Here is a 55,322-nt window from a genome sequence, read left to right as displayed (position 1 = left end):
CGCGACCGCGCCCTGGTGCTGGTCGCCGATTCGCTGCAGCGGGTCGGACAGGCGGTCCGAGAGCGTTCACCGCGCGCGACCGTGCTGTTCGTCGACTACCTGACGCTGCTGCCGCCGGCCGGCTCACCCGCACCGCCGCTGGCAGGCGTCGACGCGGCGCTGGGCCGGCGGGTGGCCGACACGCTCGAGCGGTTGACCGGCGAGGCCACGACGGCGACGGGCTGCCGCTGGGTGCGGGCCGCCGAGGCCAGCCGTGGCCATCATGCGTGGTCGGCTCAGCCGTGGACGACGCGCCCAGGCCTGCCGCTGCCCGGCCGTCCGGCGCCGCTGCACCCCAACGCCGCGGGCATGCGCGCGGTCGCCGATCTGGTGCTCGACGTTCTGCGCTGACCGCCCCCGAATTCGTGCATCCGCGGATGCCGGGTGCATGCGACGATGGTTGTCGACGGCCGTACGAGGGCGGCCGAAGCCACCGAGGAACCCGAGGAAGTGACGATGAGTTCACCGCTGGGCGTCGACCCGAACGTGCTGCGCGAGCAGGCTGCCAAGATGCAGGAGTTCGCCGATCAGCGTGCCGAGCATGTGGCCAACGTCGTGCGGATCTCGTCGACGTTCACCGGGGCGTGGACCGGCCAGGCCGGTACCGCAGTGCAGAAGGCGCTGGAGAGCTACGTGCAGGAGGCGTCCGACACCCGGCGCGAGGAGATGGAGATCGCCGACGCGCTCCTCCAGGCCGCCGCCCAGTACGACCAGACCGACGCCGGCGCGGCAGGCGGCCTGTCCCGCCAGATGGGCATCTGAGAGGACCCCGATGACCGAGATCGTCCTGAACTTCAGCGAAGCCCAGCAGGCCGTCGACGACCTGAATGCCGAAGCCGCCAAGCTCGAGGAGTTGACCGGCGAGGAGGGCGCCCTGGTCGACCAGATCGCGGGCGACCAGTGGACCGGCTCCGGCGAAGAATCCTGGGAGCAGCGCCAACGCGAGTGGCAGAAGGAGTCTGTGGAGGAGTCCGCGGCGCTGAAGCGCCTGGTACTGGCCGTGGAGGCGGCGCACGGCCGGATGAGAGACACCGAGACCCAGGTGTCCGGATTCTTCAGCTGACCCCGGCCCCGAGCCGTCGCGACGCGTGACGGCCACTCGGTCAACGGGTTTGCCCGGGCACTCCACGCGAGCGGCTAACGTGTGTGCCATGGGGCGCAGAACATCGGCCGTGCTGACCGTGCTGGTGGTCACCGCGGCGTTGGCCGGTTGCGGCCGCGATTCCGAACCGGAGTCGGCGCCGGCGACGCAGGAGTCGTCGCCGAACGCGACGGAATTCGCCGATCAGTTGCGCTCGCGGGTGACCGTCGACGCGATGATGGGCCACCTGGACAAGCTCCAGCAGATCGCGAACGACCACGGCGGAAACCGGGCACTGGGCACGCCCGGTTATGCCGCCAGCGTCGACTACGTCGCCGATGCGTTGCGCGAGAAGGGGTTCGACGTCCAGTCCGACGAATTCGAGGTGAAACTCCCGTTCGCCGAGGAACCCGAACTGCGCGTGAGCGGCCGGAGCGTGCCCGCCCGCCCGCTCGAATTCACCATCGGCACGCCGGCCCAAGGGGTGACCGGACCGCTGGTGGCGGCCCGTGTCGAGGACTCACCGGGGTGCACGGCCGAGGACTACGACGGATTGCCGGTGCGCGGCGCCGTCGTGCTGGTCGACCGCGGCACATGCCCGTTCGGTGAGAAGCAGACCGCCGCCGCTCAACGCGGTGCGGTCGCGCTCGTCGTCGCCGACAACGAGGACGGCGACCAGATGGGCGGCACGCTCGGTGAGACGACCGACGTGAAGATCCCCGTCGTCAGCGTCGGCAAGGCCGACGGCAAGCAGCTGCGCGACAACCCCGGTGAGACCACCCTGCGGTTGAAGGCGGGCGTGCGCACCGAGCGCACCCGCAATGTGATCGCGCAGACCAAGACCGGTTCCATCGCCGACGTGGTGATGGCCGGCGCGCACCTCGACAGCGTGCCCGAAGGTCCGGGCATCAACGACAACGGCTCAGGAGTGGCCGCCGTGCTGGAAACCGCGCTGCAGCTGGGCAGTTCGCCCGATGTCCGCAATGCGGTGCGCTTCGCCTTCTGGGGTGCCGAGGAACTCGGCCTGATCGGTTCCACCGAGTACGTCAAGTCGCTCGACCAGGAGGGGCTCAAGGACATCGCGCTCTATCTCAACTTCGACATGGTCGGCTCGCCCAACCCCGGGTACTTCACCTACGACGGGGACCAGTCCTCGCGGCCCGATCCGCGCTCAGGCGTGCCGCGGGTGCCGGAGGGTTCGGCCGGCATCGAGCGCGCGCTGGTCGCCTACTACCAGGGCACCGACAAGAAGGCGCAGGACATCTTCTTCGACGGCCGGTCCGACTACGACGGGTTCACCGCGGCGGGCATCCCCGCAGGCGGCACCTTCTCGGGCGCGGAGACCAAGATGACCAAAGAGCAGGCGGACCTGTGGGGCGGCGAGGCCGACCAGCCGTTCGACCCGAACTACCACAAGAAGACCGACACCCTCGAACACATCGACCGCACCTCGATGGAGATCAACGGCGGTTCGGTGCCGTACTCGGTGGGGTTGTACGCCCAGGATCAGCGCGGCCGCAACGGAGTTCCGCTCCGCGACGACCGCACCCGCCATCCGCTGTCCGACGCATGATGCTCGCGCGGGCGGTCGCCGCGATCGCGGTGACGGCGCTGCTGGCGGCGTGCTCCTCGTCGGCGCCGCCGCCGCCCACCGACCTCGCCGCCGACCTGGCGGGCCGGGTCGGCATCGATGCGATGGCTGCCCACCTCGACGCACTGCAGGCCATCGCGGACCAGCACGGCGGCAATCGCGCCGAGGGCAGACCCGGTTACGACGCCAGTGTCGACTACGTCGCGAAGCTACTGCGGGACAAGGGGTTCGACGTCCAGACGCCCGAGTTCGAACGCTACGGCTCGACCAGGGGCGGTAAGCCCCGCGTCATGGTCGCCGGTCGCGATCTCCCGGTGCAGCAGGCGTCGCTGCTGGTGGCCACCCGCCCCGGCGGACTGAACGCCGAGACGTTGCGGCCCGCGACACCCGCCGGATGCACCCGTGCGGACTACCGCGGTGTCGACGTGAACGGTGCCATCGCCGTGGTCGACGACACCGGGTGTTCGGTGGTCGCCAAGCATGACGCCGCCGTGGCCGGCGGCGCCCTCGGCCTGCTGGTGGTCAGTGCACGTCAGAACACTGCGCCGCCCGGGTTGTTCACCCCCGGCTACTACCGCGACCTCGAGATCCCGGTCGGCGTCATCGACGCCGATGCCAGTGCGGCGCTGCGCCGCACCTCCGCGCCGGTGCGATTGGTGCTCGACGGGGAGCCGGTGCTGATCAAGTCACGGAATGTGTTGGCTCAGACAAAGACCGGTGACACCGCCAACGTCGTGCTGGCAGGCGCGCACCTCGACAGCGTTGCGGGCGGGCCCGGCATCAACGACGACGGCTCCGGGGTGGCGGCGGTGCTGGAGACCGCGCTGCAACTCGGTGCCTCACCGGATGTGCGCAACGCCGTGCGATTCGCGTTCTGGGGTTCCGAGGAGATCGGCCTCGCCGGTTCACAGGCCTACGTGCGCGGCCTGGATCGCGACCAGCTCAACGACATCGCGCTGTACCTCAACTTCGACATGCTCGGCTCGCCGAACCCCGGCTACTTCACCTACGACGGTGACCAGTCCGCCTCGACCGGACCGGCCGGTGCGACGCCGGAAGGCTCTGCGGGCATCGAACGCACGCTGGCGGGATACCTCAACCTCGCCGGCGTCCGGCCGGCCGACATGCCGATCGGCGACCGCACCGACTACCACCCCTTCGTCACCGCCGGGGTGCCGATCGGCGGGGTCACCACGGGCGCGGCGCAGCGCAAGACCGCTGTGCAGGCCCGGCTCTGGGGCGGTCAGGCCGACGTCGCATTCGACCCGAACTACCACACCCCGCGCGACACCGTCGCCAACGTCGACCGGCATGCCCTGTCGGTGATGGGTCCCGCGGTGGCCTACGCGGTGGGCGCCTACGCCCGGTCCACCGACGGCGCCAACGGTGTGCCGGCGCGCGACAAGCGCGACCGCAACGTTCGGTGACCTAGCCGACCGGCGATGTCGGATCCGGGTCGCGGTCGTCGTCGCGGACACCGCGCACCATGCCCAGCAGCTGCATGCCGTGATACACCAGCAGCGCGGCGATGGAGCCGAGCGCGATTCCGGTGAACGTCAAACTGCCTGCCTGCCAACTGAAATCGGCGATGCCGATGATCAGCGGGATGGCCGCGGTCAACTGGTTGACCGGTTTGGCGAAGTCGACGTCGTTGGTCAGCCAGATCCGCACGCCGATGATGCCGACGAGGCCGTAGAGCACCACGGTGGCCCCACCGAGCACACCGTCGGGTGTCGCCGCGATCACCGCTCCCACCTTGGGGCACAACGCGAGTGCGATCGCCACCACAGCCGCCACCCAGTAGGCGGCGGTCGAGAACACCCGGGTCGCCGCCATCACGCCGATGTTCTCGGCGTAGGTGGTGGTGGCCGATCCGCCGCCCGCGCCGGCCAGGGTGGTGGCCACACCGTCGGCCATCAGGGCGCGGCCGATCAGCGGATCGGCGTCGGTGCCGGTCATCTGGCCGACCGACTTGACGTGCCCGATGTTCTCGGCGACCAGTGCGATGACCGCGGGCAGGAAGAGCGGGAGCACCGACCAGGTGAACGACGGCGTCTGGAACTCCGGCAGCCCAATCCACGCGGCCGAGGCGATGGCGGCCTTTTTGTCCGGGTCGAGGTCACCGAGCGCCAGTGCCAGCAGGTAGCCGGCCACCACCGCCAGGAAGATCGCCAGCCGGCCGACGATGCCGCGGAAGAACGCGAGCACCGTCACCAGCAGCACCAGGGTGACGACGCCGACCAGCGGCCCCTTCTCGAAGTTGTTCTTCGCCGCCGGTGCGAGGTTCAGCCCGATCAGGGCGACGATCGCACCGGTCACCACCGGCGGCAGGATCAGGTCGAGCCACCGGGTGCCGACGACGTGGACGACGGCGCCGATGACGATGAGCAGGACACCCACGGCGACCAGTCCGCCCAGGGCGCTGCCCGTGCCCTGCGCGGCGACCGCGCCCGTCACCGGGGCGATCACCGAGAAACTCGAACCGAGATAGCTCGGCAGCCGGTTGCCGGTGATGATCAGGAAGAGAATGGTGCCGATTCCGGAGAACAGCAGCGTGGTGGCCGGCGGGAATCCGGTGAGCACAGGCACCAGGAACGTGGCGCCGAACATCGCCACCACATGCTGCGCCCCGAGGCCCACGGTGCGGGCCCAGTCCAGCCGTTCGTCGGGAGCGACGACGAAGTCGCTGTCGGCGCGCGACTCGACGCGAGTCCAGGTCCATCGGCTTCCCGGTGCGGTCATGGGTGCCTATATTGCCCGGCAGGGCGGCGGCCCGCCGCCCGAGTCAGTGGATGTGGCTGCCGCCGTTGATGTCCATCGTGCTGCCGGTCAGGTAGGCGGCGTCCTCGGAAGACAGGAACGTGATGCAGGCGGCGACCTCGTCGGTGGTGGCGGTTCGCCCGACGGGGATGTCGCGGGCCAACTTCGCCTCCTGCTCGTCGGTGGAGCCGACGCGGATGTTGGTGTCGACCGCACCGGGGGTGACGGCGTTGACGGTCACGCCGGTGTCGGCGACCTCACGGGCCAGCGCCTTGGTGAAGCCGAGGATCGCGGCCTTGGCCGACGAGTACGGCACCTTGCCGAACACACCGCCGCCACGCTGCGCCGACACCGAGGACATGTTGACGACGCGGCCCCAGCCCTGCTCGATCATCGCGGGCAGGAACGCCTTGGTGACGAGGTAGGTGCCGGTGGCGTTGACGGCCATCACCTTGTTCCACAGATCCAGCGTGGTCTCCAGGAACGGCACCGGCGAGGTGATGCCCGCGATGTTGGCCAGCGCCCCGACGGGTGGCAGGTTGCCGTCGGCGACCTCGGCCGCGACGGCGGCCTGGGCTGCGGTGACGGATTCCTCCGACGTCACGTCGACGGCGCAGCCGAATGCCTGCACCGCGAACTGGTTGCCGATGTCGGCGGCCACCTTGGCCGACTTCTCGCCGTCCAGGTCGAGGATCACCACCGCCCACCCTTCCCGGGCATAGCGCTGGGCGACGGCCATGCCGATGCCGCGCTCGGACGTCGCGCCGGTGATGACGGCGGTGCGCTGGGTGCGGTTGGTCGGTGTTGTCATGTCTCTCCTCAGATCAGGTCGGAAATGTATTGCGCGGCTTCGGCGGTGGCTGCCGGCCGTTCGTCATCGGTGATGTCCCGCGTCTCGAGTTCGAGCGCGAAGTGGCCGGCGTAGCCGGTGTCGGCGAGCACCTTGAGCCCGCCCGCGAAGTCGACGTCGCCGCGGCCGACGGAGACGTTGATGTTGCCGGGCACCGCATCGCGGATGTGCACGTGGGAGATGCGGCCGGCGAACCGGTCGACGAAGTCGAGCGGATCTCCGCCGGAGGCCACGATGTGGCTGAAGTCCATCACGATGCCCACCGGGCTGCCGGTCAGCCTGTCGAAGAGTGCCTGTGCGCGCGTCATGTCGCAGCACAGCCGGTGGAAGTGCAGCGATTCGGTCCACAGTTCGACGCCGTGCTGCGCCGCGCGGTGGGCGGCGGCGATCAGCTCGGCGGCGACCAGGTCCAGGTCGTCGTCGAGCGAGCGCAGCGGGGTGCGGTCGAGTGCGCCGCACGGCAGCACCAGGGCCCGGGCACCGGTGCCTGCGGTCAAGCTCAGCAGTGCGTCCAGGTGGGCGTCGCGGCTGCGCCTGCCCGCCTCGTCGAGGGGCAGGTTGAGGTCGCCGATGTCGCCGTTGATCGAGCGCACCTGCAGACGGCTGCTGCGCACGGTCGCGGTCACCGAGGCGACCGCCGCGGCGTCCAGCCGGTAGGGCACGTGGTCGCAGACACCGGGGAGAGCGCCCAGGTCGATGCCCCCGAAGCCGAGCCGGCGGATCCAGGTCAGCGCCATCTCCAGGTCGAGATGGCGAAAGCTGATCGTGGAGCAACCCAGCCGGCGATCCGGCTTGGAGACGGCATGCATGGCGGCTTCCCAGCGTCGAGCGAACGTGATGGCAGCCACACTATGGCGTCGATTGTTAACAGTCAACTAATAACGATTGATTTGTGTTGACTGTTGACAATGCGATGTGTGCGCCCTCACACTGAGTGACGTGGCGCACTGTTGACCGTCGACAGTGACGTGGAGATCACCCGGGAACGGGTACAGGTGTTGGGAAAGGATCTGCTCATGAGCGACGACGCTCTCTCGATGCGGGGGCCGGTGCACGGCACGCGCGACGCCAAACGGGTCGCGATCGGCTCCGGTGTCGGCGCCGTGATCGAGACCTACGACTTCATCGGTTTCGGCACGGCCGCCGCGCTGTACTTCGGCACGGCGTTCTTCCCGAACTCCAGCCCGCTGGCGGGCACCCTGCTGTCGTTCGCGACCCTCGGCGTCGGCTTCGTCGCCAGGCCACTCGGCGGCATCATCGGCGGCCACCTCGGTGACAAGGTCGGCCGTAAGCCGGTCCTGGTTGCGTCGCTGATCCTGATGGGTCTGGCCACCTTCGCGATCGGCCTTCTGCCGACCTACGCCGCCGTCGGGGTGCTCGCACCCATCCTGCTGGTGAGCGTGCGCATCATCCAGGGCCTGGCGTTCGGCGCCGAGTGGGGCGGCGCGATCCTGATGAGCTACGAGCACGCCCCGTGGAGGAAGAAGGGCCGTTACACCGGCATCGTGCAGTCCGGCTTCCCGGTCGGTCTGCTCATCGCGAACCTGGTGTTCTTCGTCAGCATCCACCTCGGCGGCGACTGGGCGTGGCGGGTGCCCTTCCTCGCCAGCATCATCCTCGTCATCGTCGGCCTGATCATCCGGGCCAAGGTGCCCGAGTCCCCGGTCTTCGAGGACGTCAAGGCCCACGGCGACATCGTGAAGTCGCCGATCGTCGAGGTCGTCGCGAAGGACTGGCGAAACATTCTGCGCGGCATCGGCCTTCGCATCGCCGAGACCGCCGGTTACGCCGTGTCCATCACCTACATGCTGTCCTACCTCAAGGGCGCCGAGCTGGCGACGCGCTCCCAGACCATCGGCGCGCTGTGCATCGCGGCGGCGATCGGCATCTTCGCCACCTTCGCCTGGGCCAAGCTCACCGACAGGATCGGACGGCGGCCGCTCTACCTCTGGGTGTGCGCACTGGGCATCCCGTTCGGCGTGCTGATGTTCGTCACCGTCAACACCGGCGTGTTCATCCTCATCATCGCGACGTTCGTCATCGCCTACGGCGTGTTCCAGAACGCGCTCGCAGGCGCCCAGGGCGGATGGTTCCCGGAACTGTTCAACGCCAACACCCGCTCCTCGGGTGCGTCACTGGCGTATCAGATCTCGGCGATCGCCTCGGGCTTCACCCCCTTCATCACCACGCTGCTGTTCGAGGCCTACGGGTGGTGGGGCCCGGCGCTGCTGTTCAGCGGCTACATGGCGATCGGCCTCGTCGCCGCGATCCTCACCCGTGAGACGTGGGGTCCCCGCGAACGGATGCTGGCCGACAAGGCCGCTGCCGAGACCGCCGACCCGCATGTGGTGGCCGCCTGATGCGCAACGACGAAGTACGCGACGCCGCCTACCGGATGCGCCACCACGTGCTGGACATGGGCGAGGCGCAGGGCCAGGGCTACGTCGGGCAGGCGCTCGGTGCCGCCGACATGCTCGCCTGCGTGTACGCCGATCAGCTCTCCTACCGCCCCGACGACCCGAAATGGGAGGGCCGCGACAGGTTCCTGCTGTCCACCGGGCACTACGCCATCGGCCTGTACGCAGCACTCGCCGAGGCCGGGATCATCGACGCCGCCGAGCTCGACTCCTACGGGTGCGACGACTCCCGGCTGCCGATGTCCGGGATGGCCAGCTACACACCGGGAATGGAGATCTCCGGCGGATCGCTCGGACACGGCCTCACCGTGGCCGTCGGGATGGCGCTCGGGCTCCGGCACCAGGGCGCGCCGGCGCGGGTGTTCAACTTCCTGTCCGACGGCGAACTCGACGAGGGCTCGACCTGGGAGGCGGCCATGGGCGCCGCGCACCACCAGCTGGGCAATCTCATCGCGATGGTCGACATCAACGCACTGCAGGCCGACGGACCCACCGCGGGCGTGCTGCGCACCGAGCCCGTCGCCGACAAGTGGACGGCCTGCGGCTGGTTCGCCCAGCGGGTCGACGGCAACGACGTCGACGCCCTGCTGGCCGCGTTCGACGAGATCGCCGCGCGGGCAACCCCCGTCGGCACCCCGGCGGTCCTGCTCTGTGACACCAGGGTGGGCAGCGGCGTCCCGCTGCTCGAGAACCGGGAGAAGGCGCACTTCATGCGCATCGACGCCGACGAGTGGCAGGTCTGCCGCGAGCAGCTCACCGCCGGCCATCAGGAGAAGGCTGGAGTAGACGCATGACATCGGTCGCCCCCCTGCGGACATCGGCGATGATCGCCTCGTTCGCCGATCCCGGACAACGCACGACGCCTGCGCCGTTCGGCCATGCGCTGGTCGAGGCGGCCAAGGCCGACGAGCGCATCGTCGGACTCACCGCCGACCTCGGCAAGTACACCGACATGCACATCTTCGCCAAGGCCTTCCCCGACCGGTACTTCCAGATGGGGATGGCCGAGCAACTGCTGTTCGGTGCCGCCGCGGGGATGGCCGAGACCGGCCTGATCCCGTTCGCGTCCACGTATTCGGTGTTCGCGGCGCGGCGGGCGTACGACTTCATCTGCCTCGACATCGCCGAACCCGGGCTCAACGTCAACATCGTCGGCGGACTTCCCGGTTTGACAACGGGTTACGGTCCGTCGCACCAGGCCACCGAGGACATGGCGATCTTCCGTGGCGTGCCGGGGCTGACCATCGTGGACCCCTGCGACTCGGTCGACATCGCCCAGGCGGTGCCCCAGTTGGCCGAGCACGCAGGCCCGACCTACCTGCGCCTGCTGCGCGGTCAGGTGCCGACGGTGCTCGACGAGTACGACTACACCTTCGAACTCGGCCGGGCCAAGGTGGTGCGGCCGGGCGCCGACGTCGTGTTCGTGTCCAGTGGGCTGATGACCATGCGGGCGCTGCTCGCCGCCGAGGAGCTCGCGGGCCACAACGTCGACGTAGCGGTGGTGCACACGCCGACCATCAAGCCGTTCGACGCCGAAACCGTGCTGCGCGAGATCGATTCGGACCGGCTGGCGGTCACGCTGGAGAACCACACGGTGATCGGCGGGCTGTTCGAGACGGTGGCGGCCGAGGCGGTGCGCCGCGGCGTGCACCGCACCGTCATGCCGATCGCGCTGCCCGACGAGTTCCTCGCCGCCGGGGCGCTGCCGACGCTGCACGACCGCTACGGCCTGTCCACCCGCCGCATCGTCGCCTCGGTGCTCGACCGGCTGTAAGCTCATTGTCGACAACCAAATGTCGACAATTGTGTCGACCGGAAGGGAGCTCCCGTGTCGGTGGACGCCCCGTCGTTTCTGCGGCTGGAGAAGACCAGCCTGCGTCAGCAGGCACTGACGGCGCTGCGCCGTGCGATCACCACCGGCCAGCTGACGCCCGGCACCCACCTGGTGGAGACCGAACTCTCCGAGGCGCTGCAGATCAGCCGCGGCACCCTGCGCGAGGCGATGCGGCAGCTGCAGCAGGAGGGGCTGATCTCCGCGGGCGCCAGGGGCCGGCTGTCGGTGCGTCACCTCGACACCAAGGAGATCCGCGACATCTTCGCCGTCCGGGCGGCGCTCGAGTCGCTGGCGGCACGGTGCCTCGCCGAACTGCCGGACCGCACCGCCGCGGTCGCCGAACTGCGCAAGGCCGTCGACGACATGGACCGTTGGGCCGCATCGAATCTCGAGGACCGCATCGAGGCCGATCTTCGGTTCCACCGCACGATGTGTCACCTCGCGGGTAACGAGACGCTGCTGCACCAGTGGCAGTCCTTGGAGGGCAGCATCCGCATGTCGATCATGTTCGCCGGAGTGGACCGGGCGCTGAAGAACATGGACACCAAGCGGCACTTCGAGATCGTCGACGCCATCGAGTCCGGCGACGGGCATCGCGCGGCCGCCACGGTCCGCGACCACATGGACGGCGCGGCAACGGTTCTCGTCGACGGCGCGGTCTAGCGCCTGCGGATGAGCGTGCGCACCCCGTAGACCGTCGCCCCCAGCCCGACCACCGCCACACCGGTGATGACCGACGGCAACGGCAGCGCGAACGCCAGCACGATGCACCCGGCCAGGCCCAGGACTGGGATCACGCGGTGCCCGAGCGTCAGTGCCGCGGCGTTGGCGATCGCGTAGTACACCAGCACCGCGAAGGACGAGAAGCTGATCGCGCCGCGCAGGTCCACCACCGCGGCCAGCACCGCCACCACCGCGCCGACCGCGACCTCGGCACGGTGCGGACCGCCGAACGTCGGATGCACCGCGGCCAGGGCGGGCGGCAGATGCCGGTCGCGCGCCATCGCCAGCGTCGTCCGCGACACCCCCAGGATCAGCGCCAGTAGCGAGCCCAGCGCGGCGAGCGCCCCGCCCACCCGCACGGCGGGCTCCAGCCACGGCGCACCCGCGTCGCGCACGGCCTCGGCCAGCGGCGCACTCGCAGCGGCCAGCGCCGCTGGACCGACACCGGTGAGCACCGCCGCCGCGACCGCCGCGTAGACGGCCAGCGCGATGCCGAGGGCGATGGGGATCGCGCGCGGGATGGTGCGGGCCGGATCGCGCACCTCCTCGCCGAGCGTGGCGATCCGCGCATAACCGGCGAACGCGAAGAACAGCAGCCCCGCCGCCTGCAGCACACCTCCGACGGTGACGTCGACCCCAGGCGCCCGCGGCGCACCGTCGGCTCCACTGAGCACCGCGACGACCACCGCGGCCAGCACCGCCAGCACCACGGCGACGATGACGCGGGTGAGCAGCGCCGACTTCTGGACGCCGGCGTAGTTCACCACGGTGAGCATCACGACCGCGGCCACCGCGACCGCGTGCGCGGCGTCGGGCCACACGTAATAGCCGACGGTCAGCGCCATCGCCGCGCACGACGCGGTCTTGCCGACCACGAAACTCCAGCCGGCGAGATGGCCCCAGAACGGGCCGAGCCGCTCACGGCCGTAGACGTAGGTGCCCCCGGACTGCGGGTGGCGGGCCGCCAGCCGCGCCGACGACGTCGCATTGCAGTACGCGACGACGGCGGCGATCGCGAGGCCGATCAGCAGCCCGGTCCCTGCCGCCGCGGCAGCGGGTCCGAGCGCCGCGAAGATGCCCGCCCCCACCATCGAACCGAGGCCGATGACGACGGCATCACCCGTGCCGAGCCGACGTCGCAGCGCCGCGTCGTCCGGTGCGCTCACGGCAGCGATCGTAGGTCAGGCCGTACGGTCAGGCACCTCGCGCCCGGGAACCAGCGACTCGTGCTCCGGCGTCCGGAGCGCGGCGACGAGGACGGCGAGCAGCGCGGTCAACCCGATCAGGACCAGCGTGATCGTCCACGACCGGCGCGCCAGCAGTGCCGAGTCGCACTGGTCGACGAAGTCCTGCCCCGCGGCGCCGGCCTGCGTCAGATCGGCGGTGAACCCGTTCCCGCACTCGACCTGCCAGCCCCACTGGTCGTAGGCGTCGAGCAGGACGGGAAACCGCAGCGCAAACAGTCCGACCGCCAGCAGGACGGCGCCGGCGATGCCGATGTACCAGGCCCGGTGAGTCAACGATCTCCCCTTCTCGTGCAGTGGACGGTCGCCCGGGGGGACCGGACGACTCCCACGACAGAAGGGATCGAACACGTCGCGCATCGGCCCCCCGACCGGGCCTGTGCCATCAACTATGTTAACCATCATTCTTACTGCACCGTCCAGTTCCGTAAGAAAGACGCCCTGAACTCGGCGGCTATGTGTGGTGGGCGTCGGATATCGTGTTCGCCATGGCGCGCACCCCGTCCCGCCGTGTCGACGGTGTCCGGCGTCGGCCGAAGGACCGGAAAGCTCAGATCGCCCGCGCCTCGGCCGAGGCCTTCAGCGAGCTGGGTTACCACGGCGTGAGCATGGAGGCGATCGCCTCGCGGGTCGGCATCTCGGCGGCCGCGCTGTACCGGCACTATTCGAGCAAATACGAGTTGTTCCGCGACGCGGTGTTCAACCTCGGCCAGCAGCTGGTCGACAGCGTGATGTCGGTGGACCCGGCGGGCGACGACGACCCGACGCAGACGCTGCGCGGGCTGGCGGTCGCGCTCTCCGAGACCGCGCTCGCGAGCCGGGAATCCGGTGGGCTGTACCGCTGGGAGGCCCGCTACCTCCGCGGCGACGACCAGGCGACCCTCAACACCCAACTGCGCGAGGTGCACCGGCGGATCCAGGAGCCGCTGACCGCGATCCGGCCCGACCTCACCTCCCGGCAGAAGTGGACGATGTCGACCGCGGTGCTCAGCGTGATCGGCAGCATCGTCGACCACGGCGCGAAGCTGCCCGGTATCCAGGTCCGGATGCTGATGTCCGACATCGTCGTGGCGCTGGCCGGGGTGGAGTTGCCCGACGTGGCCGACGACGTCGACGCCTCACCCGCCGCCGTGGCACCTCCGGCGTCGAAGTACGAGGCGCTGCTGAGTGAGTCGATGCGGTTGTTCAACGAGAAGGGCTACCGCGACACCAGCGTGGAGGACATCGCCTCGGCCGTCGGCATGCCCGCGTCGGGCATCTACCGCTACTTCTCCGGCAAGAGCGACATCCTGGCGGCCGGCTTCCGGCGGTCGGCCGACCGGCTGTCGGCCGAGGTGTCGACGGTGCTGGGCACCGTGCCGGACCGGGAGGTGGCGCTGGCCCGGCTCGTCGACGCCTATGTCGAGCGGTCGTTCGCCCACCCGGAACTGGACTACGTGTACTACACCGAACGGCTCAACATGGCGCCCGCCGATCAGGAGATCCTGCGCAACCTGCAGCGCTCCACCATCGACGGCTGGGTCGGCATCGTGGTCACATTGCGGCCCGAATGGACAACGGGGCAGGCCCGTTTCGCGGTCTACGCCGCGATGGCCCTGATGGTCGACCTGGGCCGGCTGATGGGATACCGCGACTCCGAGCAGTCCCGGGCGACGGTGGCGACGCTGATGGACCTGACGCTGCTCGGTCGCTACCGGCTGCGAACGGTGCTGCCTGCCAAGTAGGCGGCGTAGCCGAGCAGGCCCGCGAGGCCCAGCCTCCGGGTGCGGCGTGCGGCGAGCGCGAGGCCGATCGCGGTCTCCAGACCGCCGTTGGTGTACACGTGGCGGCGGGTGTTGTTCGGGAACGACGCCACGGTGATCGGCTCGAACATCTTCGGATTGGCGAAGTGCGCCAGCCCGGTACCGGCCAGGGCCAGGCCGGCCAGCCTGGCGGCACGCGAATCCGGCTTGTTCGCAATTCCTCTGGGCACAGACGATTCCTCTCAGAAAACGGACAGCTCAGGCGATCTGGTAGTCGGTGAGCGGGAACTGCGAGGCTTCCCTGATCGCCTCGCGAGTGGACATCGGCCGCAGCAGCGAGGGCTCGCCGCTGGGATTGAAGTAGTAGGACCGCGCGGAGGCGCAGTTGCCGATCGTCCACAGCGACCCGGCCAGCATCTCGGTCATCCGCTCGAGGTAGTGGTCGTTGGCTGCCTCGGTGACCTCGAACGTGGTGGCCCCGCGCCGCCGGACCTCGCCGAAGAGCCGCTCCATCAGCCGCATCTGGTACTCCATCGTGTTGAAGAAGTTCAGGCCGAGGAAGGCATACGGGCTGGCGAGGCTGAGGTAGTTCGGGAAGTACGGCATCGACACGCCCTGGTAGGCCTGGAACCGTGTCTCGCGCCACCACTTCCCGAGGTTGCGGCCGTCACGGCCGATCACCTCGATGGCCGGGAAGTTGGCCTCCCACAGGTCGAATCCCGTCGCGAGCACAAGGGTGTCGACGGCGGTGCGGGTGCCGTCGGCGTTGACGATGCCGTCGGCCTCGACCCGCTCGATGCCGTCGCTCTGCAGGTGCACGTGCGGTTTGGTGAACGTGCGCAGGTAGCGGTTGGAGAAGGTCGGCCGTTTGCATCCGATGTCGTAGTCCGGTGTGAGTCTGCGGCGCAGTTCCTTGTCCCTGATCCAGAAGAACTGGTTCATCCTGCACAGGTCCATCGCGGAGATGTTGAGCCTGCGGAACAGGGGCACCCGGTAGTTCACCACGCCGATGGTGATCATCGCCTCGTAGATGTTGTCGGTCACCGCGCGGATGATCCGCTGCGACAGCGGGAACCTGGCGAACACCCGCTTGACCCGTTCCGAGAAGTGCAGGTCGATCTTCGGCGCCACCCAGATGGGGGTGCGCTGATAGACGGTCAGGTCGGCGGCCTTCTCGGCCAGTTCGGGAATGAGCTGAACCGCGGTGGCCCCGGTGCCGATGATCGCGACCCGCTCGCCGGTGGCGTCGTAGTCGTCGTCCCAGTCGGCGGTGTGCACGATGCGACCCTCGAAGTCGCTGATGCCCGGGATGTCGGGCAGCTTCGGCTGCGACAGGAATCCCGTGGCGGTCACCAGGTAGCGGGCAGCCATGGTGTCCCCGCCGGCGATCGTCACGCGCCAGACCTTGGCCTCCTCGTCCCAGCGGGCGCCCTCGACGGTCGTGCTGAACCGGATGTGGCGGCGCACGTCGTACTTGTCGGCGACGTCGTCGGCGTACTGCTTGATCTCCCGCCCCGTGGAGAACAGCCGCGACCAGTTCGGGTTCGGCTCGAAGTAGTAGCTGTACGTGGTGGTGGGGACGTCGACGGCCAGGCCGGGGTAGTGGTTGACGTACCACGTGCCGCCCAGGTCGTCCTCCCGGTCGAGGATGACGAAATCGTGGATGCCCATCCGCTTGAGCTGGATGGCGGCGCCGATTCCACCGAAGCCGGCACCCACGATGACCGCGTCGAAGTGCTCCGAAGTCATGGGTGAACGGTACCCCAGGTATCGGGTAGGTGGCCGTGAGGTACCGGGGCCGCCGGCCTGATCTAGCCCTTCAGCGACCCGGCGCGCGGCGGGTCGACGGTGGCGATGCAGGTCACCACGCGGTCGCCCTGGGACCAGGTCTCCTCGGTCGGGTAGAGCACGTACACGCCGACGGAGGGGTCGTCGATCGCCGTGGGCGCATAGGCGGCCAGCGCGGGGCCGCAGCCGTCGGAGAACTCCTCGAGGGAGGACTGGCCCGGGAAGTCGCCGTCGGGCATGGTCAGCATCGCGAACACCTCACCCTCGTGCGACTCGGCGCAGTCGACGGTGCGGACGGTGAGCACCCGGGTGCCGTCGGGCATGTCGGCCAGGCAGTCGCCGATCTCGACGTTGTTCGCCGTCACGGTGCCACGGCCGACGAGGAAGTAAGCGACGACGATGACCGCGGCGATGAGCAGCAGCAGTACCAGCCCCACCACGCCCAGGATGAGCCACAGCCGGTTCTTCCGTTTCGGAGGCGCAGGCGGCGGGGGATAGCCCGTGGGAGTGGAGTACGGCTGCGGCGGTGGCGGCGGATAGGGCTGACCCTGCTGCGGATAGGGCTGAACCGGCGGCGGGCCGTACGGGCCCTGTCCGTAGGGGCCCTGTCCGTACGGCGGTGGCGGCGGCCCCGGCGGTGTGGTCATCCGGCGACGATATCGTCAGTCCCGAGCCGATGCCCAGGTCACCGCAGTAGGCGAAGTGCCGCGTCGACCGCGAGCGCGGGTACGTCGAGCTTCTTCGAACCCAGGTCGTGGCGGGCGCCGGTGATCTCGACGACTTCGGTGTCCGCGCCGACGAGCCCCGCGGCGGGTCGCAGTTCGTCGATGGTGCCGAACGGGTCGGCCGTCCCGTGGGTGAACACCGTCGGCACGGTGATCCGCGGCAGGTGCTCGGTGCGTGCGCGGTCCGGCCTTCCGGGCGGGTGCAGCGGATAGGAGAACAGCGTGAGGACGGCGACCGCGAGCCCGTCGGCCACCGCCATCGACGTCATGCGGCCGCCGTAGGAGTGCCCGCCCGCCACGACGGGGCCGTCGGTCAGCGCACGGACCGTCTCGACGGCCTCCGCGACGCCCGCCTGGTCGGCGGCCGCGGACCCCGACGGCGGGCCCTTCGGCCTGCGCCTTCGGTAGGGCAGGTTGTAGCGGACGGCCAGCCACCCCCGGGCGGCCCACTCGTCGCAGATCCGGATGAGCAACGGCGCGTCCCGGCTGCCGCCTGCACCGTGGGTGAGCACCACCGCGCCGGCCGGCTCGCCGTCGGGGTGGTGCGCCACCCCGGCGATGTCATCGAGCGTCATCGGGCTCGTGCAGCCGGAACAGCGCCGAAACCGGTCCGTGGCCGTGGCCCAACGGGTATGCCGCGCGCAGACATTCGGTGACCCAGCGCTTTCCGAAGGCCACCGCGTCCGGGACCGCGTAACCGTGCGCGAGTGCAGCCGCGGTCGCCGCCGCCAGGGTGTCGCCTGCGCCGTGGTCGTGTCCGGTGTCGATCCGGGTGGTGTCGAATTCGTAAAAGTCGGCACCGTCGTAGAGCAGATCGGGGCTGTGTGCCGACGATCGCAGGTGCCCGCCCTTGACCAGCGCCCATCGTGGTCCGAGCGCGTGCAGCGCACGGGCGGCCTCGCGCTGGGTCTTCTCGTCGACCACGTCGACGCCGACGAGCAGGCGCACCTCGTCCAGGTTCGGTGTGACCACTGTCGCCAGCGGGAACAGCTGGTTGCGCAGCGCGTCGAGGGCGCTGGGATGCAGCAGCGGGTCACCGTGCATCGACGCGCACACCGGGTCGACCACCAGGGGCACCGCGCCGTCCGGTGTCACCCTCCGCCAGGCGTCCGCGACCGTCTCGATGATGGCCGACGACGCCAGCATGCCGGTCTTCGCGGCCTGCACGCCGATGTCGGACGCCACCGCATTGATCTGGCCGGCCACCACGTCCAGCGGGATCTCGTGAAAGCCCTTGACGCCCACGGAATTCTGCACCGTCACCGCGGTGACGGCGACCAGCCCGTGTACCCCGAGCAGGGCGAACGTGCGCAGGTCGGCCTGGATGCCCGCGCCGCCGCCGGAGTCCGACCCGGCGATGGTCATCACCCGCAGCGGTGTCTCGCCGGGCGGGGTGAGCGGCAGGAACGTCATGGCACGGAGTTTTCCAGAGGCAGGTACACCCTGTTGCCGCGGTCGGCGAACTCCCGGGACTTGTCGGCCATGCCCTGCTCGTGGGCGTCGCGGATGGCCTCCGACAGGTCGGCGCTGATGCGCATCGAGCAGAACTTCGGGCCGCACATCGAACAGAAGTGTGCGGTCTTGGCGGGCTCGGCGGGCAGCGTCTCGTCGTGGAACTCCCGTGCGGTGTCCGGATCGAGTGACAGCGCGAACTGGTCGTGCCACCGGAACTCGAAGCGTGCCCGGCTCAACGCATCGTCACGGGCCTGCGCACCGGGGTGCCCCTTGGCCAGGTCGGCGGCGTGGGCGGCGATCTTGTAGGCGATCACGCCGTCCTTGACGTCCTTGCGGTCGGGCAGCCCGAGGTGTTCCTTGGGGGTGACGTAGCACAGCATCGCGGTGCCTGCCTGCGCGATCATCGCCGCCCCGATCGCCGAGGTGATGTGGTCGTACGCCGGGGCGATGTCGGTGGTGAGCGGCCCCAGTGTGTAGAACGGCGCCTCGTCGCACAGTTCCTCCTCGAGGCGCACGTTCTCCACGATCTTGTGCATCGGGACATGTCCCGGACCTTCGATCATCACCTGCACGCCATGGCCTTTCGCGATCTTCGTCAGTTCGCCGAGGGTGCGGAGTTCGGCGAACTGGGCCGCGTCGTTGGCGTCGGCGATCGAGCCCGGCCGCAGTCCGTCGCCCAGTGAGAAGGTGACGTCGTAGCGCGCGAGGATCTCGCAGAGTTCGTCGAAGTGGGTGTACAGGAACGACTCCCGGTGGTGCGCCAGGCACCACGCCGCCATGATGGACCCGCCGCGGCTGACGATGCCGGTCACCCGCCCGACGGTCAGCGGAACGTGCCGCAGCAGCACGCCCGCGTGCACCGTCATGTAGTCGACGCCCTGTTCGCACTGCTCGATCACGGTGTCGCGGTAGCACTCCCAGGTCAGCGCGGTCGGATCGCCGTTCACCTTCTCCAGCGCCTGGTAGATGGGCACCGTGCCGACCGGGACCGGCGCATTGCGCAGGATCCACTCGCGGGTGAGGTGGATGTCGCGGCCCGTCGAGAGGTCCATGATGGTGTCGGCGCCCCATCGGGTGGCCCACACCATCTTGTCCACCTCCTCGGCGATCGACGACGTGACCGCGGAGTTGCCGATGTTGGCATTCACCTTCACCGCGAACGCTTTTCCGATGATCATCGGCTCCGACTCGGGGTGCCGGTGGTTCGCCGGGATCACTGCGCGCCCGCGTGCCACCTCGTCGCGCACCAGCGCTGCGGGCATCCCTTCGCGGGTGGCGACGAACGCCATCTCGGCGGTGATCTCGCCGGCGCGCGCGCGTTGCAGCTGGGTGCCGCGGTCGGCGACCACGCCGGGTCGCGCAGGCAGGCCCGCCTGCAGGTCGATCGTGGCGGCCGGGTCGGTGTACGGGCCGGAGGTGTCGTACAGGTCGAGGTGTCGCTCACCCTCGGCGGTCAGATGCACCCGCCGGAACGGCACCCGCGAATCCGGTATGCCGGGAATCTCGCGGTAGACCTTGCTGCTGCCCGTGATCGGGCCGGTGGTGATCGCAGCGTCGGCAACGACAGAACGGTCGGTCATGACATGTCTCCCTACGCCGGCATTACCCGGTCAGGTTCGTACGGTCGACAGCCCCAGCTGTCCTCTCAGCACGCTCGGTGCGCGCTCCCGTGTTGATGGCGTCCCCAACGTAGCGCAAGGCCCCAGCGCGGGGAAGGGGGCACGTCGTGCCGCCGGTCCGGCGCCCAGCCGGCGTTTGCCGAGCGGAGAGTCGCCGTGGGCTGAGAGGATTCCGGGGTGGGGGAACGAGTGGTCGGTCGGGAGGCGGAGCTCGGCGTCGTCCGCACCTTCCTGAGCGAGGCCGCCGACGGGCCGTCGCTGCTGGCTCTCATCGGTGAACCGGGCATCGGGAAGACGACGCTCTGGCAGGCCTGCGTCGTCCGCGCCACCGAGGTCGGGTTCCGCGTGCTGAGCACCCGCGCGCACTCGACGGGTTCCGCAGCTTCGTTTGCGGCGCTGGGCGATCTGCTCCGCGTGCTCGACGAGTCGGTGTTCGACGAGCTGCCGCGCCCACAGCGACTGGCGATCGACCGGGTGCTCGCGCCGTCTGCCGAGGGTGATCCGGTCACCGGTCAGCGTGCGGTCGTCGCGGCGGTCCGCTCGGCGCTCGACCGGCTCGCGCAGATGTCGCCCGTCCTCGTGGCCATCGACGATCTGCCGTGGCTCGACCCGCCGAGCCGGCTCGTCATCGCGTCGGTGGCGCGGCGGTGCACCGGTCGGATCGGGTTCGTGGCCACCGGGCGCGCCGACGTGAAGGGCGAGCGGGCGATGGCCGAACTCGAGCTGCACGATCCCGCGCGCATGCACCGGCTCGACGTCCGGCCGCTCAGCCTCGGGGCGTTGCGTGAGGTGCTCGCCGGCCGGCTCACCCGCCCGCTGGCCCGCGGCGAGACGGTGCGCATCCATCGGGAGTCCGGCGGCAATCCCTTCTACGCATTGGAACTCGCGCACGCGACCGGAGGTCCGGCGGGCGAGCTGCCCGCCACCCTCGCCGACCTCGTCATGGCCCGCATCGCGGGATTCACCGACTCGACGAAGTGGGTGCTGCTGGCCGCGTCCTGTCTGCCCGCACCCACCATGGCGGCGCTGGCGTCGGTGACCGGGTCGGAGCTGCACGAGGTGGTTGCGCTGCTGGAGGACGCCGAGCGTGCCGGAGTCATCGAGATCTCGGGGCAGCACCTGCGTTTCACCCATCCACTGCTGGCCCGTGGCGCGTACGCCGAAGCCGCTCCGGCCATGCGCCGGATGATGCACCGGCGGCTCGCCGACGCGCTCGACGACGCCGAGCTCGGCGCCCGGCACCTCGCACTGTCCGTTGAGGTCGCCGACGAGCGCGTCCTGCACGGGCTGGACACCGCCGCCGAGTCCGCGCGCCTGCGGGGTGCACCGGCCACCGCGGCAGAACTCCTCGAGCTGGCCCGCGGGTGCGGCGGCGACACCCCCGAACGCGCCATCGCGGCGGCCGCGAACCACTTCGAGGCAGGCAGCGCAGCTCGGGCACGAACGCTGCTGCAGCACACCGTCGATCGGCTCGCGCCCGGACCGCTGCGTGCCGAGGCGCTACACCTGCTCGGGCTGGTCCGGTTGTACGACAACAGTTCCGCCGACGCCGCCGCGCTGTTGCGCGACGCCGTCGGGCAACCCGGCGCAGTCCCGGACCGGCAGGTGCCGATGCTGGTGATGCTGGCCTTCGTCGAGTACAACGCCGGAGAGGCCGACGCTGCGCTGCGCCGGGCGGAGCAGGCGGTGGAACTGGCCGAGCAGCTGCCGCGCGAAGATCTTCTCGTCCAGGCCACGACGATGCGGGCGATGATGCGGTTCCTGGTCGGCGACGGACTCGACGAGGAGGCGATGAGTCGCGCCCTGCAGGTCGACGATCCCGCCGATGTGCCACTGGCGGTGCGGCCACGGACGCTGCACGCCCTGCTGAAACTGTGGTCGCACCAGGTGGACGAGGCGGCCGAGATGCTGACCGCGATCGCGCGGCGGTGCACCGATCGCGGTGAGGAGAGCGAACTCATCCTGATCGGCTTCAACCTCGTGCTGGCACACGCCTGGCGGGGGGACATGGAGGCAGCCGAGCGGACGGCCGAGGCGACGATGGAGCGTGCGCTCGCGCTCGGCGGGGATCTGCCCATGTTCATCGCGCTGACCGTGCGGACGGTGGTGGACGCCTACCTGGGACGGGTCGAGGCCTGCCGCCGCGACGGTGCAGAGGCGTTGGCGGTCGGCCGGCGGTGCGACTCCGGGCGGCTGAGTACCTGGGCGGTCACCGCGCTGGGATCACTGGAGTTGTCTCTGGGCAATCATGAAGCGGCGCTTCGGCATCTGGATCCGCTGGTGGCGCAGTGGCGGGTGCTGCCCGCGGCGACGGAGATCGTCACCGCGCCCTTCCTCCCCGATGCCGTGGAGGCCATGATCGCCGTCGGCCGGTACGTCGAAGCCGACCGCATCATCGGCGTGCTCGAGCGCAACGGCGACCGGCTCGGCAGGCCGTGGACGCGTGCGGTCGCCGGCCGGTGTCGCAGCATGCTGATCGCCGCACGCGGCGACATCGAGGCGGCCGCCGTCGTGGCGGACCGGGCGCTGCGCGAGCACGAGCGCGCGGCGATGCCCTTCGAACTCGCCCGCACACAGTTGCTCGCCGGCCACCTGCGGCACCGGCTGCGCGACCGCGCCGCAGCCGGTGACCTCCTGCAGTCCGCGCTGCGCACCTTCGAGCGGATGGGTCTGCGGTTCTGGGCCGAACGGGCACGGTGGGAGGTGGCTCAGCTCGCTCCCCGGCAGCGTCCGGGTCTGACCGCGCCGGAGCTGCGCGCGGCCGAGCTCGCCGCAGCGGGCCGCACCAACAAGGAGATCGCCGCCGAGCTCTTCGTCAGCACGAAGACCATCGAGCTGCACCTGTCCCGGGTGTACCGCAAGCTGGGCATCCGGTCCAGAGCGGGACTCTGGCGGGCCCTGCACGAGGCGGCGGATTAGCCGGTGAGCTCCACCAGCACCGGAGCGTGATCGCTGGCGCCCTTGCCTTTTCGCTCCTCGCGGACGATCTCGGCGTGGCCCACCCGTTCGGCGAACGCCGGTGAGCCGAGGACGAAGTCGATGCGCATGCCGCGCCGCTTCTGGAACGCCAACCGGGTGTAGTCCCAGTAGGTGTAGACGCCGGGGCCCGGTGTGAACGGCCGCACCACGTCGGTGAATCCGGTGTCGACGATCGCGTCGAATGCCGCGCGCTCCGGCGGGGTGACGTGTGTGCTGTCGCGATACGCCTCGACACTCCACACGTCGTCGTCGGTGGGCGCGATGTTCCAGTCGCCGACCAGCGCGATCTGCGCGCGGGGATCCTCGGTGAGCCAGGCGTTCGACGTCTTGCGCAGTGCCGCAAGCCACTCGAGCTTGTACCGGTAGTGCGGTGAATCGACGAAGCGGCCGTTCGGGATGTAGAGGCTCCACACCCGGACACCGCCACACGTCGCGCCGAGCGCGCGCGCCTCCGCTGCCGCTTCTATGTCAGGTTTGTCGCTCCACGTCGGCTGGCCGTCGAACCCGACGGCCACGTCCTCGATGCCGACCCGCGACGCGATCGCCACCCCGTTCCACTGGCTGAAGCCGCAGTGCACCACCTCGTAGCCGAGGGCGGCGAACGGCATCGTCGGGAACTGCTCGTCGTTGCACTTGGTCTCCTGCATCGCCAGCACGTCGACGTCGGCGCGCGACAACCAGTCGGTCACGCGGTCCACGCGCGCGCGGATGGAGTTGACGTTCCAGGTGGCCAGCCGCATGGGTGACAGCCTACGAGCGCTCCACCGTCACAGCGCGCGTGCGTCGACGTAGCGCTGCCGGTGCTGGGTGACGAAGCCCATCGACTCGTAGAGCGCAGCGGCGCCGGCGTTGTCGGCGACGACCTGGACGTAGGCGCGCGTCGCACCGCGGGCTGCTCCCCAGTCGAGCAGCGCCTCGCACAGCGTCCGGGCGTGGCCGCGGCGGCGTCGGTCCTCGGCCACCCGCACCGCCGACACCCCCACCCAGCGGCTGCCGTCCGGCGCGGTGGTGACGGCGGCGCGCCCGACGGCGGCGTCGTCGAGACGCCCGAACGTCAGCTCGCCCTCGATCACCGCGGTCAACACGTCCACCGGCACGTCGCGCTGATAGGTGTGCAGCCACCGGTCATCGGGGCGCGCGGCCAGGTTCACCGCCGCGCGGTGCCCGCCGGACGGAAGCGCACGCGTCATCACGAGCGACTCGATGTGGGTGGGCGCCGCCGCAGGCAGCCGCACCAACCGATCGGGCACCGAGAGCCAGGGCGTCAAGCCGCGGCCGGCGTACCACTCGACGATGCCGGGCAGTGCGCGCAGATCGGCGCCGGCCCGCAAGGGCACCGCGGAGTTGCCGCGGTGGGTGTGGCCGCCGGCCTCGCGCAGCAGCCACCCGTCGACCCACACCTGATGCCGCCCCGGCCATGCCGCGGCGGCGGCGTGTTCGAGATTGCGGATGTCGGCGGTGCGCACCGGTGCGTCGGCGAGTGCCTTGATTGCCACCACGTCGGCGGCGGCGACGCTCACCTCGTCACCCCGTTTGGTGCGCACCCGCAGTGTCGGACCGACCGCGACGAGGTGGCCGACCACGTCGGTCAGCGGCGGCGACGAACCCGGCGGCAGCCGGTGGCGCAGGCTGACGCGGGTGCCGACGGGCGGGAGTTCCGGCACGGACGGCTCAGTGGCCGAACGGGTCGGGGTCCTTGCCGGGCAGCCAGCTCAGGCCCTCGACACCCCAACCGTTGGACTTGACGGCGCGTTTGGCCGCACGCGCGTGCCGGCCGACGAGCCGGTCGAGGTAGAGGAACCCGTCGAGGTGTCCGGTCTCGTGCTGCAGCATCCGAGCGAACAGGTCGGTGCCCTCGAGGGTGATCGGGTTTCCATCGGCGTCGAGTCCGGTGACGCGGGCCCAGTCCGCCCGGCCGGTGGGGAACTGCTCGCCGGGCACCGAGAGGCAGCCCTCTTCGTCGTCGTCGGGATCGGGCATCGTCTCGGGGACCTCGGAGGTCTCGAGTACGGGGTTGACGACGACCCCGCGGCGACGGGTGGTGCGGCCGCGCGAGTCGGCGCAGTCGTAGACGAACACCCGCTTGGAGACGCCGATCTGGTTGGCGGCCAGGCCGACTCCGTACGCCGCGTCCATCGTGTCGTAGAGGTCGGTGATCAGATCCGCCAGGTCTGCGGGCAACGAACCGTCGGCGCCGACGGGCACGGGAGTGGTCGCGGTGCGCAGGACGGGGTCTCCTACTATGCGGATGGGTACGACGGCCATGCGGGAGAGCTTAAGTCGGCGGCCTATGTCCGCACGACGCACCAGCCGACTCGCCCGCATTGATGACGTCGCAACCCTGCAACCCGTGATTGAATGAGCGCGAACTACAGGGATGTCATTCTTTTCAGGTCGGAAAGGTCCGAGGAGCAATATGGACGGCGCTATGGCGCGTACTGAGCCTTCCGGCGATGACTCTGATCTCCCCGAAGGCCTCTCCCGGCGCGAGCACGACATCCTGGCGTTCGAACGTCAGTGGTGGAAGTACGCCGGCAGCAAGGAAGACGCCATCCGGGAGCTGTTCTCGATGTCGGCGACCCGCTACTACCAGGTGCTCAACGCGCTGGTCGACCGGCCCGAAGCGCTGGCGGCGGACCCGATGCTGGTCAAGCGCCTGCGGCGACTGCGCGCCAGCAGGCAGAAGGCCCGCGCGGCGCGCAGACTGGGCTTCGAAGTCACCTGAGCGGTCGGTCGGCTGAACGCAACTCGTTAGAGTGGGCGCGATGAACCAGCGAGAGAGTTCCGGGCTGCCGCTGCGGGCCATGGTCATGGTGCTGCTGTTCCTCGGTGTGGTCTTCCTGCTGGTCGGTTTCCAGGCGATGGGCTCGAGCGACGACTCCGGTGACGACGACGCGCCCGTGGCGTCCGCCGTCTCCACCACCTCTGCGGCCCCGGCGTCGTCGGAAGCGCCTGCCGCACGCCCCGAGGTCCGGGTCTACAACATCTCCGACGTGGCAGGCGCCGCCGAAGGCGTGGCCACCCGCCTTCGCGATGCCGACTGGAACGTCGCCGACACCGGCAACCTCACCCTGGAGGGCGTCACCGCCACCACGGTGTACTTCGGCGAGGCACCCGGCGAACGCGAGGCCGCCGACGAAGTCGGGAAGCTGCTCGAGGCCCCGGTCGAGCCGCGCTCGCCCGGCCTCGCCGACCAACCACCAGGCGTGATCGTGGCGGTCACCGGTTAGGCTCGTGGCCATGCGCAAGTCCGCCACCGTCGCCGCCCTGTTCGCCGTTCCCGCTCTTGCTTTGAGCGCCTGCAGCAATCCCGAGCAGGCGTCAACCACTCCCGGCACCACGCCGTCGGTGTGGACCGGCTCGCCGTCTCCGTCCGCCGCGCCGGGCGAAGAGCAGGGCGAAGGCCAGGGCGGCGGTGAAGGTGGTGGTGAAGGCGGCGGCGGCGAGAAACTGTCCGCCGAATTGCGGACGCCGGACGGCACCACGGTGGCCACCGCCGACATCGACTTCACCGGCGGCTACGCGACGGTCACGGTGCGGACCACCGCATCCGGACAGCTGGCGCCGGGCTTCCACGGCATGCACATTCACTCGGTCGGCAAGTGCGAGGCCGACTCCGTGGCCCCCACCGGCGGCGCGCCGGCCAACTTCAACTCCGCGGGCGGGCACTTCCAGGTGCCCGGCCACACCGAGCACCCGGCGAGCGGTGACCTGAGCTCGCTGCAGGTGCGTGAGGACGGTTCGGCGATGCTGGTGACCACCACCGACGCGTTCACCGCCGAGCAGCTGCAGGCCGGCCAGAAGACGGCGATCATCATCCACGAGAAGGCCGACAACTTCGCGAACATCCCGCCGGAGAAGTATCAGCAGGTCAATGGCACGCCGGGTCCCGACCAGCAGACGCTGGCGACCGGTGACGCCGGCGGCCGGGTGGCCTGCGGTGTCATCGCTCCCGCGCAGTAGCCGTATCGACTTCGCCGGGTCCTACCGCCCGACGCTCGGCGTCGAATGGGAGTTCGCGCTCGTCGACGCCGTCACCCGCGACCTGAGCAACGAGGCCGCCGCGGTGATCGCCGAGATCGGCGAGAACCCCAAGGTGCACAAGGAGCTGCTGCGCAACACCGTCGAAATCGTCACGGGTGTCTGCAATTCCGTGCCCGAGGCGATGGACGACCTGCGCGGCAGCCTGGTCACGGCGCAGCAGGTGGTGCGCGACCGCGGGATGAACCTGTTCAGCGCGGGCACCCATCCGTTCGCGAAGTGGTCGGCGGCCCAGCTCACCGATGCGCCGCGGTATGCCGAGCTGATCAAGCGCACGCAGTGGTGGGGCCGTCAGATGGTGATTTGGGGAGTGCACGTCCACGTCGGGGTGTCGTCGGCGCACAAGGTGATGCCGATAATCTCGTCACTGCTCAACCAGTTCCCGCATCTGCTGGCGCTGTCCGCGTCGTCGCCGTTCTGGGACGGTGAGGACACCGGCTACGCGAGCAACCGGGCGATGATGTTCCAGCAGCTGCCGACGGCGGGGCTGCCGTTCCAGTTCCGGCAGTGGTCGGAGTTCGAGGGCTTCGTCCACGACCAGAAGAAGACCGGCATCATCGACCACATCAACGAGGTCCGCTGGGACATCCGGCCCTCACCGCATCTGGGCACCGTCGAGGTGCGGGTGTGCGACGGGGTGTCGAACCTGCGGGAACTGGGCGCGCTGGTGGCGCTCACCCACTGTCTGATCGTCGACCTCGACCGCAGGCTCGACGCGGGCGAGGAACTCCCGATGATGCCGCCGTGGCACGTGCAGGAGAACAAGTGGCGGGCCGCGCGATACGGCTTGGACGCCATCATCATCCTCGACGCCGACAGCAACGAGCGACTGGTCACCGAGGACCTCGACAATCTGGTGGACCGGCTGCAGCCGGTCGCGAAGTCGCTCGGCTGCGTCGACGAGCTGGCCGCGGTGGTCGACATGCACCGGCTGGGGGCGTCCTATCAGCGGCAGCGGCGCGTGGCCGAGGAGACCGACGGCGACCTGCGCGCGGTCGTGGACGCCATCGTCGGCGAGCTCGAACTATAGGTTGGATCCATGAGCGTCACGCCGATGTTCCCGCTCGAAGTGGCGATGCTGCCCGGCGAGGAGTTGCCGCTGCGGATCTTCGAGCCCCGCTACGCCGCCCTGGTCCGCGACTGCCTGGCCGCCGACGACCCGGTGTTCGGGGTGGTGCTGATCGAGGCCGGGCGTGAGGTGGGCGGCGGGGACCGGCGCAGCCGGGTGGGAGTGCTGGCCCGGATCGCCGAGTGCGCCGCCACCGGCGAGGGCCGGTACCGGATGAATTGTCCCCTCGGCGAACGGATCCGGGTCACCGAGTGGCTCGACGACGATCCGTACCCGCGGGCCGACGTCGAACCGTGGCCCGACGAGCCCGACGCCGGCGTCGACCAGGTCCGGCTCGCCGATGTGGAGAACCGCATCATCGCGCTGTTCGAGCGGATCGCGACCGCCCGCGGCATCGAGATCCGCGACCGCGACGGCCTGCTCGCGCGCGCCGAACCCGACCTGCCGAAGCGCCTGTACGCGTTGGCCAACCGACTGCCGATGGGCCCTGCCGACCGGTACGCGGTGCTGGCGGCGCCCGGACCGGCATCACGGCTGGACGCGTTGAGCGAAGCCGTCGACACGGTGACCGCACGGGTCGAGTTCCAGCTCTCGGGGGAGTAATCGCTAGGCGGTCGCTGCCATGGGCCCCGTCGTCGCCGCGGAACTGAGCTTCGCATCGACGAACACCGTGTCGGGGAAGGCGTCCTCGGCGTCGTCGGGCGTGCACCGGTCATAGCGGTTCATCAGCCGACGGGCGTCGATCGTCGTGACGTCCCAGCCCTGCGCGGCCAACCACTCCGCGACGTCGGTGCGGTCCTCGACGAACGCCTCGACGGCGATGCGGCTGCTCGGCACGGCCATCTCGGCGATCTGGGCGAACAACCGGCCCTGGCCCTCTGCGGGGAGGTAGGGCAGCAGGCCCTCGGCCGACCACGCCGCCGGCTGGGTGGAGTCGAAACCGGCGTCGCGCAACGCCTTCGGCCAGTCCTGGCGCAGGTCGACCGGCACCGGGACGTACCGCGCATTTGGCTCGGCACCGTGGGCGCGCAACACCTCCAGCTTGAACTCGAGCACCTGCGGCTGGTCGATCTCGAAGACCACGCTGCCGCTCACCCACGGCATCCGCCAGGCACGGGAGTCCAGGCCCGCGCCGAGGATCACCGACTGTTCGACACCGTGTGCGCCCGCGGCGATGAAGAACTCGTCGAACCACTTGGTACGCGACGCCGCGTATCCCGACAGCGCGCGGATCCGCTCGGCCATCGCACCCGTCGGCAACTCCCAGCCGCGGGCGACGGCGGCGTCGATGAACACCTGCGCGAACGGATCGTCGAACAGCGGGCAGCCGGCCGAGGACTCACCGGCCCGGGCCATCGCGACGCCCAGCGCGGTGGGACCGACGCCCTCGGTGATGCTCCAGGTGTCAGAGTCCGTCCGTGCCATGCGGACGGTGTTCCCCCTCGGCCGCGAACTCATGCATCTCGTCCCTGGTCAACAAGTCGTCGCGAATGTTCTGTTCGCGATAGGCCAACTGCCCGACGCGGTTCGCGACCACCGGCGCGGTGATGATGGTGAACAGCCCGGTCAGGATCACCATGCCGACATCGACGTTGCCCCGCAACCGGATCGCCGCACCCGCGAGCACCAGCAGCAGGCCCAGCACCTGGGGCTTGGTCGCCGCGTGCATCCGCGACAGTGTGTCGGGGAACCGGACGACGCCGATCGCCGCGGTCAGCGCGAGCGTCGAGCCGCCGAGCACCAGGATCGCGGCGGCCACATCAGGGATGTCGGGACTGCTCACCGGGTCCTCCGCTTCTCGATGTCGGGCACCCGGAACCGCGCCACGCTGACCGAACCGACGAAGCTGATGAGCGCCAGCGCGGTGAGGCTGTAGGTGACGGTGGTGTCGAGGCTGAACGCCGCCCACGTGCCGATCGCGCACATCGTGACGGCCACCAGGGTGTCGAGCGCGACCAGCCGGTCCAGCGTGCTCGGGCCGGCCAGCAGCCGGAACATCACGATGGCCGCCGCGGCGCTGAGCATCACCGCGGCGATGATCCACACGAATGTCATGCGCGATCCGCCTTCGCTCCTCGCTGGCAAGTCATGCGCGATCCTCCTCCTCCACTGCCTCCGCCGGATGGGCCGAGGGCCGCCAGTCGGCGTCGCGTTCGAACGCCGCGATCAGCAACCGCTGGAACTGGTCGACCTGGCGGTAGAACCGGGCCAGGGCGCGGTCGGACCCGACGTCGATCACGTGCACGTAGATCATCCGGCGGGACTGGTCGATCTCGAGCACGATGTTGCCCGGCGTCAGGTTCATGATGTTGACCGCCAGCGCCAGCACGAGGTCGGACTTGAGTGCGAGGTGCGCCCGCAGCACGGCCGTCAACGGCGGCGGGCCCGGCTTGATCGCCAGCCACGCCACCTGCACCGAGGACAGCACCAGGTAGTAGGCGACGGTCGCGATCAGGCGGAGCACCGACAGCAGGTGGATCCGCCCCTCGACCGGCACCGGGGGCAGCGGCAGCAGCACGGTGATCACCAGTGCGACGGCCAGCCCGCTGACGATGTTGGCCGCGGAGAAGGTGCCCCACAGGAAGATCCACACCAGCACCAGCCAGCACAGCACCCACGCCCGCAGCGCGATCCGCCGCATCGGCCACCTGCTCCGCATACTGTCGCCGGTCACGGCCGCTCCCCGACGACGGCGGTGATGTACTGCTCGCGGTCGAGCACCTGTTCGGCTGCGCGCACGCTGTAGGCGAAGATCGGCCCGGCCGCCACCGTCAGCGTCAGGCCGACCGCGATCAGCGCGCCCGTCGGCACCAGCATGCCGATCGGCATCCGGCCGACATGCGCCCGGTCGGCGTATTCGATGTCCTCGTCCTCCACGAGCAGCGCCGCGGGTACGGCCGCCGAGAGATGGCCCTCCGGAGCGTCGACACGGGACCGCCAGAACGCCTTGGTCCACACCCGGGCAACCACGTACAGCGTCAGCAGGCTGGTCAGCACGCCGCCGCCGACCAACATCCAGGCCAGCACGGAACCGTTGGCGGCGCCGGCCTCCATCAGCGCGACCTTGCCGATGAAGCCCGAGAACGGCGGAATGCCACCGAGATTGAGCGCGGGCACCACCCACACGAAGGCCAGCAGTGGGCTGGCGGCCGCGAGTCCACCGAGTCGCTGCATGGTCGACGCGCCTGCCTGCCGTTCGATCAGCCCGACCACCAGGAACAGCGTGGTCTGCACCAGAATGTGGTGCGCCACGTAGTAGATGGCGCCGGACATGCCGAGTTCGTTCGACAGCGCGATGCCGAACACCATGTAGCCGATGTGGCTGACCAGGGTGAAGGACAGCAGCCGCTTGATGTCGCTCTGCGCGATCGCGCCGAGGATGCCGATCACCATCGTCAGGAACGCGGCGACCAACAGCACCGCGTCCAGGCCGCCGCCGGGGAAGAGCAACGAGTGTGCCCGGATGATGGCGTACACGCCGACTTTGGTGAGCAGTCCGGCGAACACGGCGGTGACGGGCGCAGGCGCGGTGGGGTAGGAGTCGGGCAGCCAGGTCGACAGCGGGAACACCGCGGCCTTGATGCCGAACGCGACGAGCAGCACGGCGAACAGGGCGGTGCGGGTGCCCGGCGCGACCTCGTCGAGCCGCACCCCCAATTCGGCCATGTTGAGTGTGCCGGTCGCGGCGTACACCAGGGCGATACCGATGAGGAAGATCAGCGACGAGACCATCGACACCATCACGTAGGCGATGCCCGCGCGGACCCGCTCGGCACTGGACCCGATGGTCAGCAGCACGAAGCTGGCGGACAGCAGGACCTCGAAGCCGACGAAGAGGTTGAACAGGTCACCGGCCAGGAACGCGGTGCACACGCCCGCCGACAGCACCAGGTAGGTCGGCAGGAAGATCGACACCGGCTGGCGGTCGTCGCCGTCGCGGATGCCCTGACCGATGGCGTAGCAGACCACCGCCAGCAGCACGATGGACGACACCACCAGCATCAGCGCCGAGAGCCGGTCCACCACCAGCGTGATGCCGAGCGGCCCCATGCCCGGCACGCTCTGACCCCAGCCCCCGACCTGCAGCGCCAGCGTGCCGTCGCGGTCCGTCAGGTACAGCAGCACGGCGCACACCGCCACCACCGCGATCAGCGCGACCAACGTGATGGCGCGCTGCAGGCGGGGGGTGCGGCCGGCGAACAGCGTCAGCGCCGCGGCCAGTGTCGGAATCAGCACCGGCAGCGGTGTCAGCACGGTCGAGAGGCTCATCGTGAGCCCTCCTGGCCGGGCAGCGCGTCGAGTTCGTCGGGCAGGTCGGTGTCCTTCGTGGTGTCCGCGTCGGGTGGCCGATCCTCGTCGACGGGGGTGGCGTCCATGGCGGACAGCCGGGACACCCGGGCATCCTCGGGGTCGTTGCCGACCTCTTCGGCGGTGGTCAGCCGGAATGACCGGTAGGTCAGCGCCAGCACGAACGCCGCGATGCCCATGCTGATCACGATCGCGGTCAGGATCATGCCCTGGGCAAGCGGATCGGCCGTGGTGGTCTCGCCGTTGCTGGTGCGGCCGCGCACCGGCGGATTGCCCGACGGCCCGCCCACCATCAGGATCAGCAGGTTCACTGCGTTGCCGATCAGCAACAGTCCCAGCAACATTCGGGTCAGGCTGCGTTCCAGCAGCAGGTAGACGCCTGCACTGGTGAGCGCCCCGACGAGGATGAGCGGGACCAGGTAGGTGGTCATCGGGTCGCCATCTCCGTGTCGACCCGCGCACCGAGGCTGCGCAGCACGTCGAGCACCAGGCCGACGACGATGAGGTACACCCCGAGGTCGAAGAACAGCGCGGTGACGAACTTGACGGTGCCGAGCACCGGGACGTCGAACTCGACGACGGCAGACGACAGCACCGGGGCGCCGAGCAGCAGCGAGCCCACCGCGGTGCCCGCGGACAGCCCGAGCCCGACGCCGAGGATCTTGCCTGCGTCCAGCGGCAGCGTCTCGCCGAGCTCGTAGCGGCCGCCTGCCAGGTAACGCAGCACCAGGGCCAGCCCCGCGGTCAGGCCGCCCGCGAAGCCGCCGCCCGGAGTGTTGTGGCCGGCGAAGAAGAAGTACGCCGACAGCACCATGATGAGCGGGAAGATCACCCTGGTCGCCACCTCGAGTACCAGCGAGCGGTGCCGCGGGTCGCGCAGTTCACTGCCGCGCAGCCACGTGACCTCGCCGGCGGCAGGCGAATTGGCGTAGGTGCCGACGGGACCGATGTCGGGCTGGCCGGCGTCCGACACGCGGGGCGCGGCGCCGAACCGCCGGTGCCGGAACACCAGTGATGCGACGCCGGTCGCGGCGACGAGCAGCACCGAGACCTCGCCCATGGTGTCCCACGCGCGGATGTCGACCAGCAGCACGTTGACCGTGTTGGCGCCGTGTCCCCGGTAGTAGGCGGCGTCGGGAAGCAGTTCGGCGATGCCGGCGCCGCTGCGGGCCGCCATCGCGAAGACGGCGAGCGAGGTGACCGTGGCGCCGACGGCCAGCGACAGCACCGCCCGCGGCAACCGGAAGCGGCCGATGTCGGCCTGATCGGCCTCGGCGGGCAGCGAGCGCAGCACGAGCACGAAGATCACCAGGACCAGCGTCTCGACCAGGAATTGGGTGAGGGCAAGATCGGGTGCGCCGTGGAACGCGAAGATCGCGCCGCAGCCGTACCCGGTCACCCCGATCAGCAGCACCGCGGCGAGCCGGTTGCGCATCACCACCGCGCCCAGCGCCGCGGCGATCATCAGTAAGCCGACCACCGCCTGCACCGGAGAGTCCCACAGCCGGAACTCCGGCCGGTTGCGCGCTCCGAACGCCAGCACCGCCGCGGGCAGCACCACCAGCGTCGACAGAATCACCGCCTGCGTGGCGGGTATCGATCCGCGCTGGGTCACCGCGGTCAACCGCACCGAGAACACGTCGAGTCCGCGGATGAAGGAGTCGTACACGTGGTCGGCGTTGCCCAGCGGCAGATACGGCGTGCGGGCCCGGCGTATCCGGTCGCGGCCGAAGAACGCCGTGGTGCCTGCGGCGATGACGAGGACGGACAGCAGCAGTGGCAGATTCAGCCCGTGCCAGAGCGCGAGCTCGTAGTGCTGACCGCCGGGCACCGTGGCGGCGTAGTCGTCGAGCACCGTGTCCAGCGGTGCGGGCCAGAGTCCGAACAGCAACCCCGCCGCCGCCAGGATCGCCGGTGGGAGCAGGAAAGTCGTGGGCAGCCGGTGCATCTCGGCGACGCGGACGCTGGGCTGGGACAGGCCCTTGCGCGCGAACGCGCCCCACAGGAATCGCAGGCTGTAGATGGTGGTGAAGACCGAGCCGAACACGATGCCCGCGAGCACCACTGGTGCCGCAGCGCCGAGTGACGCGCTGTGCGAGACGGTTTCGAAGTCGGCCTCTTTCGCGACGAAGCCGAGGAAGGGTGGCAGCGCGGCCATGCTCGCCGTGGCGCCGAGGGCGATGACCAACAGCGGCCGGCTGGCCTGCCCGAGCCAGGCGAGCCGCCGGATGTCACGGGTGCCGGTCGCGTGGTCGATGGCGCCGACCACCATGAACAGCGCAGCTTTGAACATCGCGTGCGCGACGAGCATGGCCAGCCCGGCCAGCATCATGTCGCGTCCGCCCGCGCCGACCATCACGGTGATCAGGCCGAGCTGGCTGACAGTGCCGAAGGCGAGGATCAGCTTCAGGTCGTACTCGCGTACCGCCCGCCAGCCGGCGAGCAGCATGGTGACCAAGCCGAGGGTCACCACCATCGGCCGCCAGACCGGTGAGTCTGCGAAGCCGGGCGTCATTCGCGCCACCAGATACACGCCGGCCTTCACCATCGCCGCCGCGTGCAGGTAGGCGCTGACCGGGGTCGGCGCGGCCATGGCTCCCGGCAGCCAGAAGTGCAGTGGGACGATCGCCGACTTCGACAGCGCGCCAACGAGAACGAGTGCCACGCCGACGGCGGCCGCCACGCCGGTCGGTGGCGCCGCGACGAGTTCGGAGAGCCGGTAGGTGCCTGCCAGGTTGCCGAGCACGACGATGCCCGCGAGCATCGCCAGCCCGCCCAGAGTGGTCACCAGGAGTGCCTGGGTGGCCGCGCGCCTGCTGGTGGCCCGTTCGGCGTAGTGCCCCACCAGCAGGAAGGACAGCACGGTCGTGATCTCCCAGAACACGTAGAGCACCAGCATGTTGTCGCTCGTCACGAGGCCGAACATCGCCCCGGCGAAGGCCACCATCTCGGCGGCGAAGCTGGGCAGTCGCTTCTCGGTGTGGCCGTCGTGGTGGTGGAAGTAAGCGGCGCAGTAGAGCAACACCAGTGCGCCGATGCCGAGCACCAGCACGCTCATGATCGCCGCGAGGGTGTCGAACCGCAGGGTGATGTTCATCGACAACTCGGGCAGCCAGACCAGGTCGACGGTCTTGGCGGCGCCGGGGGACGGCCAGTTGGTCGCCACCCAGATCAGTGAAGTCAGGGGGACCAGCGCCAGTGGGTAGAACGCGAGCCTGCCGAACCTCGCCACCAGGACGGGTGCGATCGCGGTCGCTGCCGCGTGAGCGATCAGAATGGCAAGCAAGGCACTCCGTGGTCTCGTCGGGTCGGCGGTGAGCCGACTGGCGAAGATCAGATCGTGGGGTGTCAGCCGCTGGATGCACGCTTTGGCGCGAAACGCATCGGTGGTGGGAACAGCCCGTCCGTGTCCATTCTACGGATGCCCGGCGAGCTGCCCGCACCCCTACGGAACGGCCCGCTCCGCGTTCCGCTCGGCGAGCGCGGCGATCCGGCCGAGCAATCTGCGCACGACGACGCCGTGACCGCCGGTGCCGATGACGATCGCCCGGTACACCGTCCCCGCGGCGCCGGGGAACGCCGCGAAGGTCTGGGCGGCCACGCGGGTGCGGCCGGGCCCGTCGTCGGTGAGTTCGAACACGAGCCGGTACACCGCGAACGGGTGGCGACCGTGCAGGACGAACCGGTCGGGCGGCGTGGCCGATTCGAGGTGGAAGCCGGGCGGGACGCTCGACGGGTCGCGGCGGTCGCGGCACATCACGGACAGCACGGCCGTCCAGCAGGTGGCACGGTAGGCGGCGATGGATATGGCATGCTCATCGATGTAGGGCAATCGTTCCATATAGAAGGACCATACTAGATCGTGGCACCTCCGCGGAAGCATGAGACCGACGCCATACTCGACGCGACGCGCGAGCTGATCCTCACCGAGGGGCCGCGTGCGGCCAGCGTGGCCGCGATCGCCAAGGTCAGCGGCGCCCCGGCCGGCACGCTGTATCACCGCTTCGGCAACCGCAACGGTGTGGTGACGGCGGCCTGGCTGCGGGCGCTCGAGCGGTTCCAGGCCCGGGTGCTGGCGGCGGCGGTCGGCGATCCCGTGGACGAGGCGGTGGCGATGGCCGTGGCCACCGTCGACTTCGCCCGGGAACTACCCGATGACGCCCGCCTGCTTCTTGCGTTGCGTCCGGGCGATCTGGTCGACGGGGAGCCCGACCCCGCGCTGCAGCAGACGCTGGCGACGATGAACGTCCCGCTGATCGCCCGGTTGCACGACGTCACCCGGCGGCTGTTCGGCGAATCCGGCGAGGAGCACGACCGCCGGCTGGACGTGGTCACGCGTGCCGTCGTCGACCTGCCCTACGCCGTCATCCGGCGGCACGCGCGCGACGACAGACTGCCCCCGTGGCTGGCCGACGACCTGGCGGTGGCGGTGCGGGCGCTGTTAGCGGCGCATCGTCCCGCAGGGCGATCCTGACCTGGCCGACAGGGTGTGGCTGACCACTCCGATGCCCCAGCCCATGATCGGCCAGACCGGCCAGAAGTACCATCCGCCGCCGGTCAGGCCTACTGCGAGCCAGATGCCCAGCATCAGCAGCGACCCCACGATGTAGGCGGCGAGGTGAACGGCGGCGCTGCGCCGGGCGGCCCTCGCGTGCGCGTCGCGCCGCCGCGGATCGTTGCGGCGGAGGTTCGCGACGGGCAGGTCGGCGGTCAGGGCGCGGAGCTCGTCGCGGGTGCCTGCGCCGAACGCCGACTGCACCCGTTGCTCGTAGTCCGTCATGTCGAGATAGCCCTGCGCGAGGGCGAGGCCGAGATCGCTCGCGGTCTTCTCGCGTTCGCGGTCGCCGGCGCGGGTGGCGGTGGTGTCCGGGGCGGTCATGCTGCGCTCCCCTCAAACTTGTCAGCGGCTAGTTCGGATGGGTACGAGTCTGCTCCCGGTAACTAGGCACTGTCAAGATGTAGGCGGTCCCGCCGACGCTCAGCGGTTCTCGGAGAACGCGCGCAGCGACTCCACCTGCACCGGGTCGAGCGACGGTCGCACGGCCGCGCGGGCGGCGGCCACGTCGGCGGCGGTGACGTCGGCGGCGTCGATCGAGCGCCGCATCGCGGTCAGCGCGGCCTCGCGCAGCAGCGCCACACAGTCCGCCGCGCTGTAGCCGTCGAGGTCGTCGGCGAGTGCATCGAGGTCGACGTCCTCGGCCAGTGGGATCGACTTGCCCGAGGTGCGCAGGATCTCGCGCCGGGCCTCCGCATCGGGCGGCTCCACGAACACCAGCCGCTCCAGCCGGCCGGGCCGCAGCAGCGCCGGGTCGATGAGGTCGGGCCGGTTGGTCGCGCCGAGCACGACGACGTCACGCATCGGTTCGATGCCGTCGAGTTCGGTCAGCAGCGCGGCGACCACCCGGTCGGTGACACCGGAGTCGAAGCTCTGCCCGCGCCGCGGCGCCAGCGCATCGATCTCGTCGAGGAACACCAGCGACGGCGCGGAATCGCGGGCCCGCCTGAAGAGTTCACGCACCGCCTTCTCCGAGGCGCCCACCCACTTGTCCATCAACTCGGCGCCTTTGACGGCGTGCACCGACAGCTGGCCCGAGCTCGCCAGCGCCCGCACCACGAACGTCTTGCCGCACCCGGGCGGACCGTAGAGCAGCACACCGCGCGGCGGTTCCACCCCGAGCCGGGCGAACGTGTCCGGATGCTGCAGCGGCCACAGCACCGCCTCGGTGAGCGCCTGCTTGGTCGCCACCATGTCGCCGACGTCCTCGAGTGTCACCGATCCGACGGACACCTCTTGGGTGGCCGAACGCGACAGCGGGCGGATCACGCTGAGCGCTCCGGTGAGGTCTTCCTGCTCGAGCGCAGGTGCGGTGCCTTCCGTGCTGGCCCGTGCCGCCGCGCGCAGCGCCGCCTCGCGGACCAGGGCACACAGATCCGCGACCACGAAACCGGGTGTCCTGCCTGCGATCTCGTCGAGTTGCAGTTCGCCGGCCGGCACGTCGCGCAGCAGCACCTCCAGCAGTGCCTTGCGGGTCGCCCCGTCGGGGAGGCTGAGGCCGAGCTCGCGGTCGCAGAGGTCGGGACCCCGTAGCCGGGCGTCCACACCGTCGGGCATCGCCGTCGTCGCGACGAACGCGACCCCGGGTGTGGCCACGGCCGAACGCAATTCGGTCAGGATCAGGGTGGCGACCGGTTCGGCGGTCGAGGGCAGCAGCGCGTCGATGTCGGTGATCAGCAGCACCCCGCCGCCGTCACGGACCGTCTCAACGGCGGCGGCGACGCTGCGCAACCTGTCGTCGGCATGCAGCGCGCCGACCTCGGGGCCGTCGAGTTCCACCAGCCTGCGGTCGGCGCACACCACCCGCACCATCGTCGCCTTGCCGACCCCGGCCGGACCGGACACCAGCACGCCGAGATTCGCTGCCGCGCCCAGAGTCTGGAGGAGTTCGGGCTCGTCGAGCGAGAGCTTGAGCCACTCGGTCAGCCGGCTCACCTGGCTGTGCACACCCTTGAGATCGTCGGCGCTGACGGACGGCCGTTGCGTCGGCGTGGTGACGGTGACCTGGCCGACGGTGCTGTCCACGCCTGCTCCTGCGCCGTCGGACACCGATGCGGTGCCGTCACCCCAGCTGACCACCGAATTGGGCTGCACGCTGACGGGTCCGGCCGGATCGACACCGGTGACGGTGAGCAGTTCCGAGGTCCAGGTGATGCCCACCGACGAGGCCAGCGCCGAGGTGGCCGCCGACGTCGAGGTGCCCGGCCCCAGGTCGCGCGGCAGCAGCGACACCGTGTCACCGACCGTCATCACCTTGCCGAGCAGTGCCTGGCGCAGGGTGGCCGACGAGATCGACTGGGTGGCCAGTCTGGAACCCGACACCGTCACCGACCGTGCGCCGTACACCGTCACCGGTGCCACGATCACCGTGCTGGTCTCCCGCAGGCCCGCGTTGGACAGCGTGACGTCGTCGAGCAGGGCGGTGCCGGTCGGTGTGCCGGGCGGGGCCACCCCGACCACCGCCGCGGTGGTCCTGGCCCCCGTGAGGGCGACGGCGTCCCACTCCCGGAGGCCAAGGGCGGCAATGGCTTCGGGATGCAACCGGACCACGCCGCGACGATTGTCCAGTGCCGAGGTGTTCAGCCGGGCGGTGAGTCGCAGGTGGGTGAGCGCGTAGTCGTCCTCGGCGAATTCGGTCCCGGTCATGTCACCGGTCCGGAGGTCTGCGCAGTCCGAGGCGCGCCACCGAGCGCCGGTGCGGCTGGGCCCGGCGGGTGGCCCGCCGGGTGGCACGGCGGGTGGCACGGCGTTGCCTCGGTTTGTCGTCCCACGCCTCGGGGTGGGCGGCCACCCATCGGCTGCTGCGGATCGCGAACGGGATGTGGATGACGTAGGCCAGGATGATCGCCATCAGCACGAGGTAGCCGTAGAGGATCGACGCGGCGACCCCGATCGCCAGCAGCACCAGCAGCGGCACCACCATGCTCGGCGGTATGGCGAACGTGTGCACCTTGCGCATCGGGATGCTGCTGACCGCAAGCAGTGACACCCCGATCATCCAGATGACGACGGCCGGTTCCGATGTCCACCAGCCCTCGCCGAACTGCATCTTGGCCGCCAGCGGGCCGATCGCGCCGATGGCCGCGGCAGGCGCGGGCATGCCCACGAAGAATTCCTTCATGTAACCCGGTTGGTCCTGGGCGAGCATCGCGTTGAACCGGGCCAGCCGCAGCACGATGCAGACCGCGTACAGCAACACCACGATCCAGCCGATCCGCGAGTGCGACAGCAGCGTGCCGTAGACGATGAACGCCGGCGCCACACCGAAGTTCACCGCATCGGCCAGCGAGTCGATCTCCTCGCCCATCTTCGAGGTGGCGTTGAGCAGCCGCGCCGTCCGGCCGTCGAGGGCGTCGAGGATGGCGGCCACAGCCAGGAACGCCATCGCCTCGGTCGGACGGTCGTCGAGGGCGAACTTCACCGCTGACAGCCCCAGGCAGATCGCGGCGACCGTCATCGCGCTCGGCAGCATGCGCAGGCTCACGACCGAACGCTTCACCCGGGGCTTGATCACGGCAGCTCCGCGAGGATCGTCTCCCCGCCGACGGCCCGCTGGCCCGGCAGCACCAGCACCTCGGAGCCCTCCGGCAGGTAGGTGTCGAGGCGGGAGCCGTAGCGGATCAACCCGTAGGTGTCACCGATCGAGACCTTGTCGCCGACCTTGGCGTCGCAGACGATGCGCCGCGCGACCAGGCCGGCGATCTGCACGGCGATCACCTCGGCGCCCGACGCCGTCCGGATGACCAGGCTGTTGCGCTCGTTGTCCTCGCTGGCCGCCTCGAGTTCGGCCGAGACGAACAACCCCGGCCGGTGCACCACCGCGGTCACCTCGCCGCTGATGGGGACGCGCTGCACGTGGGCGTCGAAGATCGACAGGAAGATGCTGACGCGCGGCAGGGGACGTGCGGGCAGCCCCAGTTCGGCGGGCGGCTCGACGTCCTCGACCAGGCAGATCAGCCCGTCGGCCGGCGCGACGATCGCGCCGGGACGCGTCGGCGGCACCCGCGGTGGATGCCGGAAGAAGGCGGCGTTGGCGCCGGCGGCGACCAGGCCCGCGCCACGTAGCCAGCGGTTCTTGCGACCGGCGGCCGCCAGCGCGAGACCGGCGCCGATGAACGGCAGGCCTGCCGGATGCACCGGCGGAACGGTTGTCCGGACCAGGGCCATCAACCGCTCGGGGCCGGATTTGAGCTCTTCGGTTCTTGGGCGTCTGGCCATCGGGGTGGATTCTACGTGCGGAGGGTGTCGATGAACCGGCCAGCTAGCTCAGATCCCATACCGCGACCGTCGACCCGGCGGGGAGTTCGGTGATGTCCTCGCCGATCTCGAGCAGGCAGTTGGCCGAGGCGAGCCACCGCAGGTGATGGGAGGCGGGCGGGCCGTAGCTGGTGACGGTGCCCGCGTCGGCGTCGAGCACACCGCGGCGGAACTGGCGTTTGCCGCGCGGAGACGTGAGGTCCTCGGTGAGGACGGCCGCGCGCCGGGGTCGCTGCGGTTGCGCGGCGCCCATCGCGGCCCGCAGCGGCGAACGCAGGAACACCTCGAACGAGACCAATGCGCTGACCGGGTTCCCCGGCAGGGTGACGATCGGTGTGCCGCCGACACGCCCGGCGCCCTGCGGCATGCCCGGCTGCATCGCGACTTTCACGAACTCGACCGTCGCGGCGAGCGCGTCCTTGACCACCTCGTACGCGCCTGCGCTCACCCCGCCGGTGGTGATGATCAGATCGGCCTGCCCGGCATAGGAGGCCAGGGTGTCGTGGAAGGCGGTGACGTCGTCGCCGGTCATCGGGGCCGCCACCACCTCGCCGCCTGCGTCACGCACGGCCGCCGCCAGCATCACCGCGTTGGACTCGTAGATCTGGCCGGGCAGCAGCGCCGTGCCGGGTGCGACGAGTTCGGTGCCGGTGGACATGACCAGCACCCGGGGCCGCGGCACCACCGTGAGCTCGCCGAGACCCAGTGCGGCGGCCAGGCCGAGCGCGGCCGGGGTGACCGGCTGGCCCGCCGTGAGGACGGTGGTGCCCGCGGTGACGTCCTCGCCTGCGCGGCGGACGTGCTGGCCCGGCCGGGGCGCGATCCGAATCTCGACGGTGGTGGTGTTCGATCCGACGGGTGCGGTGAAGTCGCCGTCGGTGGCCTCGACCGGGACGACCGCGGTGGCACCCGAGGGCAGCGGCGCGCCCGTCATGATGCGGTGCACGGTGCCCGGCGCCAGGTTCAGCGGATCGGTCCGCCCGGCCGGGATGTCGGCCGCCACGGGCAGCCGCACCGGGTGCTCGGCGCTCGCCCCGGCCACGTCGTCGGCGAGCACGGCGTAGCCGTCCATGGCCGAGTTGTCGAAGCCGGGCAGCGACAGCGGTGCGACGACGTCTGCGGCGAGCACGAGCCCCAGCGCTTCGGTCAGCGGGACGGTGACGGACGGCCGGGCGGCGATCAGGCCGGCCACCACACTCTGGTGTTCGGAGACGGAGCGCATCGACTGCTATACCGGGAACGTGACGCCGGTGAGCTCTTCGGACACCGTCCAGAGCCGCCGCGCGACGTCCTCGTCGTGCGACTTCCTGTTGGACTGCACCAGCTTCGGGTGTCCGCGCTGCTCGCCGACGCCGGCCGGACCGTAGTACTGGCCGCCGCGCACCTGCGGGTCGGCGGCCGCCCGCAGCGTGGGCAGTGCGCCGCCGGCGGCGTCCTGGGCGATCTGGCGCCAGAGGAGCTCGACCGGTTGGCGGATCAGGCCGGGCAGGTTACGGGTCAGCTCGGTGTTGGAGCTGCCGGGGTGGGCGGCGACGGCGATGGTCGGCGCGCCCTTCTTCGACAGCCGCCGGTTGAGTTCGTAGGTGAACAGCAGGTTGGCCAGTTTGGCCTGGCCGTAGGCGCGCAGCCGGTTGTAGCCGCGCTCGGACTGCAGGTCGTCGAAGTTGATCGAGCCGAAGCGGTGGCCGTTGCTGCTGATCGTCACCACCCGCGATCCCTCGACGGGCAGCATGTTGTCGATCACCTGCCCGGTCAGTGCGAAGTGCCCGAGGTGGTTGGTGCCGAACTGCAGCTCGAAGCCGTCCGACGTGGTGGCCTTCGGCGTCGTCATCACGCCTGCGTTGTTGATCAGCAGGTCGATGCGGGAGTACTCGGCACGCAGGTCGTCGGAGGCCCGCCGGATGCTGTCGAGCGAGGTGAGGTCCAGTTGCTGCAGCGTCACGTCGGCGTGCGGTGTCGCCGAGGTGATCCGGTCGACGGCCGCCTTGCCCTTGTCGAGGTTGCGCACGGCCAGCACGACGTGTGCGCCGCGGGCGGCCAGCACGGCGGCGGCCTCGTAACCGATCCCGGTGTTGGAGCCGGTGATGACGGCGACGCGCCCGGTCTGGTCCGGCACGTCGCCCGCGCCCCACTTGGTGTCAGCACTCATGATCGAAACCCTACCCACGCCGATCGGTCATGCTCGAAGGATGAACGGTGCGCCCCGCCCGACCGTGACGCTCGCCGATCCGGCCAACCCGCCCAGCCGCAAGGCGCCGCTGGTGTGGGCGATCGGCGCCGCGGTGCCGTGGCTGACGCTGCTGGTGGCCGCCCTGGTGTGGTCGGCCGTCGACCCGCGGGCCTCCTGGCTGCCGTGGCTCGCCGCGGCGGCGGCGGTACTCGGGGCGGTCGTGTTCGTCGGCATCGCGCCGGTGTGGCGCTACCGGGTGCATCGCTGGGAGATCGATGCGCAGGCGGTGTACACCCGGACGGGTTGGCTGATCCAGGAGCGCCGGATCGCACCGATCTCGCGTGTGCAGACCGTCGACACGCAGCGCGGTCCGCTCGACCGGCTGTTCGGCCTGGCGAACGTGACGGTGACGACGGCGTCCTCGGCGGGCGCGGTGCGCATCGTCGCCCTGGACTCCGAGGTGGCCGACCGCGTCGTCGCCCAGCTGACCGACATCGCCGCGCTCGGCGGGCAGGACGCCACGTGACCGGGCCCGCGCAGGTGTGGCAGCGACTGAGCCCGCGGATGCTGCTGGTGCATCCCGTGCACGAAGTGGTGCGTCAGGTGCCGGTCCTGATCGGCTCGGTGGTGCTGGGTTCGGCGACCGGGAACCCGCTGTGGGCGGTCGCCGCGCTGGTGGCCACCGTCGGGTACGGCGTCGCGCGGTGGTTCACCACCACCTACCGGATCGACGCCGACGAGGTGCAGCTGCGCGCCGGGGTGCTGCAGCGCAACGTGCTGTCGGTGCCCCGCAACAGGATTCGTTCTGTGTCGACGGACGCCCGGCTGCTGCACCGGGTGTTCGGGCTGACGGTGCTGCGGCTGAGCACCGGGCAGGAGGCGCGCGGTGACGCCGCGTTCGCCCTGGACGCGGTCGAGGCGGGCGAGGTGCCACGGCTGCGGGCGGTGCTGTTGGCCGACTCGCTGGCCGGGGCCGCCGCGGCGAGCCAGGAGAACCCTGTGCCGCCCGGCCGGGTGCTCGCACGGTGGCAGCCCTCGTGGCTGCGGTACAGCCCGCTCAGCTTCACCGGGCTGGCGATGATCGCCGCCGCGTTCGGTCTGGTGTACCAGGTGGGAATCGGCTCGCGGGTGCAGGATTCGGACGTCGTGCAGTCCGGCCTGGACACCGCCGAGCGCTTCGGGGTGGCGGCGAGCGTGGCCGTGGCCGTCCTCGCGGTGGTGATCGCGTCGGTGGTGCTGTCGGTGCTGCGGTCGTTGACGACGTACGGGAACCTCCTGCTACGACGTGACGGGGACGTGCTGCACCTCGCGCACGGTCTGGTGCGGGTGCGCGAGCAGACGTACGACATGCGCCGGCTGCGGGGTGGCACGCTGCGGGAACCGCTGCTGGTGCGGATGTTCGGCGGCGCCCGGCTGGACGCGGTGATGACCGGCGTCGACGGTGCGGGCGAGTCGTCGCTGCTGCTGCCGCCCTGCCCGGCGGCTACCGCGCGGTCGGTGCTGACGGACCTGATCGACCAGCCCGACGCCGTCACCGGCGCGCTGCGTGCGCACGGCCCGGCGGCCACCCGGCGGCGCTGGACGCGCGCGCTGCTCGGCCCCGCTGTGCTGGCGATCGGCCTGGCTGCAATGGGTGTCGTTGTCGCCGTGCCGATCTGGGTGTGGGTTGGGTGGGTGGTGCTCACCGCATGCTGTGCACTGCTCGCGGCGGACCGGTCGCGGTCGCTGGGGCACCGCGTCGGCGAGGGCTGGCTGGTCGCCCGCTCGGGCAGCCTCGAGCGGCGACGGGACTGTGTCGCCGGCGCAGGCGTCGTCGGCTGGACGGTGCGGCAGTCCTTGTTCCAGCGGCGCGCCGGGGTGGCCACGCTGGTCGCGGCGACCGCAGCCGGGGTGAAGGCCTACCGGGTGGTCGACGTGCCTGCGGGCGCGGCGTGGTCGGTCGCGGCCGCGGTGTCGCCGTGGCTCGCGGGCACCGGATGGGCGCGGACCGAACCAGGGCCCGAGTTGCGCTGACGCATTCGCCGTTTACTGTCTTCCAGCATGGCCGTCGGTGGAGTGCTGTTCGACATCGATGGCGTTCTGGTGACCTCGTGGCAGCCGATCGCCGGTGCCGCCGACACGTTGAGGGCACTGGCCGACAACCAGATCGCGCGCTCGTACCTGACGAACACCACCACCAGAACCCGCAGGCAGATCGCCGAACTGCTGTCCGGAGCGGGCATGGACGTCACCGCCGACGAGGTGATCACCGCCGCGGTGCTCACCGCCGAGTACGTCCGGGAGCGGTATCCCGGCGCGCAGTGCTTCCTGGTGAACAGCGGCCGGATCGGTGAGGACATGCCGGGCGTCGACCTGGTGTACGCCGACGAGTTCGACGGTGGCGGCACGCCCGACCGGCCCGACGTGGTGTTGCTGGGCGGCGCGGGCCGCGAATACAACCACCTGACCCTCAGCTGGGTCTATGACTGGATGGCTCAGGGCGTTCCGGTGGTGGCGATGCACCGCAGCACGTCGTGGAACACCACCGAGGGTCTGCGCATCGACACCGGCATGTATCTGCTCGGCATGGAGGAGACGTCGGGTCGTAAGGCGACCGCGGTCGGCAAGCCCGCACCCGAGGGTTTCCTTGCCGCGGCGCGCAGGCTCGGCGTCGACCCCGACGAGATGTACATGGTGGGCGACGACCTCAACAACGACGTGCTGGCGGCTCAGGTGGTCGGCATGACGGGGGTGCTGGTGCGCACCGGCAAGTTCCGGCAGGACACCCTGGACCGTTGGGCCGCTGACGAATTCGCGATGCAGCCGAACCACGTGATCGACTCGGTCGCCGACCTGCCGCCGCTGCTCGGGCTGTAGTGCTCACGCCCGCAGCGTGCGTACCGCCTCGATGCGCTCCTTGAGCTGATCGGTGGTGGCGGCGGCCACCGGTGGTCCTCCGCAGAGCCTGCGCAGTTCGTTGTGGATCCAGCCGTGGGGCTTGCCGGTGCGGTGATGGGCGATCGACACCAGCGCGTTGAGTTCCCGGCGCAGTTCCCGGATCTGACCGTGGGTGGCGCGCGTCAGGGTCGGCTCCGCGGCGGCGACGCCCGAGGCGGTCCGCTTGGTCAGTTGCTCTTCCTGCCTGCGGCTCAACAGGTCTCGCATCTGTGTCGCATCGAGCAGGCCCGGGATGCCGAGGTAGTCGGCCTCCTCCTCACTGCCCGCGGGTGTCGCGGTGCCGAATGACGAGCCGTCGAAGATCACCTGGTCGAGTTCGGCGTCGGCGCCGAGCATCTCGAAGCCGTTGTCCAGATCACCGGACTCGTCCTTGGTCTTGTTGGCGTCCTCGAGCAGGGCGTCGTCGAGGCCCTCCTCTTCGCGGTGCGGCTTGCCGAGGACGTGGTTGCGCTGCGCCTCCATCTCGCTGGCGAGCAGCAGCAGGTTGGGCACCGACGGGAGGAAGACGCTGGCCGTCTCGCCGGGTTTGCGCGACCGCACGAAGCGCCCGATCACCTGCGCGAAGAACAGCGGGGTCGACGCGCTCGTCGCGTACACGCCGACGGCGAGGCGGGGGACGTCGACACCCTCGGACACCATGCGCACCGCGACCAGCCAGCGGCTGGTACCCGCCGAGAACTGGCTGATGCGGTCCGAGGAGCCCGGATCGTCCGACAACACGATCGTCGGCGCTTCGCCGGTGAGCCGGGTCAGCAGCTCGGCGTAGGCCCGCGCGGCGGTCTGGTCGGAGGCGATGATCATGCCGCCGGCGTCCGGCACGTGCCTGCGCTTCTGCTCGAGTCGCCGGTCGGCCGCAGCGATCACGGCGGGCATCCACTCACCCGCCGGGTTGAGTGCGGTGCGCCAGGCGCGGGCGGTCTGCTCGGCGCTCAGCGGTTCGCCGAGCCGGGCGGAGTGCTCCTCGCCGGCGCTGTCACGCCAGCGCGACTCACCGGAGTAGGCCAGGAACACCACCGGCCGCACGACGCCGTCGGCCAACGCGTCGGAGTACCCGTAGGTGTGGTCGGCCTGTGAGCGCGCGAACCCGTCGGGGCCGTGCTCGTATCGGACGAACGGGATCGGGGAGTCGTCGCTGCGGAACGGCGTGCCGGTGAGCGCGAGTCTGCGCGTCGCGTCGTCGAAGGCCTCGCGGATCGCCTCGCCCCAGCTCTTCGCGTCGCCGCCGTGGTGGATCTCGTCGAAGACCACCAGGGTGCGGTAGTTCTCCGTGCGGACGCGGTGCCGGGACGGGTGGCTGGCCACCTGTGCATAGGTGACCACCACGCCGTGGAACTCCGACGAATGCTGCGCCGCGGAGTTGCTGAACCGCGGATCGAGCGAGATGCCGACGCGTGCGGCGGCCGCGGCCCACTGCACCTTGAGGTGTTCGGTGGGCACCACGACGGTGATCCGGTCGACGGTGCCGTCTGCCAGCAGTTCCCCGGCGATCCGCAGGGCAAACGCCGTCTTTCCTGCGCCGGGGGTGGCCACCGCCAGGAAATCGCGCGGCTTGGCGCCGAGATACTTCACCAATGCCCGACGCTGCCAGCCTCGCAAGGCCTGGGTGTCGGGCGCTGCGAATGCCCGCACCCAAGGTCTCCTCACCGATCGAGGGGCAGTCTATTACAACGGATTCCGGCGGCGCACATTCGCAGCGCGCGCCGCGCCGCGGGAGAAGCGCGTGTCGCAGGGTTGATCAGCACCCGGTCGAGCGGCCGGGCCACGCCGAGCTGCGTCGATGCACCACGATCCGGCTCTTGCAGTGGTCCTGGAGCAAACAGCCGAACCGGCAGCCGCGCTAGACGAAGAAGTTGTCGTTGGCGATGAACCACTCGCGCCGTTCCTCGTCGGTCAGCTCGCCCAGTTGGGCCAGCCCCTCGAAGTAGTGCTCGCGCGGCGCGCCCGGGGCGAACAGCATGAGGATCGACGCCGGTTCGTCGGCCTCGTTGCGGAAGCCGTGGATGCCGCCCGGCGGCACGTAGAGGAAGTCGTTGCGCGTCCCGTCCAGCCAGTCGGTGCCGTCGTAGAGCTTGATCGTGCCCGAGAGGACGAAGAACGCCTCGGACATCGCCCGGTGGTAGTGCGGCCCCGGGCCGCCGCCCTTGGGTGCGATCTCGACGCGGTACAGCCCGTAGTCGCCGCCGGTGGCCTGCTGATTGGCGAGGTAGTGGTACTGGACGAGGCCGAAGGAGTCGTAGTCCGGCGGCTCGTCACCCCGTTTGAGCCACGCACTGACCTCGGGCTCGTCCTCGGTGTATCGGGGCGGGGGATAGGGCGGAACGACCAGAGACACGCCAACAGTCTGCTATCCGTCAGACCGGGAACGCCACCCCGGTCAGCTGCTCGGACACCGCCCACAGCCGGCGCTGCACGTCGGTGTCGTGTGAGCGCACGTTGGACGCCACCACCTTCGGGTGGCCGCGCATCTCGAAGAGTCCGTCCGGACCGTAGTACTGGCCGCCGAGCACGCCGGGGTCGGTGGCGGCGCGCAGGGTCGGCAGCGCGCCCATCGCGGCCGGCTGACTGATCAGGGAGAAGGCGGGTGCCAAGAAGCCGGGGAGGTGCCGGCCCAGTTCGGTGTCCGACCCGCCGGGATGCGCGGCGGCGGCGACGGTGTCCTGGCCGGCGGCGGTGAGTCGGCGCTGCAGCTCGGAGGTGAACAGCAGGTTGGCGAGTTTGGACTGGCCGTACGCCGCGACGCGGTTGTAGCTGCGCTCCCACTGCAGGTCGTCGAAGTGGATCGCGGCGCGAATGCGATGGCCGATGCTGCTGACCGTGACGATGCGTGAACCCGCCACCGGAAGAAGCCGATCGAGCAGCAATCCCGTCAGCGCGAAGTGCCCGAGGTGGTTGGTACCGAATTGGAGTTCGAAACCGTCCGTCGTGGTCGATTTGGGCGTCCACATCACCCCGGCGTTGTTGATCAGCAGGTCGATGCCGTCGTGCCGGGCCTTGAGTTCGTCGGCCGCGGCCCGGATGGAGTCCAACGAGCTGAGGTCGAGCTCCTGCACCGACACGTCGGCACCGCGGTTGCGGACGGCGATCAGGTCGGCGGCGGCCTTGCCCTTGTCGAGGTTGCGGACTGCGAGCACGACGCGGGCGCCGCGGGCGGCGAGGGCGGCCGCGGTCTCGTAGCCGAGGCCGGTGTTCGCGCCGGTGATGACGGCGGTGCGACCGGTCTGGTCGGGGATGTCGGCGGTGGTCCAGCGGGACATGGGTCCTCCTCGTTAGAATGAATCGGAACGTGCGCTCCGGTTCGTCTCGACTATACGGAACGAGCGCTCCGTTTTGTCAACCGAAAGGACGTCAGTGGTGACCGAGACCTCGCGGCCGTTGCGTGCGGACGCCGCGCGCAACCGTGCGCGGGTTCTCGCCGTCGCCTACGAGACGTTCGCGGCCGAGGGCGTCGCGGTGCCGATCGACGAGATCGCCCGCCGCGCCGGCGTCGGCCCCGGCACCGTCTACCGGCACTTCCCCACCAAGGAGGCGCTGTTCCAGGCGGTCATCGAGGACCGGGTGCGTAGCATCGTGGCCGCCGCGGAGGCGCTACTCGCCGAGGATCCGGGCTCGGCACTCTTCGAGTTCCTGCGCGAAATGGTGCGGACGGCCGCCGTGGATCACGGGATGGCCGACGCGCTGGCGAGTTACGGGGTGGACATCGACCAGGCCGCGCCGGGCGCGGAAGCCGCGTTCGTTCAGGTGCTCACCGATCTGCTGGCCGCCGGTCAACGCGCGGGCACCGTCCGGGCCGACGTCGGTCCGGCGGAAGTGAAGGCGCTGCTGATGGTGTGCAAGTCCACCCAGGACCACGAAGCCGGTATCGCCGACCGGGTGGTGGCGGTCATCGTCGACGGCCTCCGCGCGGGCTGATCTACCTTGCACTCGCCCTGGTCGAGTGCTAGAAATGCAGTTGGCACTCGCGACCAGTGAGTGCTAGGTCGGGACGGTGAGACAAGGGTCCGCGCATGCGGAGCACACCCGAGTCGTCCGTCGCGGGCACTGGGCCCGACCACAAAGACGTGCACAATCCCTGTTCGGAGGAATCACTTCGCAATGGCCAAGACAATTGCGTATGACGAAGAGGCCCGTCGCGGCCTCGAGCGGGGCCTCAATGCCCTCGCCGACGCGGTAAAGGTGACGCTGGGCCCCAAGGGTCGCAACGTCGTCCTGGAGAAGAAGTGGGGCGCCCCCACGATCACCAACGATGGTGTGTCCATCGCCAAGGAGATCGAGCTGGAGGACCCCTACGAGAAGATCGGCGCTGAGCTGGTCAAAGAGGTCGCCAAGAAGACCGATGACGTCGCGGGCGACGGCACCACCACGGCCACCGTGCTGGCCCAGGCGCTCGTGCGCGAGGGTCTGCGCAACGTCGCCGCCGGCGCCAACCCGCTCGGTCTGAAGCGTGGCATCGAGAAGGCCGTCGAGAAGGTCACCGAGACGCTGCTGAAGTCGGCCAAGGAGGTCGAGACCAAGGAGCAGATCGCTGCGACCGCGGGCATCTCGGCCGGCGACCAGTCGATCGGCGACCTGATCGCCGAGGCCATGGACAAGGTCGGCAACGAGGGTGTCATCACCGTCGAGGAGTCGAACACCTTCGGCCTGCAGCTCGAGCTCACCGAGGGCATGCGCTTCGACAAGGGCTACATCTCGGGCTACTTCGTGACTGACGCCGAGCGTCAGGAAGCGGTCCTGGAGGATCCCTACATCCTGCTGGTCAGCTCCAAGGTGTCGACCGTCAAGGATCTGCTCCCGCTGCTGGAGAAGGTCATCCAGGCCGGTAAGCCGCTGCTGATCATCGCCGAGGACGTCGAGGGCGAAGCCCTGTCGACCCTGGTGGTCAACAAGATCCGTGGCACCTTCAAGTCCGTCGCCGTCAAGGCTCCGGGCTTCGGTGATCGCCGCAAGGCGATGCTGCAGGACATCGCGATCCTCACCGGCGGCCAGGTCGTCAGCGAAGAGGTCGGTCTGTCGCTCGAGACCGCCGACATCACGCTGCTCGGCCAGGCCCGCAAGGTCGTCGTCACCAAGGACGAGACCACGGTCATCGAGGGTGCGGGCGATGCCGACGCGATCCAGGGCCGGGTGGCTCAGATCCGCGCCGAGATCGAGAACAGCGACTCCGACTACGACCGCGAGAAGCTGCAGGAGCGCCTGGCCAAGCTGGCCGGCGGTGTTGCGGTGATCAAGGCCGGAGCTGCCACCGAGGTGGAGCTCAAGGAGCGCAAGCACCGCATCGAGGACGCCGTTCGCAACGCGAAGGCCGCCGTCGAGGAGGGCATCGTCGCCGGTGGTGGCGTGGCTCTGCTGCAGTCGGCTCCGTCGCTCGATGAGCTCTCGCTCACCGGTGACGAGGCAACCGGTGCGAACATCGTTCGCGTCGCGCTGTCGGCCCCGCTGAAGCAGATCGCCTTCAACGGTGGACTCGAGCCCGGCGTCGTCGCCGAGAAGGTCACCAACTCGCCTGCCGGCACCGGTCTCAACGCCGCCACCGGTGAGTACGAGGACCTGCTCAAGGCCGGCGTCGCCGACCCGGTGAAGGTCACCCGCTCGGCGCTGCAGAACGCGGCGTCCATCGCGGCGCTGTTCCTCACCACCGAGGCCGTCGTCGCCGACAAGCCGGAGAAGTCGTCCGCACCCGCGGGCGACCCGACCGGTGGCATGGGCGGCATGGACTTCTGAGTCCTGCTCAACCAGAACACGGGAAGGCCCGGCCTGCTTGCAGGCCGGGCTTTTTCGTGTCCGCAGAACCTGACCGGCCTGCTGTGGCGCAAGCGGAATCGTTCGCCGGACTCGACCGATCGGAGCCTGCGCCTTCGTCTGCCCGCGTGCGCTGCCGGTGATGTGACAGCCCGAGGTGTGCGATCAAGATCGCCGATCACCCTGTGGGACTGCGTCAGCCGCGCATGGGACGCGTCGTCCGCGCCACACCTGAACGTAGGCCTACCAATTCGTCAATATATTGCGTAGCGTCGTCCCGTGTTGTTGCTGTCGTGGCCGCGCGCAAACGCGCGTCCGGTTCTGCCCAGGTCTCATTCCATCTGTGTGCCCGCTGTGGCTGCGCGGCTGAGGAACCGATGACCAGTTCGCTCGGGGCGGCCCTCACCGAGACGTTGACGCACAGTCCCAACGATCTGGTGGTCCTCGACGGCGGCGACTGGGTGCGGCATCCCTGGCCGGAGGTGTTCGGCAGGGCGGAGAACGTCGCAGAGCGGCTGCTCGACGACGGAGTGGGCGCGGTCGGCCTCGTCGGCGAGCCCACCGTCGAGTTCATCGCGTCGATCGTCGGCGCCTTCGTGGCCGGCGCCGCGGTGTCGATCCTGCCGGGACCCGTGCGGGGTGCCGACCCCGGGCAGTGGGCGCTGTCGACGGTGGACCGCTTCAAACACATTGGTGTGCAGCGCATCCTCAGCAACGGCAGTTATGTGGAGCGGCTGGCGTCGATCGTCGAGCCGCCGTGGCTCGACGACGTCGCCGCGGTCGCGCACACGCGCCGTTCCGGCACCTTCACCGCTCCGGCGACAGCGGTCGACGTCGCGATCCTGCAGGGCACGGCGGGCTCCACCGGATCTCCACGCACCGTGCGACTCTCGCCGGATGCCGTGTTGGCGAACCTGCAGGGGCTCAACGCGCGCATCGGGATCGACGACGCCGACGTCGGGTGTTCGTGGCTGCCGCTGTACCACGACATGGGATTGAGCTTCCTGATGTCCGGTGCGCTGGCGGGCAGCGAGCTGTGGCAGGCGCCGACCGCGGCGTTTCAGGCGTCGCCGTTCCGGTGGCTGCACTGGCTCAGCGAGGGTGGCGCGAGCATCACCGCCGCACCGAACATGGCGTACGGCATGATCGGCAAGTACTCCCGGCGAGTCACCGGGATTGATCTGAGCCGCTTGCGGTTCGCCCTCAACGGCGGTGAGCCGGTCGACTTCGAGCTCACCCAGCGCTTCGCGACGGAAATGGCCCGGTTCGGCTTCGACGCAGGCGCGCTGGCGCCGTCCTACGGGCTGGCTGAGGCGACGTGTGCGGTCACGGTGCCGGTGCCGGGACGCGGCCTGCTCGTCGACGAGACCGTGGTGCAGACGGACACCGGGGCCACCCCGCGCAGACACACGGTGCTGGGCGAGCCGATCGAGGGCATGGAGGTCCGGATCGAACCGCGCGACGACGTCAGCGCCGACGGGTCCGATCGTGAGGTGGGGGAGGTCGTCATCCGGGGCACGTCGATGATGTCCGGATATGTCGGAGAGGCGGTTCACCGCCCCGGGGACTGGTTCCGCACAGGCGATCTCGGCTACTTCGTCGACGGTGGACTGGTGGTGTGCGGACGGGCCAAGGAACTGATCACCGTCGCGGGCCGGAACATCTTCCCTGCCGAGGTCGAAGGGGTTGCGGCACAGGTGAACGGTGTGCGCGAGGGCGCCGTGGTCGCGGTTGGTGTCGGGGAACGGTCGATCCGGCCGGGGCTGGCCATCGTCGCGGAGTTCCGCGGACCCAATGAGGACGACGCGCGGACCCAGCTCATCCAACAGGTCGCATCTGAATGCGGCGTGGTGCCGACGGATGTGACCTTCGTCCGGCCGGGCACGCTGCCGCGCACCTCCTCGGGCAAGTTGAAGAGGCTGGAAGTCAAGCGCAGCATCATCGGCACCGGGGACTGACGGGCTGACGCGACGGACGCGCGTCGCGATCAGGACAACGGCACGCAGTCGTCACCGCATCCGGTGGCCGTCGCGGCCGAGTTGGTTGCCGCTTTGCGGTGCAGGACAGCACCGCTCGGCATGACGGTCAGCGTATCGCCGGAGAGGTCGGCGCGGCCGTCGACGATCAGTGTGTAGCCACTGGATTCGCGCGGCGGGTAGGCCAGCGTGACGTCGGGGTGTCGCGTCGCGTTGTCGCCGGTGCGGCGGCCGACGCCGGTGATGGTGAGCACGCCGCCGGCCAGTGACGGCTCGACCGCGACGGTGTGGGCCCGGTAGTCGTCGCCGACGGTGACCAGGTACGCATACGAGTAGTCGGCCAGCGCACCGGACAGTTCGGCGATGTCCACCTTGACACTCATGCCCCCGACAATACGGCGACGGGTTCTGAGTCACTGCCTCAGAAGGGTGGTGGTTTGTTGTGTTCGGCGACGTGGTCGTCGTTGAGTTTGCGTTCGGCGGCGATGCGTTGGGCGCGGTTCTGGGCGCGGGTGCGTCGCCGGGTGGGCATCTTGAGGCCGCGGAACTTGTTGTCGGATGGCGACGTATCGCGTGGTGGGGGCAGGTTGCCGGTGGGTCGGCACAGGGTGGGGAAGATCAGCGCACTGCCGGGTCGGGTGGTGTAGGTGTGGCCGGTGGGTGCGGTCCACACGATGGTGCCGTCGGGATATTGGACGTCGCTCCATCCGGATGGTCCACACCAGAACGTTTTCAGGAGGTGGTGAAACCTGCACAGGCACTTCAGGTTCGAGGCGTGGGTGGGTCCGGCGGGGTAAGGGATGGTGTGGTCGATGTCGGCGCGGTCGGCGGGTTTGTCGCAGCCGGGGAAGCGGCAGGTCAGGTCGCGGCAGCGGATGTAGTCGGCGAGACCGCGCGAGGGCGTGTAGCGGGGTTCGGGTGCGGCGTCGCCGGGGTGGCGGACGGCGCGGCGGCGGGCTGCGCCGGTGGTCTCGGCCAGCAGTGCGGTGGGCATGATCCCGGCGCCCAGCACGAACGCCATGGGCCGCCTGCGCGGTGACTTCTGAGCGGGCGCCGGGGCGGGTTCGAGCGCCGGATCGGCATCAGCGGCGGGTGGTGAGGCCGGGCCTGGTTCGTCGGCAGGTGCCGGTTCAGCGGCGACAGCGTCGGTGACCGTTCCGTCGGGTGGCAGTTCGAGGTCGGGGGATTCACCGCGAGGTGGCCGGCACTCGGCGTAGGTAGTCCCTCGCGCCTCGCCCGCCTCGCCGTCACCCTGGTCTGCCTCGGTGATGACGTAGACGATGGTGTTGCGGGTGGGGGTAGGTGTGTCGCTGGTGGCGGGGCAGTCGGTCTCGCCGCACGCGCAGGCCAACACTGATGCGCCGGCGCCCAGGGCGCCCAGGGCATCGGCGCGGCGTTCGCTCAGGGTGCGGGGGTCGTCGTCGCA

At 70.1% G+C, this 55,322-nt stretch carries 56 protein-coding genes and 1 riboswitch (1 of these 57 running past the window's edge); of the genes, 23 read left to right on the top strand and 33 right to left on the bottom strand.

Going from position 1 to position 55,322, the window contains the following annotated elements; translation table 11 throughout:
- The 5 genes from AB0K11_RS12790 to AB0K11_RS12770 all read left to right on the top strand — a co-directional run.
- On the top strand, positions 1–390 hold the 3' portion of the coding sequence (locus AB0K11_RS12790; protein ID WP_364976939.1) for an SGNH/GDSL hydrolase family protein. 375 nt of this gene lie to the left of the window's left edge; the window shows 390 of its 765 coding nt (coding positions 376–765); the start codon falls outside the window, past its left edge; it ends in the stop codon at positions 388–390.
- A gap of 105 nt (positions 391–495) precedes the next feature.
- Positions 496–801 (top strand): type VII secretion target, encoded by a 306-nt coding sequence (locus tag AB0K11_RS12785; protein ID WP_364976936.1) that lies wholly within the window; start codon positions 496–498, stop codon positions 799–801.
- 10 nt (positions 802–811) lie between these two features.
- Complete coding sequence (locus tag AB0K11_RS12780) at positions 812–1,102, top strand: hypothetical protein (protein WP_364976934.1); 291 nt, start codon at positions 812–814, stop codon at positions 1,100–1,102.
- 88 nt (positions 1,103–1,190) lie between these two features.
- The gene (locus AB0K11_RS12775) at positions 1,191–2,693 is read left to right on the top strand and encodes a M28 family metallopeptidase (protein ID WP_364976932.1); all 1,503 of its coding nucleotides are present in this window, start codon (positions 1,191–1,193) and stop codon (positions 2,691–2,693) included.
- Positions 2,690–4,138 (top strand): M20/M25/M40 family metallo-hydrolase, encoded by a 1,449-nt coding sequence (locus tag AB0K11_RS12770; RefSeq protein ID WP_364976930.1) that lies wholly within the window; start codon positions 2,690–2,692, stop codon positions 4,136–4,138. Before AB0K11_RS12775 ends, AB0K11_RS12770 begins: the two co-directional genes overlap by 4 nt.
- A gap of 1 nt (position 4,139) precedes the next feature.
- Here the strand turns inward: AB0K11_RS12770 and AB0K11_RS12765 are convergent, their stop codons facing one another.
- The 3 genes from AB0K11_RS12765 to AB0K11_RS12755 are packed head-to-tail and all read right to left on the bottom strand — an operon-like array spanning position 4,140 to position 7,130.
- A complete protein-coding gene (locus tag AB0K11_RS12765) occupies positions 4,140–5,453 on the bottom strand; it encodes a solute carrier family 23 protein (protein ID WP_364976928.1) in 1,314 nt (437 codons plus the stop codon).
- Between the two features lie 43 nt (positions 5,454–5,496).
- Positions 5,497–6,282, bottom strand: coding sequence for an SDR family NAD(P)-dependent oxidoreductase (locus AB0K11_RS12760; protein WP_364976926.1), 786 nt, complete (start codon positions 6,280–6,282; stop codon positions 5,497–5,499).
- A gap of 8 nt (positions 6,283–6,290) precedes the next feature.
- Positions 6,291–7,130 (bottom strand): sugar phosphate isomerase/epimerase, encoded by an 840-nt coding sequence (locus AB0K11_RS12755; RefSeq protein ID WP_364976924.1) that lies wholly within the window; start codon positions 7,128–7,130, stop codon positions 6,291–6,293.
- Between the two features lie 207 nt (positions 7,131–7,337).
- Between AB0K11_RS12755 and AB0K11_RS12750 the strand changes: the two genes are divergently transcribed.
- From AB0K11_RS12750 to AB0K11_RS12735, 4 genes are read left to right on the top strand one after another with little or no spacing between them, the layout of a single operon-like run.
- Positions 7,338–8,681: an MFS transporter gene (locus AB0K11_RS12750; protein ID WP_364976922.1), complete on the top strand. Its 1,344-nt coding sequence runs from the start codon at positions 7,338–7,340 to the stop codon at positions 8,679–8,681.
- Positions 8,681–9,532 carry a transketolase gene (locus tag AB0K11_RS12745; RefSeq protein WP_364976920.1) on the top strand — a complete coding sequence of 284 codons (852 nt, stop codon included), beginning with the start codon at positions 8,681–8,683 and terminating at the stop codon, positions 9,530–9,532. The genes AB0K11_RS12750 and AB0K11_RS12745 overlap by 1 nt, the downstream gene beginning before the upstream one ends.
- Complete coding sequence (locus AB0K11_RS12740; RefSeq protein WP_364976918.1) at positions 9,529–10,512, top strand: transketolase C-terminal domain-containing protein; 984 nt, start codon at positions 9,529–9,531, stop codon at positions 10,510–10,512. Before AB0K11_RS12745 ends, AB0K11_RS12740 begins: the two co-directional genes overlap by 4 nt.
- Positions 10,513–10,566: 54 nt before the next feature.
- Positions 10,567–11,235: a GntR family transcriptional regulator gene (locus tag AB0K11_RS12735; RefSeq protein ID WP_364976916.1), complete on the top strand. Its 669-nt coding sequence runs from the start codon at positions 10,567–10,569 to the stop codon at positions 11,233–11,235.
- Here AB0K11_RS12735 and AB0K11_RS12730 read toward each other — a convergent pair.
- Entirely contained in the window at positions 11,232–12,461 is a 1,230-nt protein-coding gene (locus AB0K11_RS12730; protein ID WP_364976914.1) for an APC family permease, read from the bottom strand. The genes AB0K11_RS12735 and AB0K11_RS12730 overlap by 4 nt on opposite strands.
- 15 nt (positions 12,462–12,476) lie before the next feature.
- Positions 12,477–12,815, bottom strand: a complete 339-nt coding sequence (locus AB0K11_RS12725) for a hypothetical protein (RefSeq protein WP_364976912.1) — start codon at positions 12,813–12,815, stop codon at positions 12,477–12,479.
- 212 nt (positions 12,816–13,027) lie between these two features.
- Between AB0K11_RS12725 and AB0K11_RS12720 the strand changes: the two genes are divergently transcribed.
- Positions 13,028–14,263 carry a TetR/AcrR family transcriptional regulator gene (locus tag AB0K11_RS12720; protein WP_364976911.1) on the top strand — a complete coding sequence of 412 codons (1,236 nt, stop codon included), beginning with the start codon at positions 13,028–13,030 and terminating at the stop codon, positions 14,261–14,263.
- Here AB0K11_RS12720 and AB0K11_RS12715 read toward each other — a convergent pair.
- From AB0K11_RS12715 to thiC, 6 genes are all read right to left on the bottom strand, one after another.
- A complete protein-coding gene (locus AB0K11_RS12715; RefSeq protein WP_364976909.1) occupies positions 14,230–14,511 on the bottom strand; it encodes a hypothetical protein in 282 nt (93 codons plus the stop codon). The genes AB0K11_RS12720 and AB0K11_RS12715 overlap by 34 nt on opposite strands.
- A 28-nt stretch (positions 14,512–14,539) precedes the next feature.
- On the bottom strand, positions 14,540–16,030 hold the full coding sequence (locus tag AB0K11_RS12710) for an NAD(P)/FAD-dependent oxidoreductase (protein WP_364976907.1): 1,491 nt from the start codon (positions 16,028–16,030) through the stop codon (positions 14,540–14,542).
- Between the two features lie 62 nt (positions 16,031–16,092).
- Entirely contained in the window at positions 16,093–16,716 is a 624-nt protein-coding gene (locus tag AB0K11_RS12705; protein ID WP_364976905.1) for a septum formation family protein, read from the bottom strand.
- 38 nt (positions 16,717–16,754) lie between these two features.
- Entirely contained in the window at positions 16,755–17,369 is a 615-nt protein-coding gene (locus tag AB0K11_RS12700) for an alpha/beta family hydrolase (protein WP_364976903.1), read from the bottom strand.
- Positions 17,356–18,207 (bottom strand): bifunctional hydroxymethylpyrimidine kinase/phosphomethylpyrimidine kinase, encoded by an 852-nt coding sequence (thiD, locus tag AB0K11_RS12695; RefSeq protein WP_364976901.1) that lies wholly within the window; start codon positions 18,205–18,207, stop codon positions 17,356–17,358. Before thiD ends, AB0K11_RS12700 begins: the two co-directional genes overlap by 14 nt.
- Positions 18,204–19,829 (bottom strand): phosphomethylpyrimidine synthase ThiC, encoded by a 1,626-nt coding sequence (thiC, locus tag AB0K11_RS12690; RefSeq protein ID WP_364976899.1) that lies wholly within the window; start codon positions 19,827–19,829, stop codon positions 18,204–18,206. Before thiC ends, thiD begins: the two co-directional genes overlap by 4 nt.
- A riboswitch (TPP riboswitch) is annotated at positions 19,825–19,926 on the bottom strand. (Overlaps the previous gene by 5 nt.)
- A 119-nt stretch (positions 19,927–20,045) precedes the next feature.
- Between thiC and AB0K11_RS12685 the strand changes: the two genes are divergently transcribed.
- On the top strand, positions 20,046–22,787 hold the full coding sequence (locus AB0K11_RS12685) for an AAA family ATPase (protein WP_364976897.1): 2,742 nt from the start codon (positions 20,046–20,048) through the stop codon (positions 22,785–22,787).
- Here AB0K11_RS12685 and AB0K11_RS12680 read toward each other — a convergent pair.
- From AB0K11_RS12680 to AB0K11_RS12670, 3 genes are read right to left on the bottom strand one after another with little or no spacing between them, the layout of a single operon-like run.
- Complete coding sequence (locus AB0K11_RS12680) at positions 22,784–23,587, bottom strand: exodeoxyribonuclease III (protein WP_364976895.1); 804 nt, start codon at positions 23,585–23,587, stop codon at positions 22,784–22,786. The genes AB0K11_RS12685 and AB0K11_RS12680 overlap by 4 nt on opposite strands.
- Positions 23,588–23,614: 27 nt before the next feature.
- Positions 23,615–24,511: a GNAT family N-acetyltransferase gene (locus AB0K11_RS12675; protein WP_364976892.1), complete on the bottom strand. Its 897-nt coding sequence runs from the start codon at positions 24,509–24,511 to the stop codon at positions 23,615–23,617.
- A gap of 7 nt (positions 24,512–24,518) precedes the next feature.
- Positions 24,519–25,112 (bottom strand): peptide deformylase, encoded by a 594-nt coding sequence (locus tag AB0K11_RS12670; RefSeq protein WP_364976890.1) that lies wholly within the window; start codon positions 25,110–25,112, stop codon positions 24,519–24,521.
- A 151-nt stretch (positions 25,113–25,263) separates the two neighbouring features.
- Here AB0K11_RS12670 and AB0K11_RS12665 point away from each other — a divergent pair, with 151 nt between their 5' ends.
- From AB0K11_RS12665 to AB0K11_RS12645, 5 genes are read left to right on the top strand one after another with little or no spacing between them, the layout of a single operon-like run.
- Positions 25,264–25,572 (top strand): DUF3263 domain-containing protein, encoded by a 309-nt coding sequence (locus tag AB0K11_RS12665; RefSeq protein ID WP_364976888.1) that lies wholly within the window; start codon positions 25,264–25,266, stop codon positions 25,570–25,572.
- 40 nt (positions 25,573–25,612) lie between these two features.
- The gene (locus tag AB0K11_RS12660; RefSeq protein ID WP_364976886.1) at positions 25,613–26,077 is read left to right on the top strand and encodes a LytR C-terminal domain-containing protein; all 465 of its coding nucleotides are present in this window, start codon (positions 25,613–25,615) and stop codon (positions 26,075–26,077) included.
- 10 nt (positions 26,078–26,087) lie between these two features.
- The gene (locus AB0K11_RS12655; protein WP_364976884.1) at positions 26,088–26,810 is read left to right on the top strand and encodes a superoxide dismutase family protein; all 723 of its coding nucleotides are present in this window, start codon (positions 26,088–26,090) and stop codon (positions 26,808–26,810) included.
- Positions 26,788–27,918, top strand: a complete 1,131-nt coding sequence (locus AB0K11_RS12650) for a glutamate--cysteine ligase (RefSeq protein WP_364976882.1) — start codon at positions 26,788–26,790, stop codon at positions 27,916–27,918. The genes AB0K11_RS12655 and AB0K11_RS12650 overlap by 23 nt, the downstream gene beginning before the upstream one ends.
- 9 nt (positions 27,919–27,927) lie before the next feature.
- A complete protein-coding gene (locus AB0K11_RS12645; RefSeq protein ID WP_364976880.1) occupies positions 27,928–28,560 on the top strand; it encodes an LON peptidase substrate-binding domain-containing protein in 633 nt (210 codons plus the stop codon).
- Positions 28,561–28,563: 3 nt separating this feature from the next.
- Here AB0K11_RS12645 and AB0K11_RS12640 read toward each other — a convergent pair whose 3' ends face one another.
- The 8 genes from AB0K11_RS12640 to AB0K11_RS12605 all read right to left on the bottom strand — a co-directional run bounded on the left by AB0K11_RS12640 (position 28,564) and on the right by AB0K11_RS12605 (position 36,106).
- Positions 28,564–29,382 carry an SAM-dependent methyltransferase gene (locus AB0K11_RS12640; RefSeq protein ID WP_364976878.1) on the bottom strand — a complete coding sequence of 273 codons (819 nt, stop codon included), beginning with the start codon at positions 29,380–29,382 and terminating at the stop codon, positions 28,564–28,566.
- Entirely contained in the window at positions 29,363–29,740 is a 378-nt protein-coding gene (gene mnhG, locus AB0K11_RS12635; RefSeq protein WP_364976876.1) for a monovalent cation/H(+) antiporter subunit G, read from the bottom strand. Before mnhG ends, AB0K11_RS12640 begins: the two co-directional genes overlap by 20 nt.
- A complete protein-coding gene (locus tag AB0K11_RS12630) occupies positions 29,737–30,012 on the bottom strand; it encodes a monovalent cation/H+ antiporter complex subunit F (RefSeq protein WP_364976874.1) in 276 nt (91 codons plus the stop codon). The genes mnhG and AB0K11_RS12630 overlap by 4 nt, the downstream gene beginning before the upstream one ends.
- A 31-nt stretch (positions 30,013–30,043) precedes the next feature.
- On the bottom strand, positions 30,044–30,616 hold the full coding sequence (locus AB0K11_RS12625; protein ID WP_364978388.1) for a Na+/H+ antiporter subunit E: 573 nt from the start codon (positions 30,614–30,616) through the stop codon (positions 30,044–30,046).
- 11 nt (positions 30,617–30,627) lie between these two features.
- Entirely contained in the window at positions 30,628–32,226 is a 1,599-nt protein-coding gene (locus AB0K11_RS12620; RefSeq protein ID WP_364976872.1) for a Na+/H+ antiporter subunit D, read from the bottom strand.
- A complete protein-coding gene (locus tag AB0K11_RS12615; RefSeq protein WP_364976870.1) occupies positions 32,223–32,696 on the bottom strand; it encodes a Na(+)/H(+) antiporter subunit C in 474 nt (157 codons plus the stop codon). Before AB0K11_RS12615 ends, AB0K11_RS12620 begins: the two co-directional genes overlap by 4 nt.
- On the bottom strand, positions 32,693–35,551 hold the full coding sequence (locus tag AB0K11_RS12610) for a Na+/H+ antiporter subunit A (protein WP_364976868.1): 2,859 nt from the start codon (positions 35,549–35,551) through the stop codon (positions 32,693–32,695). The genes AB0K11_RS12615 and AB0K11_RS12610 overlap by 4 nt, the downstream gene beginning before the upstream one ends.
- Before the next feature lie 159 nt (positions 35,552–35,710).
- On the bottom strand, positions 35,711–36,106 hold the full coding sequence (locus AB0K11_RS12605) for a hypothetical protein (RefSeq protein WP_364976866.1): 396 nt from the start codon (positions 36,104–36,106) through the stop codon (positions 35,711–35,713).
- Positions 36,107–36,127: 21 nt separating this feature from the next.
- Here AB0K11_RS12605 and AB0K11_RS12600 point away from each other — a divergent pair, with 21 nt between their 5' ends.
- On the top strand, positions 36,128–36,739 hold the full coding sequence (locus tag AB0K11_RS12600) for a TetR/AcrR family transcriptional regulator (RefSeq protein WP_364976864.1): 612 nt from the start codon (positions 36,128–36,130) through the stop codon (positions 36,737–36,739).
- Here the strand turns inward: AB0K11_RS12600 and AB0K11_RS12595 are convergent.
- From AB0K11_RS12595 to AB0K11_RS12570, 6 genes are all read right to left on the bottom strand, one after another.
- The gene (locus AB0K11_RS12595; protein ID WP_364976862.1) at positions 36,707–37,144 is read right to left on the bottom strand and encodes a DUF1707 domain-containing protein; all 438 of its coding nucleotides are present in this window, start codon (positions 37,142–37,144) and stop codon (positions 36,707–36,709) included. The genes AB0K11_RS12600 and AB0K11_RS12595 overlap by 33 nt on opposite strands.
- Before the next feature lie 99 nt (positions 37,145–37,243).
- Positions 37,244–39,466: an AAA family ATPase gene (locus AB0K11_RS12590; protein ID WP_364976860.1), complete on the bottom strand. Its 2,223-nt coding sequence runs from the start codon at positions 39,464–39,466 to the stop codon at positions 37,244–37,246.
- A gap of 1 nt (position 39,467) precedes the next feature.
- Complete coding sequence (pssA, locus tag AB0K11_RS12585) at positions 39,468–40,334, bottom strand: CDP-diacylglycerol--serine O-phosphatidyltransferase (protein ID WP_364976858.1); 867 nt, start codon at positions 40,332–40,334, stop codon at positions 39,468–39,470.
- Positions 40,331–41,038: a phosphatidylserine decarboxylase gene (locus tag AB0K11_RS12580; RefSeq protein ID WP_364976856.1), complete on the bottom strand. Its 708-nt coding sequence runs from the start codon at positions 41,036–41,038 to the stop codon at positions 40,331–40,333. The genes pssA and AB0K11_RS12580 overlap by 4 nt, the downstream gene beginning before the upstream one ends.
- Positions 41,039–41,081: 43 nt before the next feature.
- Positions 41,082–42,299 carry a gephyrin-like molybdotransferase Glp gene (gene glp, locus AB0K11_RS12575; RefSeq protein ID WP_364976854.1) on the bottom strand — a complete coding sequence of 406 codons (1,218 nt, stop codon included), beginning with the start codon at positions 42,297–42,299 and terminating at the stop codon, positions 41,082–41,084.
- A gap of 6 nt (positions 42,300–42,305) precedes the next feature.
- Complete coding sequence (locus tag AB0K11_RS12570) at positions 42,306–43,226, bottom strand: SDR family NAD(P)-dependent oxidoreductase (RefSeq protein WP_364976852.1); 921 nt, start codon at positions 43,224–43,226, stop codon at positions 42,306–42,308.
- A gap of 40 nt (positions 43,227–43,266) precedes the next feature.
- On the opposite strand from AB0K11_RS12570, the gene AB0K11_RS12565 reads away from it, so the two are divergent.
- Genes AB0K11_RS12565 through AB0K11_RS12555 form a run of 3 tightly spaced genes read left to right on the top strand, consistent with a single transcriptional unit; the run spans position 43,267 to position 46,103 of the window.
- The gene (locus AB0K11_RS12565; protein ID WP_364976850.1) at positions 43,267–43,773 is read left to right on the top strand and encodes a PH domain-containing protein; all 507 of its coding nucleotides are present in this window, start codon (positions 43,267–43,269) and stop codon (positions 43,771–43,773) included.
- Positions 43,774–43,811: 38 nt separating this feature from the next.
- A complete protein-coding gene (locus AB0K11_RS12560) occupies positions 43,812–45,260 on the top strand; it encodes a PH domain-containing protein (protein ID WP_364978385.1) in 1,449 nt (482 codons plus the stop codon).
- 27 nt (positions 45,261–45,287) lie between these two features.
- Positions 45,288–46,103, top strand: coding sequence for an HAD-IIA family hydrolase (locus tag AB0K11_RS12555; RefSeq protein WP_364976848.1), 816 nt, complete (start codon positions 45,288–45,290; stop codon positions 46,101–46,103).
- Between the two features lie 3 nt (positions 46,104–46,106).
- On the opposite strand, the gene AB0K11_RS12550 is transcribed toward AB0K11_RS12555, so the two are convergent.
- The 3 genes from AB0K11_RS12550 to AB0K11_RS12540 form a co-directional block, all read right to left on the bottom strand.
- A complete protein-coding gene (locus AB0K11_RS12550; RefSeq protein WP_364976846.1) occupies positions 46,107–47,813 on the bottom strand; it encodes a DEAD/DEAH box helicase in 1,707 nt (568 codons plus the stop codon).
- Positions 47,814–48,021: 208 nt separating this feature from the next.
- Positions 48,022–48,516: a cupin domain-containing protein gene (locus tag AB0K11_RS12545; protein WP_364976844.1), complete on the bottom strand. Its 495-nt coding sequence runs from the start codon at positions 48,514–48,516 to the stop codon at positions 48,022–48,024.
- 19 nt (positions 48,517–48,535) lie between these two features.
- Positions 48,536–49,438: an SDR family NAD(P)-dependent oxidoreductase gene (locus tag AB0K11_RS12540; protein WP_364976842.1), complete on the bottom strand. Its 903-nt coding sequence runs from the start codon at positions 49,436–49,438 to the stop codon at positions 48,536–48,538.
- A 97-nt stretch (positions 49,439–49,535) separates the two neighbouring features.
- Here AB0K11_RS12540 and AB0K11_RS12535 point away from each other — a divergent pair, with 97 nt between their 5' ends.
- From AB0K11_RS12535 to mbtM, 3 genes are all read left to right on the top strand, one after another.
- Entirely contained in the window at positions 49,536–50,093 is a 558-nt protein-coding gene (locus AB0K11_RS12535) for a helix-turn-helix domain-containing protein (protein WP_364976840.1), read from the top strand.
- A gap of 183 nt (positions 50,094–50,276) precedes the next feature.
- Entirely contained in the window at positions 50,277–51,902 is a 1,626-nt protein-coding gene (gene groL, locus AB0K11_RS12530; protein ID WP_269896680.1) for a chaperonin GroEL, read from the top strand.
- A 395-nt stretch (positions 51,903–52,297) separates the two neighbouring features.
- Positions 52,298–53,878, top strand: coding sequence for a long-chain-fatty acid--ACP ligase MbtM (gene mbtM / locus AB0K11_RS12525; protein WP_364976837.1), 1,581 nt, complete (start codon positions 52,298–52,300; stop codon positions 53,876–53,878).
- 29 nt (positions 53,879–53,907) lie between these two features.
- Here the strand turns inward: mbtM and AB0K11_RS12520 are convergent, their stop codons facing one another.
- Both AB0K11_RS12520 and AB0K11_RS12515 read right to left on the bottom strand, forming a co-directional pair.
- Complete coding sequence (locus tag AB0K11_RS12520; protein ID WP_364976835.1) at positions 53,908–54,279, bottom strand: pyridoxamine 5'-phosphate oxidase family protein; 372 nt, start codon at positions 54,277–54,279, stop codon at positions 53,908–53,910.
- Between the two features lie 38 nt (positions 54,280–54,317).
- Positions 54,318–55,322, bottom strand: a 1,005-nt coding sequence (locus AB0K11_RS12515) for a DUF222 domain-containing protein (RefSeq protein ID WP_364976833.1), incomplete at its 5' end; no start/stop codon positions are given.

It is taken from the genome of Mycobacterium sp. NPDC050551 (assembly GCF_040674075.1).
Lineage (GTDB): Bacteria > Actinomycetota > Actinomycetes > Mycobacteriales > Mycobacteriaceae > Mycobacterium.
Note: the sequence above shows the minus strand (reverse complement) of the source record. Positions and strands in the feature narration are given on the sequence as shown.

Excerpts from the sequence above, each read along its gene's own strand:
- AB0K11_RS12785 (WP_364976936.1), top strand. The coding sequence starts at position 496 with ATGAGTTCACCGCTGGGCGTCGACCCGAACGTGCTGCGCGAGCAGGCT.
- AB0K11_RS12780 (WP_364976934.1), top strand. The coding sequence starts at position 812 with ATGACCGAGATCGTCCTGAACTTCAGCGAAGCCCAGCAGGCCGTCGAC.
- AB0K11_RS12775 (WP_364976932.1), top strand. The coding sequence starts at position 1,191 with ATGGGGCGCAGAACATCGGCCGTGCTGACCGTGCTGGTGGTCACCGCG.
- AB0K11_RS12770 (WP_364976930.1), top strand. The coding sequence starts at position 2,690 with ATGATGCTCGCGCGGGCGGTCGCCGCGATCGCGGTGACGGCGCTGCTG.
- AB0K11_RS12765 (WP_364976928.1), bottom strand. The coding sequence starts at position 5,453 with ATGACCGCACCGGGAAGCCGATGGACCTGGACTCGCGTCGAGTCGCGC.
- AB0K11_RS12760 (WP_364976926.1), bottom strand. The coding sequence starts at position 6,282 with ATGACAACACCGACCAACCGCACCCAGCGCACCGCCGTCATCACCGGC.
- AB0K11_RS12755 (WP_364976924.1), bottom strand. The coding sequence starts at position 7,130 with ATGCATGCCGTCTCCAAGCCGGATCGCCGGCTGGGTTGCTCCACGATC.
- AB0K11_RS12750 (WP_364976922.1), top strand. The coding sequence starts at position 7,338 with ATGAGCGACGACGCTCTCTCGATGCGGGGGCCGGTGCACGGCACGCGC.
- AB0K11_RS12745 (WP_364976920.1), top strand. The coding sequence starts at position 8,681 with ATGCGCAACGACGAAGTACGCGACGCCGCCTACCGGATGCGCCACCAC.
- AB0K11_RS12740 (WP_364976918.1), top strand. The coding sequence starts at position 9,529 with ATGACATCGGTCGCCCCCCTGCGGACATCGGCGATGATCGCCTCGTTC.
- AB0K11_RS12720 (WP_364976911.1), top strand. The coding sequence starts at position 13,028 with ATGGCGCGCACCCCGTCCCGCCGTGTCGACGGTGTCCGGCGTCGGCCG.
- AB0K11_RS12710 (WP_364976907.1), bottom strand. The coding sequence starts at position 16,030 with ATGACTTCGGAGCACTTCGACGCGGTCATCGTGGGTGCCGGCTTCGGT.
- AB0K11_RS12705 (WP_364976905.1), bottom strand. The coding sequence starts at position 16,716 with ATGACCACACCGCCGGGGCCGCCGCCACCGCCGTACGGACAGGGCCCC.
- AB0K11_RS12700 (WP_364976903.1), bottom strand. The coding sequence starts at position 17,369 with ATGACGCTCGATGACATCGCCGGGGTGGCGCACCACCCCGACGGCGAG.
- thiD (WP_364976901.1), bottom strand. The coding sequence starts at position 18,207 with ATGACGTTCCTGCCGCTCACCCCGCCCGGCGAGACACCGCTGCGGGTG.
- thiC (WP_364976899.1), bottom strand. The coding sequence starts at position 19,829 with ATGACCGACCGTTCTGTCGTTGCCGACGCTGCGATCACCACCGGCCCG.
- AB0K11_RS12680 (WP_364976895.1), bottom strand. The coding sequence starts at position 23,587 with ATGCGGCTGGCCACCTGGAACGTCAACTCCATCCGCGCGCGCGTGGAC.
- AB0K11_RS12670 (WP_364976890.1), bottom strand. The coding sequence starts at position 25,112 with ATGGCCGTCGTACCCATCCGCATAGTAGGAGACCCCGTCCTGCGCACC.
- AB0K11_RS12665 (WP_364976888.1), top strand. The coding sequence starts at position 25,264 with ATGGACGGCGCTATGGCGCGTACTGAGCCTTCCGGCGATGACTCTGAT.
- AB0K11_RS12660 (WP_364976886.1), top strand. The coding sequence starts at position 25,613 with ATGAACCAGCGAGAGAGTTCCGGGCTGCCGCTGCGGGCCATGGTCATG.
- AB0K11_RS12655 (WP_364976884.1), top strand. The coding sequence starts at position 26,088 with ATGCGCAAGTCCGCCACCGTCGCCGCCCTGTTCGCCGTTCCCGCTCTT.
- AB0K11_RS12645 (WP_364976880.1), top strand. The coding sequence starts at position 27,928 with ATGAGCGTCACGCCGATGTTCCCGCTCGAAGTGGCGATGCTGCCCGGC.
- AB0K11_RS12640 (WP_364976878.1), bottom strand. The coding sequence starts at position 29,382 with ATGGCACGGACGGACTCTGACACCTGGAGCATCACCGAGGGCGTCGGT.
- AB0K11_RS12630 (WP_364976874.1), bottom strand. The coding sequence starts at position 30,012 with ATGACATTCGTGTGGATCATCGCCGCGGTGATGCTCAGCGCCGCGGCG.
- AB0K11_RS12625 (WP_364978388.1), bottom strand. The coding sequence starts at position 30,616 with ATGCGGAGCAGGTGGCCGATGCGGCGGATCGCGCTGCGGGCGTGGGTG.
- AB0K11_RS12620 (WP_364976872.1), bottom strand. The coding sequence starts at position 32,226 with ATGAGCCTCTCGACCGTGCTGACACCGCTGCCGGTGCTGATTCCGACA.
- AB0K11_RS12615 (WP_364976870.1), bottom strand. The coding sequence starts at position 32,696 with ATGACCACCTACCTGGTCCCGCTCATCCTCGTCGGGGCGCTCACCAGT.
- AB0K11_RS12605 (WP_364976866.1), bottom strand. The coding sequence starts at position 36,106 with ATGGAACGATTGCCCTACATCGATGAGCATGCCATATCCATCGCCGCC.
- AB0K11_RS12595 (WP_364976862.1), bottom strand. The coding sequence starts at position 37,144 with ATGACCGCCCCGGACACCACCGCCACCCGCGCCGGCGACCGCGAACGC.
- AB0K11_RS12590 (WP_364976860.1), bottom strand. The coding sequence starts at position 39,466 with ATGACCGGGACCGAATTCGCCGAGGACGACTACGCGCTCACCCACCTG.
- AB0K11_RS12580 (WP_364976856.1), bottom strand. The coding sequence starts at position 41,038 with ATGGCCAGACGCCCAAGAACCGAAGAGCTCAAATCCGGCCCCGAGCGG.
- glp (WP_364976854.1), bottom strand. The coding sequence starts at position 42,299 with ATGCGCTCCGTCTCCGAACACCAGAGTGTGGTGGCCGGCCTGATCGCC.
- AB0K11_RS12570 (WP_364976852.1), bottom strand. The coding sequence starts at position 43,226 with ATGAGTGCTGACACCAAGTGGGGCGCGGGCGACGTGCCGGACCAGACC.
- AB0K11_RS12565 (WP_364976850.1), top strand. The coding sequence starts at position 43,267 with ATGAACGGTGCGCCCCGCCCGACCGTGACGCTCGCCGATCCGGCCAAC.
- AB0K11_RS12560 (WP_364978385.1), top strand. The coding sequence starts at position 43,812 with ATGCTGCTGGTGCATCCCGTGCACGAAGTGGTGCGTCAGGTGCCGGTC.
- AB0K11_RS12555 (WP_364976848.1), top strand. The coding sequence starts at position 45,288 with ATGGCCGTCGGTGGAGTGCTGTTCGACATCGATGGCGTTCTGGTGACC.
- AB0K11_RS12540 (WP_364976842.1), bottom strand. The coding sequence starts at position 49,438 with ATGTCCCGCTGGACCACCGCCGACATCCCCGACCAGACCGGTCGCACC.
- groL (WP_269896680.1), top strand. The coding sequence starts at position 50,277 with ATGGCCAAGACAATTGCGTATGACGAAGAGGCCCGTCGCGGCCTCGAG.
- mbtM (WP_364976837.1), top strand. The coding sequence starts at position 52,298 with ATGACCAGTTCGCTCGGGGCGGCCCTCACCGAGACGTTGACGCACAGT.
- AB0K11_RS12520 (WP_364976835.1), bottom strand. The coding sequence starts at position 54,279 with ATGAGTGTCAAGGTGGACATCGCCGAACTGTCCGGTGCGCTGGCCGAC.